Origin of the sequence: Raineya orbicola, from assembly GCF_002843425.1 — a bacterium.
GTDB lineage: Bacteria > Bacteroidota > Bacteroidia > Cytophagales > Thermonemataceae > Raineya > Raineya orbicola.
Genome location: NZ_NKXO01000021.1, coordinates 1 through 57,671, shown reverse-complemented (window position 1 = coordinate 57,671; position 57,671 = coordinate 1). Strand labels below are relative to the sequence as shown.

At 37.7% G+C, this 57,671-nt stretch carries 52 protein-coding genes, 2 tRNA genes and 1 riboswitch (1 of these 55 running past the window's edge); of the genes, 32 read left to right on the top strand and 22 right to left on the bottom strand.

The features are described from left to right. Positions 1-298, bottom strand: the beginning of a protein-coding gene (locus Rain11_RS07695) for a hypothetical protein (protein WP_101358770.1). 659 nt of this gene lie to the left of the window's left edge; only the first 298 of its 957 coding nucleotides appear in the window; the start codon lies at positions 296-298; its stop codon lies beyond the left edge, outside the window. A 97-nt stretch (positions 299-395) separates the two neighbouring features. Here Rain11_RS07695 and Rain11_RS07690 point away from each other — a divergent pair, with 97 nt between their 5' ends. From Rain11_RS07690 to Rain11_RS07680, 3 genes are all read left to right on the top strand, one after another. After that, entirely contained in the window at positions 396-1,148 is a 753-nt protein-coding gene (locus Rain11_RS07690; RefSeq protein WP_165778098.1) for a sulfite exporter TauE/SafE family protein, read from the top strand. 87 nt (positions 1,149-1,235) lie between these two features. Next, on the top strand, positions 1,236-2,573 hold the full coding sequence (gene purB, locus Rain11_RS07685) for an adenylosuccinate lyase (RefSeq protein ID WP_101358768.1): 1,338 nt from the start codon (positions 1,236-1,238) through the stop codon (positions 2,571-2,573). Beyond that, positions 2,573-3,670, top strand: a complete 1,098-nt coding sequence (locus Rain11_RS07680; protein WP_101358767.1) for an endonuclease/exonuclease/phosphatase family protein — start codon at positions 2,573-2,575, stop codon at positions 3,668-3,670. The genes purB and Rain11_RS07680 overlap by 1 nt, the downstream gene beginning before the upstream one ends. Before the next feature lie 13 nt (positions 3,671-3,683). Here Rain11_RS07680 and Rain11_RS07675 read toward each other — a convergent pair whose 3' ends face one another. Continuing rightward, positions 3,684-4,208: a 30S ribosomal protein S16 gene (locus tag Rain11_RS07675; RefSeq protein ID WP_101358766.1), complete on the bottom strand. Its 525-nt coding sequence runs from the start codon at positions 4,206-4,208 to the stop codon at positions 3,684-3,686. 111 nt (positions 4,209-4,319) lie between these two features. Then, positions 4,320-6,053 carry a M14 family zinc carboxypeptidase gene (locus tag Rain11_RS07670; RefSeq protein WP_101358765.1) on the bottom strand — a complete coding sequence of 578 codons (1,734 nt, stop codon included), beginning with the start codon at positions 6,051-6,053 and terminating at the stop codon, positions 4,320-4,322. A gap of 146 nt (positions 6,054-6,199) precedes the next feature. Between Rain11_RS07670 and Rain11_RS07665 the strand changes: the two genes are divergently transcribed. From Rain11_RS07665 to Rain11_RS07655, 3 genes are read left to right on the top strand one after another with little or no spacing between them, the layout of a single operon-like run. Then, complete coding sequence (locus tag Rain11_RS07665; RefSeq protein WP_165778097.1) at positions 6,200-7,222, top strand: DNA/RNA non-specific endonuclease; 1,023 nt, start codon at positions 6,200-6,202, stop codon at positions 7,220-7,222. Between the two features lie 56 nt (positions 7,223-7,278). Beyond that, positions 7,279-7,521, top strand: coding sequence for a hypothetical protein (locus Rain11_RS07660; RefSeq protein ID WP_101358763.1), 243 nt, complete (start codon positions 7,279-7,281; stop codon positions 7,519-7,521). Further along, a complete protein-coding gene (locus Rain11_RS07655) occupies positions 7,481-7,861 on the top strand; it encodes a DUF983 domain-containing protein (RefSeq protein WP_101358762.1) in 381 nt (126 codons plus the stop codon). Before Rain11_RS07660 ends, Rain11_RS07655 begins: the two co-directional genes overlap by 41 nt. A gap of 60 nt (positions 7,862-7,921) precedes the next feature. Here Rain11_RS07655 and Rain11_RS07650 read toward each other — a convergent pair whose 3' ends face one another. Genes Rain11_RS07650 through Rain11_RS07640 form a run of 3 tightly spaced genes read right to left on the bottom strand, consistent with a single transcriptional unit; the run spans position 7,922 to position 9,826 of the window. After that, entirely contained in the window at positions 7,922-8,677 is a 756-nt protein-coding gene (locus Rain11_RS07650) for a geranylgeranylglyceryl/heptaprenylglyceryl phosphate synthase (protein WP_101358761.1), read from the bottom strand. After that, positions 8,670-9,068 (bottom strand): hypothetical protein, encoded by a 399-nt coding sequence (locus Rain11_RS07645; protein ID WP_101358760.1) that lies wholly within the window; start codon positions 9,066-9,068, stop codon positions 8,670-8,672. Before Rain11_RS07645 ends, Rain11_RS07650 begins: the two co-directional genes overlap by 8 nt. Continuing rightward, positions 9,065-9,826 (bottom strand): RDD family protein, encoded by a 762-nt coding sequence (locus Rain11_RS07640; RefSeq protein ID WP_101358759.1) that lies wholly within the window; start codon positions 9,824-9,826, stop codon positions 9,065-9,067. The genes Rain11_RS07645 and Rain11_RS07640 overlap by 4 nt, the downstream gene beginning before the upstream one ends. A 124-nt stretch (positions 9,827-9,950) precedes the next feature. Between Rain11_RS07640 and Rain11_RS07635 the strand changes: the two genes are divergently transcribed. The 4 genes from Rain11_RS07635 to Rain11_RS07620 are packed head-to-tail and all read left to right on the top strand — an operon-like array spanning position 9,951 to position 13,677. After that, entirely contained in the window at positions 9,951-11,150 is a 1,200-nt protein-coding gene (locus tag Rain11_RS07635; protein WP_133121537.1) for a murein hydrolase activator EnvC family protein, read from the top strand. 32 nt (positions 11,151-11,182) lie between these two features. After that, complete coding sequence (locus Rain11_RS07630; RefSeq protein ID WP_101358757.1) at positions 11,183-11,644, top strand: nuclear transport factor 2 family protein; 462 nt, start codon at positions 11,183-11,185, stop codon at positions 11,642-11,644. 33 nt (positions 11,645-11,677) lie between these two features. Next, a complete protein-coding gene (locus tag Rain11_RS07625; protein ID WP_101358756.1) occupies positions 11,678-12,649 on the top strand; it encodes a GSCFA domain-containing protein in 972 nt (323 codons plus the stop codon). Between the two features lie 23 nt (positions 12,650-12,672). Further along, positions 12,673-13,677: a bifunctional phosphoglucose/phosphomannose isomerase gene (locus tag Rain11_RS07620; RefSeq protein ID WP_101358755.1), complete on the top strand. Its 1,005-nt coding sequence runs from the start codon at positions 12,673-12,675 to the stop codon at positions 13,675-13,677. 1 nt (position 13,678) lies between these two features. Here the strand turns inward: Rain11_RS07620 and Rain11_RS07615 are convergent, their stop codons facing one another. Beyond that, on the bottom strand, positions 13,679-14,698 hold the full coding sequence (locus tag Rain11_RS07615) for an SPASM domain-containing protein (RefSeq protein WP_101358754.1): 1,020 nt from the start codon (positions 14,696-14,698) through the stop codon (positions 13,679-13,681). A 108-nt stretch (positions 14,699-14,806) separates the two neighbouring features. Between Rain11_RS07615 and dnaB the strand changes: the two genes are divergently transcribed. Next, a complete protein-coding gene (gene dnaB / locus Rain11_RS07610; protein ID WP_101358753.1) occupies positions 14,807-16,405 on the top strand; it encodes a replicative DNA helicase in 1,599 nt (532 codons plus the stop codon). 42 nt (positions 16,406-16,447) lie between these two features. Beyond that, positions 16,448-17,695: a 3-deoxy-D-manno-octulosonic acid transferase gene (locus tag Rain11_RS07605; protein ID WP_101358752.1), complete on the top strand. Its 1,248-nt coding sequence runs from the start codon at positions 16,448-16,450 to the stop codon at positions 17,693-17,695. A gap of 2 nt (positions 17,696-17,697) precedes the next feature. On the opposite strand, the gene Rain11_RS07600 is transcribed toward Rain11_RS07605, so the two are convergent. The 3 genes from Rain11_RS07600 to Rain11_RS07590 all read right to left on the bottom strand — a co-directional run bounded on the left by Rain11_RS07600 (position 17,698) and on the right by Rain11_RS07590 (position 21,540). After that, positions 17,698-19,578: a caspase family protein gene (locus Rain11_RS07600; RefSeq protein ID WP_101358751.1), complete on the bottom strand. Its 1,881-nt coding sequence runs from the start codon at positions 19,576-19,578 to the stop codon at positions 17,698-17,700. 120 nt (positions 19,579-19,698) lie between these two features. Continuing rightward, positions 19,699-20,121, bottom strand: a complete 423-nt coding sequence (locus tag Rain11_RS07595; RefSeq protein ID WP_101358750.1) for a hypothetical protein — start codon at positions 20,119-20,121, stop codon at positions 19,699-19,701. A 99-nt stretch (positions 20,122-20,220) separates the two neighbouring features. Then, positions 20,221-21,540, bottom strand: a complete 1,320-nt coding sequence (locus Rain11_RS07590) for an O-acetylhomoserine aminocarboxypropyltransferase/cysteine synthase family protein (RefSeq protein ID WP_101358749.1) — start codon at positions 21,538-21,540, stop codon at positions 20,221-20,223. 228 nt (positions 21,541-21,768) lie between these two features. Beyond that, a riboswitch (SAM riboswitch) is annotated at positions 21,769-21,875 on the bottom strand. A 185-nt stretch (positions 21,876-22,060) separates the two neighbouring features. On the opposite strand from Rain11_RS07590, the gene Rain11_RS07585 reads away from it, so the two are divergent. Further along, entirely contained in the window at positions 22,061-22,837 is a 777-nt protein-coding gene (locus tag Rain11_RS07585) for an alpha/beta fold hydrolase (RefSeq protein WP_101358748.1), read from the top strand. Here the strand turns inward: Rain11_RS07585 and Rain11_RS07580 are convergent. Further along, complete coding sequence (locus Rain11_RS07580) at positions 22,821-23,564, bottom strand: hypothetical protein (protein WP_133121536.1); 744 nt, start codon at positions 23,562-23,564, stop codon at positions 22,821-22,823. The genes Rain11_RS07585 and Rain11_RS07580 overlap by 17 nt on opposite strands. A 232-nt stretch (positions 23,565-23,796) precedes the next feature. On the opposite strand from Rain11_RS07580, the gene Rain11_RS07575 reads away from it, so the two are divergent. The 3 genes from Rain11_RS07575 to miaA all read left to right on the top strand — a co-directional run bounded on the left by Rain11_RS07575 (position 23,797) and on the right by miaA (position 27,236). After that, positions 23,797-25,068, top strand: coding sequence for a poly(R)-hydroxyalkanoic acid synthase subunit PhaE (locus Rain11_RS07575; RefSeq protein ID WP_101358746.1), 1,272 nt, complete (start codon positions 23,797-23,799; stop codon positions 25,066-25,068). 63 nt (positions 25,069-25,131) lie between these two features. Further along, entirely contained in the window at positions 25,132-26,229 is a 1,098-nt protein-coding gene (gene phaC / locus Rain11_RS07570) for a class III poly(R)-hydroxyalkanoic acid synthase subunit PhaC (protein ID WP_243390562.1), read from the top strand. An 83-nt stretch (positions 26,230-26,312) separates the two neighbouring features. Next, on the top strand, positions 26,313-27,236 hold the full coding sequence (gene miaA, locus Rain11_RS07565) for a tRNA (adenosine(37)-N6)-dimethylallyltransferase MiaA (protein ID WP_101358781.1): 924 nt from the start codon (positions 26,313-26,315) through the stop codon (positions 27,234-27,236). Here miaA and Rain11_RS07560 read toward each other — a convergent pair. Then, entirely contained in the window at positions 27,228-28,553 is a 1,326-nt protein-coding gene (locus tag Rain11_RS07560) for a DUF58 domain-containing protein (protein WP_101358745.1), read from the bottom strand. The genes miaA and Rain11_RS07560 overlap by 9 nt on opposite strands. 57 nt (positions 28,554-28,610) lie before the next feature. On the opposite strand from Rain11_RS07560, the gene gcvT reads away from it, so the two are divergent. The 4 genes from gcvT to Rain11_RS07540 all read left to right on the top strand — a co-directional run bounded on the left by gcvT (position 28,611) and on the right by Rain11_RS07540 (position 34,584). Then, a complete protein-coding gene (gene gcvT, locus Rain11_RS07555) occupies positions 28,611-29,705 on the top strand; it encodes a glycine cleavage system aminomethyltransferase GcvT (protein ID WP_101358744.1) in 1,095 nt (364 codons plus the stop codon). Beyond that, complete coding sequence (gene yidD, locus Rain11_RS07550; protein ID WP_101358743.1) at positions 29,689-29,931, top strand: membrane protein insertion efficiency factor YidD; 243 nt, start codon at positions 29,689-29,691, stop codon at positions 29,929-29,931. Before gcvT ends, yidD begins: the two co-directional genes overlap by 17 nt. Positions 29,932-30,069: 138 nt before the next feature. Continuing rightward, positions 30,070-32,466, top strand: a complete 2,397-nt coding sequence (locus Rain11_RS07545; protein ID WP_101358742.1) for an outer membrane beta-barrel family protein — start codon at positions 30,070-30,072, stop codon at positions 32,464-32,466. Positions 32,467-32,595: 129 nt separating this feature from the next. After that, positions 32,596-34,584 (top strand): OmpA family protein, encoded by a 1,989-nt coding sequence (locus Rain11_RS07540; RefSeq protein ID WP_101358741.1) that lies wholly within the window; start codon positions 32,596-32,598, stop codon positions 34,582-34,584. Between the two features lie 4 nt (positions 34,585-34,588). On the opposite strand, the gene Rain11_RS07535 is transcribed toward Rain11_RS07540, so the two are convergent. Then, on the bottom strand, positions 34,589-35,488 hold the full coding sequence (locus Rain11_RS07535; protein ID WP_101358740.1) for a 4-hydroxy-3-methylbut-2-enyl diphosphate reductase: 900 nt from the start codon (positions 35,486-35,488) through the stop codon (positions 34,589-34,591). A gap of 130 nt (positions 35,489-35,618) precedes the next feature. Between Rain11_RS07535 and rsmI the strand changes: the two genes are divergently transcribed. Next, complete coding sequence (gene rsmI, locus Rain11_RS07530) at positions 35,619-36,290, top strand: 16S rRNA (cytidine(1402)-2'-O)-methyltransferase (RefSeq protein WP_101358780.1); 672 nt, start codon at positions 35,619-35,621, stop codon at positions 36,288-36,290. A gap of 2 nt (positions 36,291-36,292) precedes the next feature. Here the strand turns inward: rsmI and Rain11_RS07525 are convergent, their stop codons facing one another. Next, complete coding sequence (locus Rain11_RS07525) at positions 36,293-37,723, bottom strand: DASH family cryptochrome (protein WP_101358739.1); 1,431 nt, start codon at positions 37,721-37,723, stop codon at positions 36,293-36,295. Between the two features lie 55 nt (positions 37,724-37,778). On the opposite strand from Rain11_RS07525, the gene Rain11_RS07520 reads away from it, so the two are divergent. From Rain11_RS07520 to Rain11_RS07485, 8 genes are all read left to right on the top strand, one after another. Further along, positions 37,779-38,540: a patatin-like phospholipase family protein gene (locus Rain11_RS07520; RefSeq protein ID WP_133121535.1), complete on the top strand. Its 762-nt coding sequence runs from the start codon at positions 37,779-37,781 to the stop codon at positions 38,538-38,540. Positions 38,541-38,741: 201 nt separating this feature from the next. Continuing rightward, positions 38,742-39,548: a MotA/TolQ/ExbB proton channel family protein gene (locus tag Rain11_RS07515; protein WP_101358737.1), complete on the top strand. Its 807-nt coding sequence runs from the start codon at positions 38,742-38,744 to the stop codon at positions 39,546-39,548. Positions 39,549-39,620: 72 nt separating this feature from the next. Then, positions 39,621-40,391, top strand: coding sequence for an ExbD/TolR family protein (locus Rain11_RS07510; RefSeq protein ID WP_101358736.1), 771 nt, complete (start codon positions 39,621-39,623; stop codon positions 40,389-40,391). An 18-nt stretch (positions 40,392-40,409) separates the two neighbouring features. Beyond that, a complete protein-coding gene (locus Rain11_RS07505; RefSeq protein ID WP_101358735.1) occupies positions 40,410-40,961 on the top strand; it encodes an ExbD/TolR family protein in 552 nt (183 codons plus the stop codon). Positions 40,962-40,990: 29 nt separating this feature from the next. After that, entirely contained in the window at positions 40,991-41,851 is an 861-nt protein-coding gene (locus tag Rain11_RS07500; protein ID WP_101358734.1) for an energy transducer TonB, read from the top strand. 84 nt (positions 41,852-41,935) lie between these two features. Next, positions 41,936-43,192, top strand: coding sequence for an exo-beta-N-acetylmuramidase NamZ family protein (locus Rain11_RS07495; protein WP_243390561.1), 1,257 nt, complete (start codon positions 41,936-41,938; stop codon positions 43,190-43,192). Positions 43,193-43,275: 83 nt separating this feature from the next. Next, the gene (locus Rain11_RS07490; protein WP_101358779.1) at positions 43,276-45,015 is read left to right on the top strand and encodes an ABC transporter substrate-binding protein; all 1,740 of its coding nucleotides are present in this window, start codon (positions 43,276-43,278) and stop codon (positions 45,013-45,015) included. Positions 45,016-45,080: 65 nt separating this feature from the next. Next, complete coding sequence (locus Rain11_RS07485; RefSeq protein WP_101358778.1) at positions 45,081-45,782, top strand: 16S rRNA (uracil(1498)-N(3))-methyltransferase; 702 nt, start codon at positions 45,081-45,083, stop codon at positions 45,780-45,782. A 64-nt stretch (positions 45,783-45,846) separates the two neighbouring features. Here Rain11_RS07485 and secG read toward each other — a convergent pair whose 3' ends face one another. From secG to lptE, 3 genes are read right to left on the bottom strand one after another with little or no spacing between them, the layout of a single operon-like run. Further along, a complete protein-coding gene (gene secG, locus Rain11_RS07480) occupies positions 45,847-46,068 on the bottom strand; it encodes a preprotein translocase subunit SecG (RefSeq protein ID WP_101358732.1) in 222 nt (73 codons plus the stop codon). A 12-nt stretch (positions 46,069-46,080) separates the two neighbouring features. Continuing rightward, on the bottom strand, positions 46,081-47,172 hold the full coding sequence (locus Rain11_RS07475) for a tetratricopeptide repeat protein (RefSeq protein WP_101358731.1): 1,092 nt from the start codon (positions 47,170-47,172) through the stop codon (positions 46,081-46,083). Positions 47,173-47,220: 48 nt separating this feature from the next. Beyond that, entirely contained in the window at positions 47,221-47,715 is a 495-nt protein-coding gene (gene lptE / locus Rain11_RS07470) for an LPS assembly lipoprotein LptE (RefSeq protein ID WP_101358730.1), read from the bottom strand. Positions 47,716-47,802: 87 nt separating this feature from the next. On the opposite strand from lptE, the gene gatA reads away from it, so the two are divergent. The 3 genes from gatA (at position 47,803) to Rain11_RS07455 (ending at position 52,975) form a co-directional block, all read left to right on the top strand. Then, on the top strand, positions 47,803-49,278 hold the full coding sequence (gatA, locus tag Rain11_RS07465) for an Asp-tRNA(Asn)/Glu-tRNA(Gln) amidotransferase subunit GatA (protein ID WP_243390560.1): 1,476 nt from the start codon (positions 47,803-47,805) through the stop codon (positions 49,276-49,278). A 58-nt stretch (positions 49,279-49,336) separates the two neighbouring features. Then, entirely contained in the window at positions 49,337-50,827 is a 1,491-nt protein-coding gene (locus Rain11_RS07460) for an FHA domain-containing protein (RefSeq protein WP_101358729.1), read from the top strand. A gap of 114 nt (positions 50,828-50,941) precedes the next feature. Further along, positions 50,942-52,975, top strand: coding sequence for a GAF domain-containing SpoIIE family protein phosphatase (locus Rain11_RS07455; protein ID WP_101358728.1), 2,034 nt, complete (start codon positions 50,942-50,944; stop codon positions 52,973-52,975). A gap of 40 nt (positions 52,976-53,015) precedes the next feature. Here Rain11_RS07455 and Rain11_RS07450 read toward each other — a convergent pair. The 5 genes from Rain11_RS07450 to Rain11_RS07430 all read right to left on the bottom strand — a co-directional run bounded on the left by Rain11_RS07450 (position 53,016) and on the right by Rain11_RS07430 (position 57,541). Then, positions 53,016-53,089, bottom strand: a tRNA-Met gene (locus tag Rain11_RS07450). Positions 53,090-53,098: 9 nt separating this feature from the next. Further along, a tRNA-Arg gene (locus Rain11_RS07445) sits at positions 53,099-53,172 on the bottom strand. Between the two features lie 66 nt (positions 53,173-53,238). Further along, positions 53,239-54,234 carry a type I glyceraldehyde-3-phosphate dehydrogenase gene (gap, locus tag Rain11_RS07440; protein WP_101358727.1) on the bottom strand — a complete coding sequence of 332 codons (996 nt, stop codon included), beginning with the start codon at positions 54,232-54,234 and terminating at the stop codon, positions 53,239-53,241. Between the two features lie 185 nt (positions 54,235-54,419). Beyond that, complete coding sequence (locus tag Rain11_RS07435) at positions 54,420-56,795, bottom strand: outer membrane beta-barrel protein (protein WP_101358726.1); 2,376 nt, start codon at positions 56,793-56,795, stop codon at positions 54,420-54,422. A 77-nt stretch (positions 56,796-56,872) separates the two neighbouring features. Then, positions 56,873-57,541, bottom strand: a complete 669-nt coding sequence (locus Rain11_RS07430) for a peptidase domain-containing ABC transporter (protein ID WP_262502168.1) — start codon at positions 57,539-57,541, stop codon at positions 56,873-56,875. Positions 57,542-57,671: the final 130 nt, after the last annotated feature.

Sequence of the window (57,671 nt, the reverse complement as noted above, 5' to 3'; positions counted from 1 at the left end):
GGCTATCCCAAATTTCTTTGCGGTAGTTTTGTAGGGCGTGGAAAGCATTGTAGCTAAAAACCCACCGATGAGTATAGTACCATTCATTATTTTGCCATCTTTCGCATAGGATTTCTCGCAAGTGGTTTTGCTTATCGTATAAATGGAAGTATCGCTTTTCTAAAATTTTCTTGGTAGTATCATTGGATAGAATTTTATAAAAGAAAATGGTATCAGCAGGCAAAAAAGGAGGTTTCCCTTGTGCCCAAAGCCATTGAGAAAGTGTAACCCAAATCAATAAGCAAGAAAAAAACTTCATAAAAATTTAAGCATTTTGGCAAAAATACAGAAAAATGTCTGAATTTTATGTCTATGTTTGTGCTTTGTAATAAGTTTGTACCTTCAAAATAGCTTTTGTGGAATTTTTGCTTTATTTTCTTGTATTTTTTGCTAGTGTGATAGCAGGTTTTATCAATACGCTTGCGGGTAGTGGTAGCCTGATTATGCTTCCTTTGCTGATTGCAATGGGCTTGCCCCCTGTGGTAGCTAATGGCACAAATCGCATAGCGGTTGTTTTTCAAAGTACTACAGGACTAATCACCTTTCTGAAAAAATCGTCTATTCGTCTAAAAAATCCTACTTGGATAGTAACACCTTCACTCATTGGGGCATTGTTAGGGGCTTATGTGGCTACGCTTGTTAGTGATAAATTTTTCAAAGACTTTTTAGGGATTTTGATGATAGTAATGCTTGTGCTTTTGCTTCTGAAACCCGAAAAATGGCTTAAAGAAAAGCTAACAGAAAGTTTCAAAGAAAAAAAATGGTATAATCAGTTAGGATTGTTTGTAGTTGGGTTTTATGGCGGTTTTGTGCAAGCAGGAGTTGGCATTTTTTTACTGATAGTGTTGGTAATGGGTTTTGAAAAACCTTTAAAAATTGCCAACGCTTACAAATTGATTATTGTAGCTTTGTATGCTCTGCCTGTGCTTTTAGTATTTTTGTGGCAGGGGCAGGCAGATTGGTTCTGGGGCATACTTACAGCAATCGGGCAGGCTTGTGGGGCGTATTTTGCCGCACATTTTGCCGCCAAGCACCCAAAAGCTAATGAATGGACTTACTACCTGCTAATAGTAGTAATTATAGTTTCTATTGTGTATTTTTACACTTGAATGGTTGTAATGATTTTCATAATTCTGATAAGTTTTTTCACTTTTGCGAGTGAATATTGTATTTTTGTTTTTTATTCTTGAAAAGCTATGACGCCTCTAACCTGTATTTCACCGATTGATGGTAGGTATTTCACACAAACTCAAAGCCTTAGCCCTTATTTTTCTGAATTTGCTCTAATGCGTTACCGAGTTTGGGTGGAAATAGAGTATTTTATTGCTCTTTGCGAGCTAAATTTGCCTCAACTACAAAGTTTTGATAAAAACAATTTTTCCATTTTGCGGGACTTTTACCATAATTTTTCTATCAATGATGCCGAAAAAATCAAAAACATTGAAAAGACAACCAATCACGATGTAAAAGCCGTAGAATATTTTATCAAGGACTTTTTCGCCCAAAATGGCTGGCAAGAGTTTAGTGAATTTGTACATTTTGGACTTACTTCGCAAGATATTAACAATACGGCTATTCCTTTGAGCCTCAAAGAGGCTATACAGGCTGAAATCTTGCCCACTTTACAAAATATTTTGAACCAAATTGAACAAAAAGGGCAGGAGTGGCGAGCAATACCTATGCTTGCACGCACGCACGGGCAACCCGCTACGCCTACTACAATGGGCAAAGAATGGCTCGTTTTTGCCGAAAGGCTCAAACAGCAAATACAACTGCTTTTACAAATTCCATTTTCAGCAAAATTTGGCGGAGCCACAGGTAATATGAATGCTCATTTTGTAGCTTTCCCTGAAATAGATTGGCACGCTTTTGCTACGAAATTCTTGGCTTCTTTGGGGCTACAAAGAAGCTATCCTACTACACAAATTGAGCATTACGACCATTTAGCCGCTATTTTGGATAGTCTAAAACGCCTCAATAATATTCTGATTGATTTTGCACGCGATATTTGGCAGTATGTAGCAATGGAATATTTCAAGCAAAAAATTAAGGCAGGTGAGGTAGGCTCCTCGGCTATGCCTCACAAAGTCAATCCTATTGATTTTGAAAATGCCGAAGGAAATTTGGGCTATGCCAATGCTATTTTTGAACATCTTTCTGCCAAGCTACCTATTTCTCGTTTGCAAAGAGATTTAACAGATTCTACCGTGCTACGCAATCTGGGTGTGCCGATAGCTCATAGTTTTATTGCTTACAAGTCTTTACTTAGAGGTATTGAAAAACTACAACTCAACGAAGTAGCTTTACAAAAAGATTTAGACGAAAACTGGGCGGTAGTAGCAGAGGCTATTCAGACCATTCTACGCCGAGAAAAATATCCACAGGCTTACGAAGTCCTTAAAAATCTCACACGTACCAATGAAAAAATTACCCAAAAAACTATCATAGATTTCATTGAAACACTTGATCTAGCTGAAAATGTCAAACAAGAATTGAAAAGCATCACACCATTTAACTATTTAGGTAAATTTTGATGAAAAATAGTAAAGCAAAGGGTAAGAAACGTTTTATCATCAATATTATATGTGCCATTCTGACGCTAACGGCTTATTATAGTTGTTACCTTTCGCCTGCAAACTATTTTTGGGCAGGTTTTTGGGCTTTGAGCGTTCCTGTTTGGCTTGTGGTGAATTTGCTTTTTGTATTGCATTGGTTTTTGCAGAAATCTTGGAGGGGGATTGTTTCGACTTTGGTTTTGGCAGTAGGTTACTCGTTTATCATAAGCACTATTCGCTTTCAGTTAGGCGGGGAAAAAAAGAAAAATAATAACTCTTTTAGTGTTCTAAGCTATAATGTAAGGGTTTTCAATGTCTATAATCATTTACAAGGCAAAGATAGTATCAGTGCAAAAAAACTTATTCAGCAAGTAGTAGAAGATAGTAGTGATATTAAATGCTTGCAAGAGTTTTTTTGCGAAGATAGTTCCAAAGTGTTCAATACCATCGCTAAAATTAAGGAAAAAGGCAAGTATCAGTATGTTATTAGCCCGCAGAAAAGTGAAAGGCACAATTACTTTGGCATAGCCATTTTTTCAAAATATCCGATAGTAAAATCAGGCGAGATAAAATTTGCCAAAAGTCTCAACAGAGGGCAATTTGCCGATATTATAGTAAAGAAAGACACTATTCGCATCTACAACATTCATCTGCAATCTATCAGCCTTGATGAAGAAAAAATGTTTGACAGCGAAAGCTACGAACAACTGAAAAAAAACTATAACAACATATTCTTGCAACTTTTACGAGCATTCCGTTTGCGTGCTAAACAGACCGATTTGGTGCTTTCTCATATTGAGAAGTCGCCTTATCCTGTTATTGTTTGCGGGGATTTCAACGATACTCCTTACAGCTACACTTACAAGCGTTTTAGGGAAAAACTGCTCAATGCTTTTGAAGAAAAAGGTAGTGGTTTAGATTTTTCGTATAATGGCAAACTTTTTTTCTTGCGAATTGATAATCAATTTTATAGCTCAAAGTTCAATCTTCATTTTTTTGAAACAGACCGTTCTTTCAATTATTCGGACCATTTTCCTTTGCGTGGTATTTATAGCATAAAAAAACCTCGCTTTTAGCGAGGTTTTATTTTTAGTTGGGTGCATTTTCAGTGGCTTCGGGAGCAGGATTTTCGTTGTTGTTTTCACTTGTTTCTTGTGCTTTCTGTTTTTCGGCGATAGCTTTTGCTCTTTCCTCTTTGATTTTAGCTTCTGCTTCCAAGCGAGCTTTTTGAGCTTCGGCTTTTTCTTTGGCAAGTCTATCCACTTTACCCTGAATTTTAGCATTTTTCTGTTCAAGCCAAGCCGCAAATTTAGCATCGGCTTGTTCTTGGGTGATTGCACCTTTCAAAACACCTACTTGCAAGTGTTTTTTCATTAAAATTCCTCTGTAAGAAAGCATTGCTCTTACGGTATCGGTAGGAATAGCTCCATTCATTACCCATTTGAGAGCTTTTTCCTCGTCTAATTTGATAGTAGCAGGGTTGGTGTTAGGGTTGTACGTACCGATTTTTTCAATAAATTTTCCATCGCGTGGAGCACGAGAATCGGCAACTACTACATCGTACATTGCGTACTTTTTCTTTCCTCTGCGAGCTAAACGAATTTTTACAGCCATTTTTCTAAAAATTTTTAGGTTGAGAATGACAGAACCCGTCTGTCTTTCGGTTTTTTAGGACGGCAAAGATACAAAGAAAAAAACTTTTTTCAAAGAAAAATAGCACTATTTTTATTCTACCCTAAAAATAGGATAGCGTTGATGATGTTTTTCGTAGTAAGGTGAATTTTTGTAAATAAAATCTAATTGTTTATAGGCACTTTGAGCAAATTCGGTATCGGAGCGTTTTTTGGCTTCAAATTCAGCCCTCAAAGTAGGATTTTCGGCTAAAAGTTTTTCAGCAATTTCTTCAAAAACATAATCTGAAAAACCTTCTTTTTGTTGTAAAATGGTATCAAAAAAATTCCACGCAAAATAGCTATCGGGAGCTTGTGGTTCTAAAACATTCATTATGAAGTTGATATGAGGCTGGTTGGTCATCACAATAAAATCGCCCTCTTCAATAGTATAGGCATCAGCCTTTTTTTCTACTTCAATATCGTAATGAAAATAATGCCCTTCGTAAGGTTTTTGCGGTGTTTTGAATTCTTTGATGTAATAATAGAAACCTTTGAAAGTTTCTTTTTTGGTGAATTTTGTAATCAGTACACCATTCATTTCAAGCATTTTAGCGATATTGGCATAAGTTTTGGGAATAATATACATTTTGGGCTTTCTAATAACAAGTTTGGGTTCGTGAGTGTCATAGTAAGGAATTTTTTTGGTATAAGGCTTTTGTGAATTGTATTTGAGGCGAGGCAAACCTGTAATTTTGCTGGTTACAAATTCAGCTTCATAGCCCTTGAAATCTATGAATGTAGGTTTTTGCTCATTGATTTTCCAATCCAAAATCATATTTTCTTGCTTCTGAAAATACTCAAAGGCTTTTTTGCGGTTTCGCTGGATTTTAATGCCCTCTTTTTCTAAAATTTCTAAAATGCTCATCATCATTTTGTAGGTAGCTTGCACCCGTTTATCAAAAGGTTTGAGCATATGCGTTTCAGCTACCATTGCAAGTGTATGGAATTGGGTGGCGTAAATGTGTGAAAAACGTGGAGAACGAACATTTTGCACTAAACCACTATCGGGAATATTTTTGCGAAGCTCAACATAAGGAGACATTTCTTCCCCCTTTTTTTTCATCAAATTGAGCATATCGGGCTTAAATTCTTTCAAAAAATAGCTTTGCATATCGGGGGCGTACAAGGCAGGATTGGCAAAAATATAGGTCATAGTGTACTGATAATCAGCACCATTGGTAACGTGGTTATCAATTTGTACATCTGGTTGCCAAGTCTGAAAAATTTGCACAAAAGTTTTGGCATTTTCGGAGTCCATTTTAATAAAATCACGATTGAGGTCTAAATTTTTGGCATTTGCCCGAAAGCCATAGCTTTTGGGTCCGTTTTGGTTGGCTCGGCTGTATGAATTTCGGTTTAGCACGCCATCAACATTGTAAAAAGGAATAATCGCCAAAACCGTGTTTTTACACATTTTTTTGAGTTTATCATTTTGTACAATATCACGCAATAGCATCATTGAGGCATCAACCCCATCGGGTTCGCCTGGGTGAATGGCATTGATAACCAAAAAAATCGTTTTATTTTTAGCTTTAAGCGAAGTAGGATTAAAATCTTTATCCTCTGAAAAAACTACCAAATGCAAAGGTTTGCCTATATCGGTAGTGCCATACTCAAAAATTTTAATTTCAGGATAATGAGAAGCTAATTTCTGATAAAACTCTATTCCTTCTTCATAGGTAGCTGTTTCTGTACCTTTGGAACGCTCAAAAGGAGTAGTGAAATCTTGTGATAAAACTTGTGCAAAGCTCAAAAAACAAAGAAAGGTAAAATATATTTTTATCATTGCTGGTTACTTTTTTAGAAAACGTGAGCAAGAAACAAAATATTTTCAGAAAAGGCAAAAAATGCAGATTTTTAGTAAATTTGCAGTGGGAAACTTGAACTACTGAACCACTAATTATGCGATTTAATAAAAAAACATTCCAACAATTGAAAGTTTACTTTTGGCGGATACTTATTTTTGGGGGAGTAGGATTGTTGCTGTTTTACATATTTGCCCCCAATGCTACGCTCAAAAATATCTTTGCTCGTCTTGAAAAGACCTTTCCCAACCAAACATTTACTACCAAACTCTACGAGTGGAAAGTAGAGTATTTTTCCAAGAAAAACGCTTCTGAAAAAGAGCAGGAACAAAAGAAAATAGAGCAAGAGTTTGAAATTGTTGAGGGAAAAAAGGAGCAAGAGAGTAGTGCTTCCCAAACGAGTAAGCCACCAAAAAAGCAAGGAAATTATGAGGATTTAGAAATCCCCAAGTCGCCGTACAATGATGAAATTATACGCCATACTTATTTCACACTTGCCTACGTGGAAGAACACGAACAGGCTCGTTGGGTAGCTTACAAAATGACAGCCAAAAACTTAGAAAAAAACGTAACTCGCAGTCAAGAAATTTTTTATCCTGATAGAAAAGTAAGTACGGGTTCGGCTTTGCCAATGGATTATGCAGGCTCGGGCTTTGATAGAGGACATTTAGCACCCGCAGGAGATTTTACAGGCAATGAACAAATGATGCACGAAACCTTTGCTATGAGTAATATGAGTCCGCAATACCCCCTTTGCAATCGTGAAACTTGGCGACTTTTGGAAGAAAAAGTACGTTTTTGGGGTGAAAAAAAAGGTGATTTGTATATCATAACAGGACCCGTATTCAAGGGAAATATGCAAAAAATTGGCAAAAAAAATAAAATTTCAGTACCACCTGCCTACTATAAAGTGATTGTAAGCCTCAAAGAAGAACGCGGAATAGCTTTTATTGTTCCGAATGTGAATAAAAAAGAAAACTACCGCAACTATCAAGTAAGCATTGATGAAGTAGAAAAAGAAACAGGATTAGATTTTTTTTATCTTTTACCTGATGATTTAGAAGAAAAAATTGAAAGTTCTGTTTCCAAGGAAGGTTGGTTTAATCCTCCTAAATCTAAAAATGATAAAAATAAGAAATCAATTAAATAGTTACCTCTTTTGAAACTTTTTTTACATTTTTTAGGTTTTAATTCAAAAATAAACGTATGAAAAAATTGATTTGTGTATTTTTGTTTTGGGTTTCGGTAAATATAGCTTATGCTCAATGTGTGATGTGCAAATCCGTTTCTGAACAAGGTAATACAGGCGGAGCTATCAATAGTGCTATTTTGTATATGGCGTTTTTTCCATATTTGCTCATTGTTGTGATAGGTTACCTTTGGTACAAAAATTATAAAAGACAAAGAAATGCGAGAAAAAACCAAACTTCAAGCGATTTTGGAGTGTAAATGTCCTCGTTGTAGGCGGGGAGATTTAATGGGTAAAGGTAAAATTTTTCCCAAACCCCATTTTTCCTGTCCTGTATGTGGGGTCCGTTATGAAAAAGAACCCGACTTTTTTCAGGGGGCAATGTATGTGAGCTATGCTATTTCAGTAGCAATTTTCGTAACATTTGGCTTTGGAGCATACTTCGTTTTCAACGACCCTCCTACGTATGTGTATTGGCTCACTATTATTACAGCAACCATAGTGCTTGCACCGCTTAACTGGCGTTTGTCTAAATCTTTGTTTATTCACGTTTTTGGAGGTTTTAGCTACGAACCCAATATATTGCAAGAAAAAAACTAAACCAAAGTTTGCAATGAAGCGACCTTGTCAATTTTTGAACAAGTTAAGTCGCTTCACTCATCAAAGGAGACTGGGTACAAAATTTTTCACACTTTGAGCGATTTCAAGCACGAGTGAGGGGTCTTTTTCAATGGCATTTCCAACGACAATCACATCTGCTCCTGCTCTGACAGCCTGTAAGGCTTTTTCTGCCGAATTGATGCCTCCACCCACTAAAATAGGCGTATCTACAGATTTACGCACAGCTTGTATCATTTGTGGAGAAATCGGTTTTTCTGCTCCACTGCCTCCGTCTAAATAAATCAGTTGTAAGCCCAACATTTCACCTGCCATTGCAATACAAGCCGCCACGGCGGGTTTATCGTAAGGAATGGGGGTTGTGCCACTCATAAACGAAGCAGTAGTTTGTTTGCCTGTATCTACGAGCATATAACCTGTGGGCAGAATTTCTAAGCGACTTCTTTTCAGAATAGGAGCGGCTAAAATATGTTGTCCTATCAAAAAATCGGGGTTTCTGCCCGAAATAAGTGAAAGAAACAAGATAGCATCGGCTTCGGTATCAATATGCAAACTGCTGCCTGGGAAAAGTACCACAGGAATTTGTGAAATAGATTTAGCAATTTCCACAACTCGGCTCAAATTATTACCAGTAATCAGACTTCCCCCAACAAAAAGAAAATCTACTTGAGCAGATTCGGCTAAATGAATGAGTTCAATACATTGCAGTTCATCAACATTATCGGGGTCTATGAGTAAAGCAAAAGCCTTTTTTTGCTCATTTTTGAATGCTTGAATCCGTGATAAAACCTTATTCATCTTCGTTATTGGGTTCGTTTTCGTAGTTTTGAATTTTTGCTAAAAGCTCATAAATTTTTTGTTTGGCAATGGCTAAAAGAAACATAGCAATTTCCCGCTTAATCATTGCAACAATATCCAAATCTTTTTGAGATTGGGGTGGATTGTACTTTTCTCTCTTTTCTGTTTCATCAGCAGAATTTTCTTCTTGTGATGGAAAAAAATCCTGCAAACGTAAAGGATAATCCAGCCATTTTTTTAATATCCAAAAAGTACCTATACCCACAAAGGCAATAGAAAGCCCTATTTTGAACTTATGCCAAATTTTATCTTGGATATTTTCAATTTCTTCGGCGATAGCGGTTTCCAACAAATCTGCCTCTTGTTGAAGATTTTGCGTTTTTTCTGTCATACTTGTTCCTCTTCTTGTGAAGTTAAGTAAGTATAATCTTTGATGATTTGTCTTAAAAATGGGTAATTATTCAATTTTTCGTTTTCAATGTTAAGCAGTTCTTTGAGTTTTTTTACAAAAGGTACTAACACTTCCTCATTACCAAATTTTTCGTAAGATAATACAGCTTCTTTTACGTAGTTTATATCTGTATCAGAGAGCAACAGGACTTGTGGGTATTTAGGTTCATAGAGTTTATCAAATTCGGGGATAATTACTTGTTTGCTTAATTGAGTAGCCGATTTTAGTTTGATTAAACAAGTACCTGCGGCAAGGTCGCCCAAACGCTGATAGTATTTGTTGGTAGCCGCTACAATAATGCCTAAAATACCAAGAGTAGCCCAAATATCTATCATTCTGAAAAGCCAACGCACTACATACTGCGTGAGTGAGGGCTGTCTGCCATTAAGGGTAACTACTTTGATGTGCATTATTTTTTTTCCGATAGTTTGTCCGTTGAAAAAAACTTCTTGAACAAGCGTGTAGGTTGAAAGCGGTAAAATAAGCGTAAAAAAATAAACTAAAAGGAAAGTGGTTTCGCTGATTGCACCCTCTAAAAACCATTTCTTAAAGAGAAATTCTAAAAATCTCAGATACAGCCAAATATACAGAAATATTGCAAATGAGTCTATCAAAAAGGCTAAAATTCGCTCGCCTAACCCCGCAAGGTTGTATTCTAAAAAAACATTTTGTGTAGTTTCTACACGTAGCGTATTCATCAGGCTTCAATATTTATACAAAATTAGTTTTTCTTGGAAAAAAGAAAAAAGGGCTTGCTGTTTTTTTTTCTGTACAAACAAGAATTTTGTATTTTTAAGCGTTTAATTTTGTATTTTGTGGCAAATGAAGCAAATTTTTACGATAGTAGTTTCTTTCCTACTCTACGCAATAGCTTTTGGACAAGCCCAACAACGCAAACAGCAATTAGAAGAGCAGAAAAATGCTAAACTCAAAAATATTGCTGAAATCAATAAAATTTTAGAAGAAGCCACGAGCAAAAAACAACGCTCTTTGGGCGAACTGAACGCTATCAATGCTCAAATTCAACAGCGAGAGCAGATTCGTGGGGCTATTCGCCGAGAAATTTCTTTCATTGAAAAAGATATTTCCGATACCGAAAAAATCATAGAAGGTTTAGAAAAAGACCTTTCCGACCTCAAAAAAGAGTATGCCCGAATGATTTACCAAGCCTCTAAAATGAGCAATCGTTACAATCAGCTTACTTTTGTGCTTTCGGCAAAATCTTTCAATGAATTTTACAGACGTATTCAGTTTGTAAGGCAGTATGCTGTGGCTCGGCGTAAGCAATTGGAACAAATCCTCAAAACCAAAGAATATTTGGAAACTCAAAATCAAATTGTTCGCAAACAGCGTGAGGAGAAAACCAGCACACTTACCAGCCTGCAAGAAGAAGACCGAGAACTCTTGAACTTACAAAAACAACAAAGCGAACTTGTAAAAGAACTTGCCAAAAGAGAAGCAGAGTTGCGTCAGCAGTATTTGGCGGAAAAAAAAGAGTTACAAGAGCTTGAAAAACAAACACTTGCACTTATTCGTGCCGAAATCAAGAAAACAGGTGGTGGCGAAACCAAAGAAATTGTACTGACCAACCCCGAAGATATTAAACTTGCGAATTCTTTCGCTCAAAATCAAGGTAACTTACCTTGGCCTGTGGATAATGGCTTTATTTCCTTGCGTTTTGGTAAGCAAAAACACCCCGTCATTGCGAATTTTTATATTGACAATGCGGGTGTAAAAATCCAAGCTAAACAGGGAACAAAAATTAGAGCTGTTTTTGAGGGAAAAGTAGAAGCCGTACGCGAAAGAATGGGACCCGGTTACAGCATTATGATAAATCACGGCGATTTTTTCACTATCTATGAGCCTGTGGATAATGTGATGGTCAAAGAAAATGAAAGAATCAACACAAAACAAATTTTGGGAACAATTATGCCTAATTTTGAAGGTACTCCTGAACTACTTTTTTGCATCTATAAAAATGATAAAAAATTAGACCCCGAAAAATGGCTTTACAAGAAATAAATCGTAATAGTTTTAGCTAAATTTATACTTCTATGCCTTGGTTGCTTCTTTTATTACTTATCGCTCATAGCGGTTTTGCTCAAACAAATAAAGAAAAAACTGCTGTTCGTCAGACTATTGACCGCCTTTTTGAAGGAATGAAAAAGGGTGATTCTACAATGGTAAAAAGTGTTTTTCACGCTTCGGCTCGTTTGCATACTACTGCTTTTGATAAAAATGGGCAAGCTATTTTGCAAGAGGAAAGTATTGAAGGGTTTATTAAGGTTATCGGAACACCGCACCCTGAACCTTATATTGAAAAAATTGAAAATTATCATATTCAAATTGACGATAATTTGGCAAGTGTATGGACAGAGTACAGCTTTTTTGTAGGCGAGCGTTTTAGCCATTGTGGGGTAAATGCTTTTCAACTTTTTCGTGAAAAAGAAGGTGTTTGGAAAATTATTCAAGTTACAGATACTCGCCGCAAAAAACCTTGCAAAAATCAAAAATAACTCGTAAAAAATCATTTTCTTTCAAGTTTTAATATGCAATGGCGAACTGAACTACATATTGCAGAAAAATATCCCTTTCTTACACACACGCACAAGATTTTGACTTTGGGTTCGTGCTTTGCCGATGCGATTGGCAAAAAACTTGCTGAAAATAAGTGGCAAGTAGCTATCAATCCATTTGGTACTATTTACAACCCTGTTTCTATTTTTCGCTTGCTTCGTTTTTGTGCGGGTGTAGAGTTGCCACAGAGTAAATTTTGTGTAGAGAATCCCGAAAAAATTTGGTTTCACTATGATTTTCATTCTGCTTTGCGAGCCGAAACCCAAGAAACTCTTTGGCAAAATATTCGTGAAAAAGTAAGTCAAACAGCTCAATTTTTTGCAAATACCTCCATAATTTTGCTCACTTTCGGAACGGCTTGGGCATATGAAACCGCAGAAAAACACCTTGTTGCGAATTGTCATAAAATGCCCGCTTCACTTTTTCAAAAAAGGTTGCTTTCAGTAGAGGAGATTTTAACAGATTTTGAGCAAAGCGTTTCTATTTTGCAGGGGAAAAAAGTCATTCTTACTATTAGTCCTGTAAGACATCTGAAAGATACTTTGCCACTCAATTCAGTTAGCAAGGCGGTTTTACGTTTGGCTTGCCACTACTTGCAAGAAAAGTATGAAAATGTGCATTATTTTCCTGCTTTTGAGCTGGTAATGGACGACCTGCGAGATTACAGGTTCTATACCGATGATTTACTGCACGTTACACCGCAGGCAGAAAATTATATTTGGCAGAAATTTCAAGAAACTTTTATACCCGCCGAAACACAAAAAATGCTTGCCGAATGGCAAAAAATTTCACAAAAAATTCAGCATAAACCTTTCAACCCAAAAGGTGAGGCACACCAAAAATTTTTGAAAAATCTTTTACAAGAGCTACAAGCAATGCAAAAAAATCTTGATGTAAGTAAAGAAATTGCAGAAGTGCAAAGGCAAATTCAAAATTTCGTTTAATTTTGCAAAAATTTTTTGGGATTATGTCTGCTATGCAAAAACTTATAGAGGGTTTTCCCTCACAAATTCGCAAAGCCGTTGAAATTGGGAAAAAAATTCGCACAACTGCTCATAACGAGGAAATTCAAAATGTGTTTGTAGCAGGATTGGGAGGTTCAGGCATTGGTGGAAATTTGGTAGAAAGCATCGTTTCGCCTGCTATGCAAGTGCCTTTAATAGTCGGTAAAAATTACGAAATACCTAAATTTATAGGCAAAAATACTCTTTTTATAGCGTCTTCTTTTTCAGGCGGTACTGAAGAAACGCTTATTTCGCTTTCGCAGGTAAAAGATGCTAAAATTGCCTGCATAAGTTCGGGAGGCAAACTCATTGAAATTGCCCAAGCAAAGGGCTACGACTATGTACAAATTCCCAACGAAGCCCCTTGCCCGAGGGCGTTTTTGGGATATTCTTTTGTGCAAATCTTATTTCTTTTGAAGCATTACGGCTTACTACAATATGATTTTGAAGCTGATTTACTTGCGTCTGTGGATTTGTTAGAGCGGAAACAATCTGAAATTCAAGCAGAGGCTCAAAAAATTGCAACACTTTGTTATGGAAAAATTCCATTTATTTACAGCGATACACGCTTGCAAGCAGTGATTACCCGCTTCCAACAGCAAATCAATGAAAATGCCAAGCAACTCTGCCACACGCATATTTTCCCTGAAATGAACCATAACGAGCTTGTAGGCTGGCAATTAGGCAAAACATACTATCAGAATACGGCTGTTTTGCTTGTAAAAACCACTTACGACCACCCTCGTACCCGTCTGCGTATGGATATATGTGAGCCTATTTTCCGAGAAAAAACGTCTGCACTGCAAATCATTCAGGCACAAGGTACAAGTTTCATAGAACAAGCCTTATATCTGATAAATGTTTTTGATTGGGCTTCGCTCTTTTTGGCAGAGAAAAATGGCGTTGATGCTTTTCCTGTGGATATTATTACACACCTCAAAAACGAACTCGCCAAAGAAGCGTGGTAGCTCAAGCCCACACTTTTGTGCCTTCGGTGCAATTCTGACAAATATCTATTTCTTTGCGAGAAATGAGCAGTTTTTGGCGAAAATTTTGATAAGCCTCTGATTGCCAGATTTCTCGCAAAGTTTTTTCTTGCAAGTTACCAAGCTGATGGGTCGCATCTTTATCAAAACAACAAGGCACAATTTTGCCGTCCCAAGTAATTACACAGCCTTGCCACATTCGCCAACATTGATTAAGCAGTGGGTTTTTGATAGCATACTTGCCATTGCTTTGCAAAGCATAGCGGCTATATTTGCTATTGGAAGGCATAAGCCGAGAGCCATTTTCATAGTCATAGATTTGAGCGGTTTTGAAAGCCACTTTATCAACGCCTAAATTTTTTGCCAAACGCTTTACCTCCTCAATTTGATGTTCATTCGGTTTCACAACCAAGAACTGAAAAATGGTATAGGGTTTTTGGTAATTGCCTTTTTTTCGCAAATTAAGCAAGGTTTCGGTGCCAAGTAAGACTTTCTCTAAATTTCCACCTATTCTGTACTGCTCGTAAGTTTCTTGGGTGGTGCCGTCAATAGAAATGATTAGCCTATCCAAGCCACTATCAAGAGTTTTTTGGGCATTTTTTTCGTGTAAATAATGAGCATTGGTAGAGGTTGCCGTGTAAATGTTTTTTTGAGAAGCATAAGAAACCAAATCAAAAAAATGGGGGTGCAAATAAGGTTCTCCTTGAAAATATAAAATCAAGTAAATCAAATGATTAGAAAGCTCATCAATAGTTTTTTGGTAAAAATCTTTTTCTAATACACCCGTAGGACGCGAAAAGGCTCGCAAACCACTGGGGCATTCGGGGCATCGCAGATTGCAAGCTGTGGTAGGCTCAATGGAAACACTATAAGGCAAACCCCAATGAAACGGCTTTTTCAGCAAACGTGAAACATAATAACTGCTTATTGTTTTGGCAACGTTCCAAACTTTGGGAAAAGAAAGTTTGCCGAAAAGGTTGAGGGTATCTTGTAGGGGATTCATTAAGCACTTATTTTTGTGCAAGTTACAATTTTTTCAAAAATTTTTTCAGAAAACTGCCACGCTTTGTCTTTGAAAAGGATTATTTTTGTAATCCTTAATCTCAAAATTATGGAGAAAGAAAATGTAGAAGTTGGTTTGCGAAAGGCAAAACCTACAAGTAATGCCGCTTTGAATACGTTGGGGAAAGTTCCTCCACAAGCTCGTGATGTTGAAGAAATTGTTTTGGGAGCTTTAATGCTTGAAAAAAATGCCATAATGGAAGTAGGGGATATTCTGAACCCAGACTGCTTCTATGACCCTCGTAATCAGGAAATTTACCGAGCAATTACTTTTCTTTTTAGCGAAGCTCAGCCTATTGATATAATGACCGTCAAGAATAGACTTCAAAAAATGGGTAAGTTAGAAGCGGCAGGTGGGGCTATGTATTTAGCTGAACTTACCTCCAAAGTAAATTCGGCGGCAAATATCGCTTATCACGCCCGTATAGTGTTGGAAACCTATATCAAAAGGCGAATTATTGAAGTAGTGAGCAAAGTAGGCACTATGGCTTACGAAGATAGTACTGATGTATTTGACCTGCTGGATTTAGCTGAAAAAAGTTTTTTTGATATTTCCGAAAACAATATTCGGAAAAATTATATGATGATGGAAGACCTGATGAAAAAGACTTTGCAGGAAATTGAGGAGAAAAAAAATCGTAAAGATGGACTTACAGGCGTACCCACGGGTTTTCGGGATTTGGATAGGCTCACAGCGGGCTTTCAGAAATCTAATTTGATTATTGTAGCGGCTCGTCCGGGTATGGGTAAAAGTGCTTTTATGCTTTCTATGGCTCGTAATGCCGCCATTGATTTTGGTATGCCTGTTGCTATTTTTTCTTTGGAAATGTCGGCTACTGAGCTGGTCAATCGTCTGATTTCTTTGGAAGCCGAAATAAGAAGTGAAAAAATCAAAAAAGGACAGCTCTCTGATGAAGAAGTGCGTTATATGCACACGCGTTTAGGACGCCTTATGGAAGCTCCTATTATTATTGATGATACCCCCGCACTTTCGGTGTTAGAATTAAGAGCCAAAGCACGCCGTTTGGCGGCTCAGAACAATATTCAAATGATAGTGATTGATTATCTGCAATTGATGTCGGGGGGTGATATGGGTAAGGGCGGAAATCGCGAGCAAGAAATTGCTTATATTTCAAGGTCTTTGAAAAATTTAGCCAAAGAACTCAATATCCCTGTAATTGCATTAGCACAGCTAAGCCGTGCCGTAGAAACGCGTGGAGGTGATAAAAAACCACAACTTTCGGATTTGCGTGAATCTGGCTCTATTGAGCAAGATGCAGATGTAGTGATGTTTTTATATCGTCCTGAATACTATAAAATTACACAAGACGAAAATGGTATGCCTACTAATCAACTCGGTGAGGTAATAGTCGCCAAGCACCGCAATGGCTCAACTGATACTGTGAGGTTACGTTTTATAGGCGAATTTACGAAATTTACCAATTGGGAAGATAGTCAAATAGCTGACGTAGGGGCTTCTTTTGAAAACTTTTCTAATTTCCCTACAACTCCACAAATTCCGTCAGAGTTTCAGGAAAATCCTCCTAATAGCTCTCAATTTGTAATAGGTAGTAAAATTAACGAAAGAAACAATAAAACTTCCCAAAACCAGCCCTCTGAATTTGATGAAGATAATCCGCCTTTTTGATAAGTTTTGAGGGGCTGAACTAAAGCCTAAACTTTTATTTCAATGCAGGTATGGCTGTACAACCTCGTTACGAGGTGTTATTTTTGGTGCATACAGATAGCGGCAATTTTTGGCAATAAAAAAGCCCAACTCTGGAAAAAAGGTAGAAAAGACATTTGGGGTACTTTACAAAGTAAAATTTCCAAGCATAAACAGAAGGTTTGGTTTCATTGTGCTTCTTTGGGTGAGTTTGAGCAAGCTCGCCCCGTTTTGGAAAAATTTAGAGAAAAATATCCTGATTTTCAGATAGTTCTGACTTTTTATTCTCCTTCGGGCTATGAAGTCCGAAAAAACTATGATAAAGCCGATTTAATTACCTATTTGCCCACCGATACCCCTGATAACGCCCTGAACTTTTTGAGTATTGTTCAGCCAAAGCTCATTTTTTGGACTAAATACGAGTTTTGGTATCATTTTTTGCATACTGCCAAGCAAAAAAATATTCCTGTGGTGCTTTTTTCTGCCATTTTTCGCAAGGAACAACTATTTTTCAAGCCTTATGGCTCTTTGCATCGTAAAATGCTTGCTTGCTTTGCTCATATTTTCGTGCAAAATGAAAACTCTTTACAACTGCTTCAAGGTTTGCATATTCCTTTTGTGAGCCTTGCAGGTGATACTCGCTTTGATAGAGTAGCCCAAATCTTACAAGAAAAACACGAAACTAATTTTTCCAAAGTTACTCAATTCAAAAACAATACGCCTCTACTTATTGTAGGCAGTGCTTGGCAAGAAGATTTAGCAGTGATTGAAAAGTTTTTACAAAGATTTCAAAAGCCGCTTAAAATCATTGTTGCCCCACACGAAATTCACGAAAATGAAATAAGAAATTTGCAGAAAAAGTATAACGCCTTGCTTTACACAGAATTAGCTGAAGAAAATTCTCCTCAAAAATACAAGTTATTGATAATAAACACCATAGGCATACTTTCTGCCTTGTACCGCTATGCAGACTTTGCTTTTGTGGGGGGAGCTTACAAACAAGGTCTACATAATATTTTAGAACCAGCTACCTTCGGCTTGCCTATATTTTTCGGCAACAAAGCCTTTCAAAAGTTTCAGGAAGCACAAGATTTACTCGCTTTGCAAACTGCTTGGAGTATAGCCGACGAAAACGAACTTTTAGTAAAATTTGAAAAACTCTACCAAGATAAACTTTTCTATCAACAGTGCAAAAAAGCTACTCAAAACTATGTTCAAAAAAACATTGGTGCAACTGAAAAAATTATGCAACTTGTAGAAAAATGGATATAATTTTATTTTGCTATCAGCAGAAAATCGCTACCCGGTTCGTTAGAGCCAAATTCGCCGTAATGGGGTTGTGGGGAAATAGTTTCTAAGTGTATCATTATTTCGGCAAGGGTGATAATTTTATCTTTTCCGCCATAGCTTCGCAAAGCCTCTAAAAATTTTCTCACAAAAGGCGAGTGCATTCCTGGGGTGCCGTCAGATACATATTCTTTGCCTCCCGATGTAATATAACGCCTTGTGCGAGCTTGCATTTTTCGCTGTATAAAAGCCTCTATATCATCATCATTGGGTTTAGGAGGCAAACCACGAATGTTTTTAGAGGCAAGCGAGGGGTCAAAAGTACCGCCAAAGCACACGTCCATTACCAGGAGAATATGCTTTGCCTGAATGTTGTTGATGTAAGTTCGCAAGGTAGAATAAGAAATGTAAGACGATTTTGCCTCATCATCAAGGCGGGAATCTTTGGCAACTACATAACCCTCGCCAAACGTTTCATCATATTGTCCGTGTCCTGCAAAGAAAATAAGCAGTTGGTCGTTGGGTTGAAATTTCTTTTGCAGGTACTCTTTGAGTTTCAGAATAATTTGGTTTTGCGTAGCATCTTGCACCAAGTCAATTTCGTAGCTATAAATTTCCTTCAAATCTTTGGCAACAGCTTCGGCATCGGGAATGGGATTAGTTAGGTTATTCCAATATTCGTAAGTATTAGTCGCAAAAATGAGAGCATAAGATTTGCCTACATTTTTGAAACGTTTGCTTTCGGTAGTTTTTTCTACATCTTTGATGACTTGAAAATTCACTTTTTCGGTGTTACCTTTATTATCGGTGGCTTCAATGGTGAGTGTTTTGGTATCAGGTTTTACGAGAGCTATTCCATTAAAATCACCATTACTAAAAAGCCTTGCGGGGTTTCCGTTGATGAATACTTCTTTCACCCCGCTTTCATCGGTTGCCTTGCCAATAATGCTCATTTCCCCTTCACGGCTTACAATAATTCCTCCACGCATTACTGCAGGTGAAACTATCGTTATAACAGGTGGAATATCATCAACTTCGCTAATTTTTTCTAAAAGTTTTTCAGCTTCTTCATAACCAACATTCTCTTTTTTCGCAAGACTAATCGCCTTCTGACACACATCAAGGGCGGCAAGTTGTTTGCCTTGCAAATTGAGAATAGAGGCATATAAAAAGTTATGTTTGTAAGAATCTTCCATTTGTACAGCCCTTACAATCCATTGTTCGGCTTTTTGTAAAAGGGCGGTGTTTTTGGGGGTAAATTCAAAAATTCTTTCAGCAAGCAAAGCATATTTTTCAGCTTTGGGGGTATCCAGAAATTTATCAAAGCAACTTTGAGCTTCTTGTTTGAAATTTAACATAAAAAGAGCGATGCCTTGTTCGGCGAAGGGGGCAGTTTGGGTTTTATCTAAATTCAAAGCCTTTTCGGCATCCTGATTAACGCCTTCGTAATCTTGCAGAGCAAGTCTTACAATGGCTCTTTGATGGTAATAGTGGGCATTTTGAGGTTCTGCAAAAATAGCTTGACTATAATCCTGAACGGCTTTTTCGTAATTTCGGAGAGCAAAATAAATTTTAGCTCTTTCAGCAAAAAAGCGAGTTTGAGATTTATCCAAACCAATTGCCTGCTGAATATCTTGCAAGGCTCTTTGATAATTCTGCGTGCCAAAATATGCCATTGCTCTACCATAGTAGGCTTCGGTAGCTTTGGGATTGAAACGAATTGCCTCGCCAAAATCGCTGATAGCTTCAATATATTTTTTAGAAGCTAATTGCTTTTTGCCACTACTGATAAAGTCATCAACCTGCGAAAAAACTACGTGTAAATTGTGTAGTAGGAAAAAAGCCAGAGAAAAGCTGAATTTTGCCATAAAAAAGTGGTTTTAGGCAAAAATGTAAAAAAGGAAAAGAAAAAACAAATTTTAGAAGGTGTTTTGCCTTTCGGCAAGGTCTGTTCGGTGGCAGCCGAAACAGACCCAGAAGCAAGATTTTTAGGGTACAAGCTCTTTGTAATCTCTTAATCCAACTTTCCCGTTGCTGGTGGCTTGTAAGAATGTATTTTTATTCTGAAAGTTTTCTCCGATTTGCACAATCACTGCCTTGCCATTGAAGCAAAGTTTTGAAAAATCATTGGCAAGCAACTGCACGGCAAATTCCGAAATTTCTCTGTGTTTTTTGAAATTTCCTTTGGGTTTGCCAAAAATCCGAATCATTACACTATCCGAAACTTTGAAAATTTGGTATTTTTTGAGGTCAAATTTCTCTTCACTCACATACGTAAGTACGCACTCGGCGTAGGGCTTGCTTTGCTCGTTTGGGAAAGAAACCCAATAAGCATCTCTGTATAAAGTATTTTTGCTATTGTCGCAACTTGCAAATACAATCAAAAAAATTGCTAAAAAACTTTTATTCATATAAACTTTTTTTTTGGAAAGGAACGCACCCTTGTGCAGTGCGTTCCTGATAGCTGGTGAAGGTGATTTTTTTGATATTTTGTAAAAAATTTAGGATTTTTATGCTTTGCTTTGGTCAAGACTTCTGACTTTGGCAAAGGCTTGTTCAAAATCTTCAATAATATCATCAATGTGTTCAATACCAACACTTACACGCAAAAGATTAGGGGTAACTCCTGCTGAAAGTTGCTCGGCTTCGGAAAGTTGTTGGTGTGTAGTAAGCGAAGGCTGAATAATAAGCGTTTTCGCATCACCAACATTTGCCAAATGGCTCGCAAGCCGTAAATTATTGATAAAGTTTTCGGCTTCTTTTGCTCCGCCTTTGATAGTAAAAGAAAGCACTCCACCAAAGCCGTTTTTCAGGTACTTTTTCGCTAATTTGTGGTAAGGACTACTTTCCAGTCCAGGGTAATTTACGCTTTCTACTTGCGGGTGTTTTTCAAGCCAACGAGCCAGAGCCAGAGCGTTATCTACGTGGCGTTGTACGCGTAAAGAAAGCGTTTCAAGTCCTTGCAAGAGTAAAAACGAATTGAAAGGGCTAATGCAAGGTCCCCAATCGCGTAAGCCTTCCACCCTTGCCCGAATGATAAAATTCAAATTACCAAAAGGACCATTTACACCAAAAACATCATTAAATACCAAGCCGTGATAGCCTTCGGAAGGTTCGGTGAATTGCGGAAACTTACCATTGCCCCAGTTGTACTTGCCTGAATCTACGATAATACCCCCGATAGAATTGCCGTGTCCGCCAATCCATTTAGTTGCCGAAGCTACTACTACCGCCGCTCCATAGTCAATAGGACGGAATAAATACCCCGCCGCCCCGAAAGTATTATCTACGATGAGTGGTAAATCATATTTGCGAGCAAGCAAAGCAAAAGCTTCAAAATCAGGAATATTGAAACCGGGATTGCCGATAGTTTCAAGGTAAATTGCTTTGGTTTTTTCATCAATAAGTCTTTCAAAAGAACTTACATCATCACCATCAGCAAAGCGAGCCTCAATGCCTAAACGTTTGAACTGCACTTTGAACTGATTGTATGTTCCGCCGTAAAGAAAAGAGGTAGTTACAAAGTTTTCTCCCGACTGCAAAATATTGGTAAGTGCAATAAATTGAGCCGCCTGCCCCGAAGAGGTTGCCAGTGCCGCAATGCCACCTTCCAGTGCCGCTACACGTTTTTCAAAAACATCGGTAGTGGGATTCATTAGGCGTGTGTAGATGTTGCCAAATTCTTTGAGTGCAAAGAGATTGGCTCCGTGCTCGGCACTCTTGAATACATACGAAGTAGTCTGATAAATTGGCACAGCCCTTGAGCCTGTGGTGGGGTCGGCTTCTTGTCCTGCGTGCAGTTGCAGGGTTTCAAAACGATAGTTTGCCATAGCGGTAAAAAAGGTTTAGAGTTGAACAAAAATTCTATAGTTGAGCAAATAAAAAGACTTGCACTAAAAATCAACAGATTTTTAGAAAGGATTTAGCAAGCGAAGCTATGAAAAGAAACTTCACTGCTAACAACAACAGCAACAACAACAATAAAAATTATTGGAAAGGATTTGTTGGAGGGTGTAGTAAAAAGATTTGCGATTTCTTTGTGATTTCATTGGCGTAAAGGTTTATAATTCCTAAAAAATTTTAGGCAGGTTTTGGCACCGTTCTCGCGGGGAGTGGTTGCCAGAAGTTCACAGAGCCTGTTCTCTCCCTTCGTTCTTTATAAACTTTACCTTTTTTGGAGGTGAAGTCGTTGCAAAGGTAAAAAAATAAAATGCAACTTGTCAAGTTTTTTTTAGAAAAAATCTAAACAAAATTATCAAAATTTTGATTTTCAGGTTTTTATTTTGTACTAAATTTGCTTTGAAATTATCTTTTTTTTGATGTAGTTTTGTGGTCAAATGGTTTTTGGCTATGCAACATTTAGCTTACACTGAAAAAGGCAAAGGTTCGGTAGTGGTATTATTGCACGGATTTTGCGAAAGCAAAGAAATTTGGAAAGATTTTATTCCTGCATTTTCTGATAGTTTTCGTGTGATAGCCGTAGATTTAGGAGGTTTTGGCGAAAGTGCAAACCTTTTACCTCAACCCTGCTCAATGGAAGTAATGGCAGACCAAATATGGGAACTACTCCAACATTTACAAATATCGCAAGCCGCCTTTGTAGGACATTCTATGGGAGGCTATGTGGCTTTGGCATTTGCCGAAAAATATCCTGCAATGGTTGAAAAACTTTGTTTGTTTCATTCTACGGCACTTGCCGATAGCCCCGAAAAAAAAGAAAACAGAAATAAAGTGATTGAGTTTGTGCAGAAAGCAGGCGTAGATGCCTTTATTTCCAATTTTGTAAAACCTCTTTTCTACGAAGGCAGATGGCAAGAAATGCAAAAAGAAATCAATTTTTTAGAAGAAATCGGCAAAAAAACACCCCTGCAAACTATTACATCAGCACTTGCAGCTATGCGTGATAGAAAAAGTCGTTTAGAACTGCTTGTAAAAGCAAATTTTCCGATACTTTACATCATTGGTAAGCAAGATACCGCTGTAATTTGGGAAAGTTATCAAGAACAACTCCAAAAAATACCTAATGCTCAAACACTTATTTTAGACGAAACAGGACACGTGGGAATGTTAGAGCGTCCCCAAGAAACGCTGCAAACGCTTAAAAAATTTCTTACTTCTTGCCAATAGGTTCAGGAGCTCCCTCTACTATCCAAGTGGCAAAAATCTCCGATATTTTCCATTTTTGCCCTATGTACTTTGCAGGACGAGCCTTGATGTAGCTAAAAAACCGCTTTACATCATCTTTTTCAGCTTTCATCATTACATCAAGCATTTTTTTGCCTTTGTAGTGTCCTTTTTCTATGGTTCTATCTATTTCGGGGTTATTTTCTTTCATATACTTGCCCACCAAGCGAATATCCTCTACCATTTTTTGCAGGGCTTGCTCTTCTTTCTCTTTTGTCCAAGTGGAAAGAACCTCATTTACTTGAAAAATTGGTTCTTCCTTCTCGGTATCAATAATTTCCACGCCATACGCCGCCAAAGTTCCAATTTGCTCAAAATACATATTTTTAGGTTTCGGCATTACTACCAAAATAATATCTTTGGCTTGTGGCGGTGATTTATACACCTTCTCATCACCCGTGTTACAAGCAAAATAATAGTAATCACCTTTGATAAGCAAGCATTTATAATAACCTCTCTCTTGTTCCAGACTACCATCATACAAAATTGCAATAGCTTTTTCAGGTATTTTCACTTGGGGTGAATATACCTGCACTATGTAAGCACCTTCTTCTTTCACGATGTAATCGGTGATTTTGAAGCCTGCAAGATATTTATCTTCATTATTTTGAGCTATGCCTTTCCATACCACCAAAAAGCATAAGCCCCACAAAAAAAGTAGTTTTTTCATAATCTTTGTTTTTACCAAAGATAAGTGCTTGTTGCCTAAAAAATATACCTCAAATGAGGTATTTTTATTTTTTTGTAAAAGCAAGTGGTAGTAATGAGTAGGTTTTAGAGAGAAATTTGTTCCTTTGTAAAATTCATTGTCTAATGCAATTTTTTGTGAAAAAATTGGATTTTTTTTCGCTGTTTAATTGAAATTTGTATCTTTCGGAAAAAATCTAAAACGCTCAAAAATTATGAATAAGCCATACAACTTCTTTGAGTATTGGATGAAAGACCTCAAAGAACAAAATAAAACCCCTATGCAAGCCTACCAAGAGTTTATGCAAAATATGCTGAAAAGCTCGCAGCCCAAAGAAGAGGCTGGCTCGCAAGAATTTTTCCAAGAAATGATGAAAACTCAAATGGAAATGGGTAAAATGTGGTTCCAGGGTGTTCAAACAATGCTTGAAAACTTTGCTCCTCAAAAAAAGGAAGCCTCTATGTTTGATAGCTGGAGCAAAATGTATTCGGCTTGGAACAGCCAGTTTGGAAAACCTTTTACGGGGCAAGCCAGCCGAAACGATGCGGCAGAAACCTTCAAGAATATTATGACTTTCTCTCAAAACTATATGCAATTATATCAGCTTTTTCAGCCTATTTTGGAGCAACTTAATATGGGCAAAAAGCCTAAAAAAAATGCTTTTCAAGAGTTTTGGGAAAGTATTAGCTTGGAAAAATACAACGAAATTGCTTCACAAGTTTTCGGTGGGCTGACACCCGAGCAATCCGAAAATTTCTTACAACAAATAGCAAGTTTTTCGCAAAAACTCCTTGATGACCTCAACAAACAAACAGGCGGAACACTGACAAAGGCTATAGAAAGTGTTCCCGACCTTATGCACAATCTGCAAGCTACTCAATACCAAGCCTTTGGAAAATTGCAAAAATCTATCAATCCTTTCCTGAAAATGATACCTGATAGTAAAGAAAAGCAACTCCTTGAGCTTAATATCCAACTGCAAGACGACTACGCTTTCTATTACATCAAAAGCAATGAAATGCAAAGTTTGGTACAAAAAACAGCTCAAAAAGCCCTTGAACAAACCCTCAAAGAACTCATTGAGAAAGTTAAGAACCAACCCGAACACATCATTACTTTTGAAGAAGCTACCAACCTATGGATGGATATTGCAGAACCAATGATGATTGAGCTTTATCGTAGCGAGCCTTTTGGAAAATTGCAAGCGGAGGCACTGGCAACCAGTACCGCTATCAAAAATCGTTTTGAAAAACAAATGGAACTGCTTTTAGAGCCTTTACCTATTGCTCCTCGCTCCGAAATTGATGAACTCAATGCCATTATTCACGAGCTTCGCCGAAAAGTGAGAGCTTTGGAAAATGAATTGAGCCGACAACAGCTCAATCAGGCTTTGCAAAGCAAAGAAGCCAAACCCACACCCAAAAATGAGGAAGCTATTGCAGAAAATCAGTCTAAATCTCGTGGCAGACCTAAAAAGACGCAATAAATCAATTTTTTGATTTTGCATCTTAAAGAAACACTTATGTTGGACGGAAAAATTTGCAATCTTATGAAAGAACCAATTAACAAAGTCTTAAATACCAAATATATGATTCAACAACAAATTCTTTCACTTGCCGATAAATACCAAGAACGCACCGAAAAATTAGCGAAAAGTTATCATATTCTTTCAGAAATCAAGGAAATAGATGTAGGAACTACCCCCAAAGATTTGGTATGGAAAGACGGCAAAATTAGTCTTTTTCGCTACAAACGTTCTACGCCTGCAACCATCAAAACACCTCTGCTCATTTGCTATGCCCTTGTAAATAAGCAAGATATGATGGATTTGCAACCCGACCGAAGCGTTATTCGCAAGTTCTTGGACTTGGGGCTTGATGTGTATATCATTGATTGGGGCTATGTAACACGTGCCGACCGCTATACTTCAATGGACGACTACATCAATGGCTATCTGAACGGCTGTGTGGAATACATTCGCCGAACTCATCAAATAGAAAAAATCAATCTTTTGGGGGTTTGCCAAGGGGGAACGTTCAGCGTGATTTATTCTGCTATTCACCCTGAAAAAATCAAAAATCTTGTGGTAATGGTTGCTCCTATTGATTTTTCTAACAAAGAAGGTTTGCTTTTCCAATGGAGTACCTATCTGAATGTTGATGAAATTATAGAGAACAATGGCGGTATTATGCCCGGTGAATTGCTCAATGTAGGCTTTGATATGCTCAAACCTATGAGTAAACTGCGTAAATACACAAGCGTTGTAGATATGATGGACGATGAAGATAAACTAATGAATTTCTTGCGTATGGAAAAATGGGTTGCCAACAGCCCCGACCAAGCAGGAGAGTGTTTTAAGCAATTCATCAAAGACCTTTATCAAGAAAATAAACTCATCAAAAATGAGTTGGTAGTAGGTAATCACAAGGTGAATATGAAAAATATCACTATGCCTATTTTGAATATTTACGCCGAAGCTGACCATCTTGTTCCGCCTCCTTGTTCTATTCCTTTGGATAAATTTGTGGCTTCAAAAGATATTCAAACTTACAAATTCCCCGGTGGGCATATTGGCGTATTTGTAGGGGCAAGGTCGCAAAAAGAATTAGCCCCCACTATTGTAAATTGGCTCAAAGAAAGAGATTAAGCAACCTATCAATTACAAAAGCGGCGACGTTACTTTTCGGGTAATGTCGCCGCTTGTATCTTTCTAAAAACAAACCTAAAAACGTGCAACGCAAATTTCTAATTTCCGTAGTAGGAGCTACTGCCGTAGGCAAAACGGAAATGGCTATTCGTTTGGCAAAACATTTTCAAACCGAAATCATTTCCGCCGATTCAAGGCAGTTTTTCAAAGAACTTTCTATCGGTACTGCCAAACCCACACCCGCCGAAATGCAAGGAGTGCCGCATTATTTGGTGGATAATCTTTCTATCACTCAAAATTACACCGTAGCTGATTTTGAACGCGATGCCTTAGTGATTTTGGATAAAATCTTTGCTCAAAAAAATATTGCCATTTTAGTGGGTGGTTCAGGTTTATATTGTAAGGCAATTTGGGAAGGTTTTGATGATATTCCCGATGTGCCTGCAAACATTCGTAAGCAAGTTATTGAACTTTACGAGCAGAAAGGTTTAAGTTTTTTGCAAGCAGAATTGCAAAAATTGGACGAAGTGTATTTCAAACAGGTAGATATTCAAAATCCGCAAAGACTAATGCGGGCTTTGGAAGTTTGCTACGCCACAGGAAAGCCTTTTTCAAGTTTTCGTAAGGGTAAAAAAGCTCAACGAAACTTTCAGAATATCAAAATTGGCTTAGAACGCCCCCGTGAGGAACTTTATGAACGTATCAACCAAAGAATGGATTTAATGCTTTCGCAAGGACTTTTGCAAGAAGCTCAAAGTCTGTACCCTTACAAAACACACAATGCTCTGCAAACCGTAGGTTATCGCGAAATTTTTGACTATCTGGAAGGCAAGCAAGACTGGGAAAATACTATCAGACTTTTGAAACAAAACTCACGACATTACGCCAAAAGGCAAATGACTTGGTTCAAAAAAGATACTGAAATCATTTGGTTTCACCCTTCGCAATGGGTAGAAATTGTGCAATTTGTTGAAAAACGCATCAAAGAAACTACGGAGCTACAATAAACCTTTGGCTTTGATTTCTAAGTATTTGTTGATAGCATTGACCGTCAGGTCTTGGGGTTTGGTAAGAATTGCCTGAATACCATATTTGCGTAACTCTTTGATAATGAGTTTCTTTTCAAAGGCTAATTTTTCAGCAATCGTCTGATTGTAAATTTCTTCGGTAGTAGTGGGTTCTTGGAAAATCATTTTATCCAGTTCTGTGTTGTAAAAAATAATCACTACAAGCAAGTGTGAAGCAGAAATTTTACGTAAAAAACCGATTTGTCGCATCATTGAAGAAAGCGACTCAAAGTTGGTATAAAGAAGCAATAAACTTCGTTGTTTGATTTTATGCTTGATAGTCAGATACAAACGCTCAAAATTAGCTTCCTTGTAAGCGGTTTTTTGTTTGTAGAGATTTTCTATAATTTTGTTCATTTGCATAGGTTCGCGAGTAGCGGGTAGAACTACATCAATTTTATGCCCAAAGGTGATAAGTCCTGCTTTGTCATCTTTATTGAGTGTTACTTTGGACATTACCAAAGAGGCATTAATTGCATAATCCAGCAGAGAAAGCCCTTCAAAAGGCATTTTCATTGTTCTGCCCTTATCAATGATGTTATAGACATTTTGAGAGCGTTCGTCTTGGTAGTGGTTGGTCATTAGGGTATTACGGCGAGCAGTAGCTTTCCAATTGATAGTGCGAATATCATCGCCTTGTACGTATTCTTTGATTTGCTCAAATTCTCTATTATTCCCAAAACGGCGAATTTTCTTGATACCCATTTCGGTCAGGTGGTTGGAAAACGCCAAAATTTCATATTTTTTCAAGGCAAAAAAAGCAGGATAAGTAGGTACTTTCACATTTTGGCTAAACTGAAAACGCCTCATTATCATTCTGATAGGCGAGGCAACAAATACATTCAACGCCCCAAAATCATATTCACCACGTTTGGTAGGACGTAAAAAATAAGTGATACTTTTGCTTTCTTGCGATGCTAAATTTTCAAAAATATGAAAATTCCGCTCCTGAAATTGTTCGGGTAGCTCATCAATAATTTTTACTTGTACAGGAAAGTTGTATAAGTTTTTTACTTCCAAATGAATAGGATTTTTATCACCATTAGAAAGACGCTCAAAAGTTTTACGCGAAGCCTTGAAAGCATTTTTTTTGGCATAAAGTAAAAAAATATCCAGAATCACAAGTCCTGCAAGCACTATTACCAAAACTTTTGCAATAGGGAAAAGCCATTCCAAACTATACGAGGCTACCAAAAGCAGAACCAAAAAAATGATTGCGTAAAAAAAGCGATTATGCAGATATAAACTTTTGAGCATAAATTGGGCAAGTGAAAGTTTTTCGTAATTTTACGCAAATTTACGAAAACAAACCTTATGGACTTACAAAAAATTCCGCTTAACGATTTACACGAAAGTTTGGGGGCTAAAATGGTAGGCTTTGCAGGCTACGCAATGCCTGTACGTTATAGCTCCGACAAAGCCGAACACTTGGCAGTTCGCCAAAATGTTGGGGTTTTTGATGTTTCGCATATGGGTGAATTTTTGCTGAAAGGTAGCAAGGCTCTTGACCTCATTCAGCGGGTTTGCACCAACGATGCCTCCAAACTTACTGATGGCAAAGCTCAATATAGCTGTATGACAAACGAAAAAGGCGGTATTGTAGATGATTTGCTCGTATATCGTCTTTCAGAAACCGAGTATATGCTCGTGGTGAATGCCTCCAATATTGAAAAAGATTGGAACTGGATACAAAAACATAACACCGAAGGCGTTGAAATGCAGAATATTTCCGCAGAAACCTGTCTTTTTGCTGTACAAGGACCCAACGCTACAAAAGTTTTACAGAAACTCACCACAACGGATTTATCGCAAATTCCTTATTATAGTTTTGTAAAAGGCTCAATAGGAGGCATTGAAGGGGTAATTATTTCTGCCACAGGTTACACGGGTGCAGGTGGCTTTGAGCTTTATGTGCATAAAGATTTTGCCGAAACACTTTGGAAAGCCATTTTTGAAGCAGGCAAAGAGTATAACATTCAACCCATAGGTTTAGGAGCAAGAGATACCCTGCGTCTGGAAATGGGATATTGCCTTTATGGAAATGATATTGACGACACAACTTCGCCTTTAGAGGCAGGTTTGGGCTGGATAACTAAATTTACCAAAAACTTTACTGCCTCCGATATTCTGCAAAAGCAAAAACAAGAAGGCGTACAACGCAAATTAGTAGCTTTCCGAATGGAAACAAAAGGCATTCCTCGCAAAGATTACCCTATCACAAATGCGAGTGGTGAAGTTATTGGCAAAGTAACTTCGGGAACTATCTCACCTATGCTCAATATAGGCATTGGATTGGGTTATGTGCAAAGCCCTTATAGCAACCTTGATACTGAAATCTTTATCCAAATCCGAAATCAGGTTGAAAAAGCTAAAATCGTAAAGCTACCTTTTTATGAAAAAGGTGTTTAGCTTTTTTTCAAAGTTACTTGTCAGCTGTGTGATTTTGTTTGTGAAATTTTATCAGGTAGCTATATCTCCTTGGTTTCCTGCGTCTTGTCGTTATACGCCTACCTGCTCGGTGTATATGATAGAGGCAGTAAAAAAACACGGAGTTTGGAAAGGCGTAAAACTTGGACTAAAACGCCTGAGCCGTTGCCACCCTTGGGGTGGTAGCGGCTATGACCCCGTGCCTTGAAAATCTTATCAGACAAGATAAAGTACAAAATTCGTGCATTCGTGGCAAATTTTTTTATTCCTTTCGGTTTTTGTTTATGCAATATTTTTGAGGTTGTTTCGTTTCGTTGTTGTAACAATAAAATTTAATAAAACAACAATGAAAACGATTGCATTTTTATTTTTGTGCCTGTGGGGGATAGGTGCAGAAGCACAAAGTATCAAAGGAAAAGTAACGGATAAAAAAAGCAAAGAAGCCGTACCCTATGCTAATGTTTTTCTTTTTGATAAAAAAGACCTTTCAAAGGCTGTAAATGGAGCTACTACCGAAGAAGATGGTTCTTTTGAAATTCAGAATGTAAAAGCGGGGAGTTATGTTTTACGTGTGCAAATGATTGGCTACAAAGATTTGCAAAGAGAATTAGATGTTACCGCTGACCTCAATTTAGGAGAGCTTGCAATGACAGGCGATAACAGCGATGTAATTGAAAAAATTGAAGTAGTTGCCGAAAAGCCACTTGTACAAACCGATATTGGCGTAAGGAGCTATAACGTAAGCCAAGACCTTGTAAATAAAGGTGGCACAGCTCTTGACGTACTGCAAAATATCCCTTCAGTGCAGGTTGATGAAAACAACAATGTTACCTTACGCGGAGCCAGCAATCTGACTATTCTTATCAATGGAAAGCAGTCGGGGCTTGCAGGAAGTAATCCGCAAAGTGTGTTTCAAAGAATACCTGCCAGTTCTATTGAACGCATTGAAATTATCAACAATCCTTCGGCTAAATACGATGCCGAAGCCAGTGGAGGTATCATCAATATTATTCTCAAAAAACAGCAAGAAGATGGCTTTGGTGGAAATGCAGGTTTTAACGTAGGCAATTTTGGACGTTACAATGGCAGTTTTGATGTAAATCTCAAAAAAGGCAAATGGAATGTTTATACAAGCCTCAATGGCAATCGGGATACCCGTATGAATAGTGCTTCGGTATTCAGAAAAAATTTTATTCCCAACACTACCCCTATCATTGACCAGCAACGTTCTATTGATAACATCGGCGAAAACTATACGGGTATTTTGGGCATAGAGTTTTCGCCCAATGCCAAAGATAACCTTTCCATAGAAGCCAACTGGGGCGGTCGTAAGGGAGATAGAATAGAAATCCTAAACAACTTCAACCGAGATTTTGATAATAGCCTTTTAAGTACCTTCACCCGAACCTCTGATGAACTTGAAAGCTCGTTCAATCAGAATTATGCTTTCAACTATCAAAGAAAACTTGCCAAACCCAAGCAAGAACTCAAATTTTCTACCTCTTTGGGGCTTTCAGAAAATAATACAGAGCTAAACGCCCTGCAAACAGGTGATATTCGTCAGAGAACTTTTGAAAACAACGATAACCAAATTTGGCTTCTGCAAGTAGATTATACGCACCCCCTTGCAAGCGATGGTTGGAAAATAGAAACAGGCTACAAAAATATTTTCCGTAATGTTCGTAATGATTTCACTTTAGAAGATTTTGATAATCCTAACGGCTTGTGGCTCAATAATGCTAACTTTTCCAATGATTTTCGTTTTGATGAAAAAGTTTTAGGGGCGTATGGTATTTTGTATGGTAAAATTAAGAAAATGGAATTTGAAGCAGGTTTGCGTGTAGAACAAACTTTTACAACTTCTGAGTTACTTACTACCAACCAAATATTCCGTAACGATTACCTGAATGCTTTCCCGAATGTAGCTATTTCATACAGATTGCCCAAAGAGCAACAAATTAGATTTATGGCAAGTCGTAGAATTAACCGCCCGGGATTTAGGCAACTCAATCCTTTTGCAAGTTTTTCAAATCCGCTCACTTTGCGTTCAGGAAACCCTTTCTTACGCCCTGAATATACTAATTCCTTTGAATTAGGCTACTTGAAAGATTGGAAACAAGCCTCTTTCACGGGTTCTGCTTTTTACAGAAACACAAGTAATGTTATTCAGCCTTTTATTCGGCAGTTAGCGGGGGATACCACGCTTTTTGCTCCTGAAAACATTGCAACCGCTGAAAATTACGGATTAGAACTGATTGGTAGTTACCGAGTAGGAAAGTGGCTCACGCTCAATGCTGATGCTTCCTTTTTCAGAACTTTTGTAAATGCCCGCAATCTTGATGGCGAGTCGCTCAACGATATATTTTCGTGGAATACACGCTTGAATGCGATTTTTAATTTGCCTCAAAATTGGCGTATTCAAGGAATGATAATGTACAGAGCTCCTGTAGCTACTGCACAAGGTACGCGTAAAGACCTCATTATGAATAGCATAGGACTTTCTAAGCAAATATGGAAAAATAGAGGTACTTTTACGTTTCGTGTCAGCGATATTGCGAAAAGTATGCGTTTCGGAGGCACCGTCAATACGCCTAATTTATTCAATGATTTCACTTTTGTAGGCAATACGCGTACTTATATGTTTGGTTTCAGTTATCGTTTTGGTGGTGAAACCAAAGAAAGACGCAACCGCCAACGCCGTGAAATGCAAAACGGCGGAGATATGGACGGAGGAGATTTCTAACTACAAACAAGAGGGCTTCATTCAAACGAAGTCCTTGTTTGTTATCATTACTTTCAAAATAGAACTTCTGCATTTTTTATTTTATTCAAAAATTCCTATCTTGAAGGCAGATTTTCATAAACACCGTGTATGTTACGTTTCTGCCTGATAATTAGTCTTTTTGCTTACTGCAATACTTTTGCTCAAAAATATTCTACACAAAACAAAGCCGCTATTTCTTACTACGAGAAAGCTCAAAATGAACTACGCCGAACCCTTGATTACGACTTAAAACCCAAACAAAGGCAAAAAGCAGAAAATCGCTACGACGAAGCCGCTGAATATTTAGAAAAAGCTATCCGCAAAGACCCTAAATTTGTTGAAGCTCATTTAGAACTTGGTCGCATTTATGAGGCTTTTCGCTTTCAAGACCCAAAATATTTTGAAAAATACATTTATCACTACGAACAAGCTGTAAAATCTGCTCCGCAAAACCCTAAAAATATGGAGGCAACGTGGATTCTAATGAAGCATTATCTTGCCAAAGGCAATTATGATAAAACACAAAAATTTGCTGAACAACTTTTGCAATTTACAAGCATTACTGAAAGATTGAAGCAAGAAGCCGAATTTAACCTAAAAATTGTAGCCTTTGCCAAAGAACAAATGCAAAAACCTTTGGATTTCAAGCCTAAGGCTTTGCCTGTTATCATCAATCGTAAAGACTATATCCAAGAGTTTCCGAGTCTTACAGCTGACCAAGAAATGCTTATTTTTACGGCTGTTCCTAAGAATGAAATCAGAAAGCGAACAGGAGAAGATATTTTTGTAAGCTATCAGAAAAATGGCGAATGGAGCGAACCTCAATCTATTTCGCCACGCATCAATAGCCCTGCCAATGAAGGTACTTGTGCCATTTCTGCCGATGGCAAAACTTTGGTTTTTGCTTCTTGCCAAGGCAGACGAAACATCGGCTCTTGTGATTTGTACATTAGTGAAAAAATCGGCGAAGAATGGACTGAACCTGTAAATTTAGGTGTAAAAGTCAATTCTACTGAGTGGGACTCACAACCTTCGCTTTCCGCCGATGGAAAAACCTTGTATTTTGTTTCGGATAGAAATAAACGAAATCGTAACGATATTTACGTTACTTATCGCAATGCACAAGGCGAATGGTCGCAGGCGGTACCCTTGCCCGCTCCTATCAATACGCCCCGTGATGAGTTTTCACCTTTCATTCACCCCAATGGCAAAACTTTCTTTTTTGCCTCTGATGGGCACGTAGGTATGGGAGGATTAGACCTGTTTTCAAGCGAAAAACAAGTCGATGGCTCTTGGAGCGAGCCGAAAAATTTGGGCTATCCTATCAATAATTACCTTGATCAAGTTTCGTTTTTTGTAACTGCCGACGGCAAAAAAGGCTATTACGCCGATAGAAAATTTTCCCCCAACGGCACAGAAGAAAGCGGAATGATTATGGAGTTTGAAATTCCTGCTCCTGTTGCCCTAAGCACACGCACACAATACGTAAAAGGAAAGGTTTTAGACGAAAAAACACAAACCCCCCTTGAAGCTCAAATTGATTTAATCAATTTAGCTAATGGGCAAAAAGAAAGTTTCACAAGCTCCGATAAAATTGATGGTTCTTATTTGCTGGTAGTAAATGAGCGTACAGAATACGCTTTGGAAGTGCATAAAAACGGCTACATTTTCAAAAGTCTGCGTTTTGATTTTTCTAATAAAAGTATTGATGACTTTAAGCCTTTGGAATTGAATATTTTGCTTGCTCCTATTGAAAAAGGCAAAAGTTTCGTGCTGAATAACATCTTTTTTGATACAGGCAAATGGGAATTACGAGAAAAATCAAAAGCAGAGCTTGATGAACTGATACTTTTTATGCAAGAAAATCCACAGGTGAGAGGCGAAATTTCGGGGCATACTGATAATGTGGGCGATAAGAAAAACAATCAAGAGCTATCGCTCAAAAGAGCAAAGTCGGTGTATGATTATCTTTTGCAAAAAGGCATAGAACCCAACCGCCTGACTTTCAAAGGCTATGGCGATTCGCAACCCGCCGCTCCCAATGATACCGAAGAAAATCGTCAGAAAAACCGCCGAATTGAGTTTAAATTCTTGTAATTTTTTACAAATCTTGTGGCAGAAGGCACATCTGCGTTTCTATTTCTTTTTTCACGTTTTCCATCAGCCACATAGGCGTAGATGTTGCTCCACAAATACCAATACTTTCGCAGTTTTCAAACCATTCGGGTTGTAATTCTTTTTCATCTTCTACAAAATAGCTTCTTGGATTGGCTTTTTGGCAAACAGCGAATAAGGATTTGCCGTTGGAGCTTTTTTTGCCACTTACAAATACAATTACATCATTTTCTTGTGCAAATTTGGCAAGTTGTGGCTCGCGATTGGCAACTTGCCTGCAAATGCTATCATTGGCATCAAAAAGTGCCAAATTATCTGAAAATCCTTTTTCTTGAATGTTTTTTTCAATAAGGTCTTTCATTTTGTAGAAACCTTCTGTGCTTTTCGTGGTTTGGCTAAAAAAAGTAATGGGTTTGCTGTAATCCAAATTTTCTAAATCTTTTTCATCAGTAACAATGATAGCCTCCTCGTTGGTTTGTCCTGAAAGTCCAATGACTTCGGCGTGTCCTTTTTTGCCATAAATTACAATTTGTCCGTTATGTTGTTTGGCATTGTCGTAGGCATTTTTTATCCGATTTTGCAGTTTTAAGACCACAGGGCAAGAGGCATCAATGAGTTCAATATTGTTTTTCAGGGCTATTTGGTAGGTTTCGGGAGGTTCGCCGTGAGCCCGAATAAGTACCTTACAATCAGAAAGTTGCTTCAAATCCTCGCGGTTGATGATTTTTAGACCCTTTGCAGAAAGGCGAGCCACTTCTTTATCATTATGAACAATATCGCCCAAGCAATACAAAGAACTATTTTCGTTCAATTCTTCCTCCGCCATTGCAATAGCATACTCTACACCAAAGCAATAGCCTGAATTTTTATCAATGGTTATTTTCATTCAAATGATTTTGTTTTTGACACTCTTAAAAAATCTTGCAAATTACGTGTTAATTTTTCTTAAAAACAAAATTGTTTATGTGTTTTGTTCAGCAAATACTCTAAATTTGCCAAGATTTTACCAAGAAATTATGCCACAACTTTATCTTGTGCCTACGCCAATTGGCAATTTAGAGGATATTACTTTACGAGCTTTGCGAGTACTTCAAGAAGTAGATAGCATTTTGGCAGAAGATACACGCGTAGCAGGTATTTTACTCAAACATTATCAAATTTCCAAACCTTTGATGAGCTATCATAATTTCAACGAGCATCAAATTCAGGAAAAAATCATCAAACGCTTGAAAGCAGGCGAAAAAATAGCTTTGATTTCCGATGCAGGCACGCCCGCCATTTCCGACCCTGGATTTTTGCTCGTAAGAACTTGCCTGCAAAACCACATAGCCATAGAATGTTTGCCCGGTGCTACCGCTTTTGTGCCTGCTCTGGTAAAATCGGGTTTGCCTACGGATAGGTTTGTTTTTGAAGGTTTTTTGCCTCATAAAAAAGGCAGACAAACCCGCCTGCAAGAGCTTTCGGAGGAAAGACGCACTTTTATTCTTTACGAGTCGCCTTATCGTTTGCTGAAAACTCTGCAAGAACTTCAAAATTTCTGTGGTAGCGAAAGGGCTTGCTCTGTTTCCCGAGAACTTACCAAAATGTATGAAGAAACTTTTAATGGCACTCTCCAAACTGCTTATGAATACTTTTCGCAAAAAGGCGTAAAAGGCGAATTTGTGATTGTAGTAGCAGGAAAAGAATAACCCTAACTTGCTTGCGTTTGTTTCAATTTTATGATATTTTTGGGGTAATTTGAACCAATTTTTACACCATACTCAGCTAATTCTTTTGCTGAAAGTTCGTCTAAATGATTTATTTTTTTAGCAGGCACATTTTGCAGAGCAGGTAGCCAATGCTTGATAAATTCGGCTTGGCTATCGTATCTTTCTGCTTGCGAAATAATATTGAAATAGCGGTTTTCGCGGGGGTCGTTACCTACACCTGCTACATATTGCCAATTGCCCCAATTACTGCATACATCGTAATCTATGAGCAGACTTTCAAAATACATCGCTCCCCAAATCCAATGGGTTTTCAAGTCTTTTACCAGAAAACTTGCTACGTTTTGTCTGCCTCGGTTACTCATAAAGCCTGTCGCATTGAGTTCTCGCATATTCGCATCAATGAAAGGTATGCCTGTTTCGCCTTTAGCCCATTTCCAAAAAGTTTCACTATTTTTCAAAAGAGCTAACTTTTCTCCCTTAAAGCCTGAAGGGTAAAACAAACGATTACCATATTTTTTGGCGGTGAAACGGAAAAAATCTCGCCAAAGCAGTTCAAAAATAAGCCAATAGGTTGATTCGTTAGCAATGCGTTCTTTTTCATACTTTTTGACTTCTTGCCAAATTTGCCTTGGCGAAATGCAACCAAAAGCCAAATAAGGCGAAAATTTAGAAGAATAATCTTTTCCTAAAAGTTCGTTGCGTGTTTTTTTGTACGAGGCTATCAAGTCGCTTTCCCATAAGTAGTAGTTCAGACGTTTGAGAGCTTCGCTCTCTCCACCCTTGAAGGTAAAAGTGGCTTGGGGTGAAGTAGCTTTTTCCTCTAAACCCAATTCTTTGAGCGTTGGCAGGTTTCCTGCAAAAAGATTTTCAGGCAAAGGAGCTATGTTTTTGCAAGTAAAGGCTAAGGGCTTACGAATTTCTGCATATTTTTCTACGGCTTTTCTGAAATCAGTAAAAACATCAGGTAGCTTGCAAACAGGAAAAGGTAAATCGTTGATGTGAAAAAGGGTAGCTTGCCAAAAATATTCAATTTTGATGCCTTTTGAGCTAATATTTTTTTCGAGAGCTTCTTCTGTGGCAAGTTCTTCTTGTGTAATTTCTTTTGATGTAAAAATACCCTCCACTTGCAGAATTTCCGCCATTTTGGCTATTTCAGTTTCAGGCTTTCCGAAACGAATTATCAAATCACTTCCTTGTTTGCGAAGTTGCAGACGCAAATCCAATAAACTTTCTAACAAAAATTTTGCTCTGAAAGCCCCTGTTTTGGGAATATCTAACTGATTTTTGGCAAATAGGCGGCTCTCAATACAATGGGCTACCCACACTTTTTCGGCTTTCTGCATAGCCTCGTGCAAGGGTATATTATCGTGCAGGCGTAAATCATTGCGGAGCCAAACTAAAATTTTTTTCATAAAGTTACGTTATGAAGATTCGTCTTAAAAATCTTATTTGCATAACCTTTTGTTTTTGGCTTTGTTTGCATTTATGAAAAAGAAAATCGGACTTACCCTTTCAGGCGGGGGAGCAAGAGGCTTTGCTCACTTGGGTTTGCTCAAAGTACTGGAAGAACAAAAAATAGAGGTAGATGTGCTTTCAGGAACGAGTATGGGGGCATTGGTAGGAGCTTTTTGGGCAAAAGGCTATCCTGCTGAGCAGATTTTGGAAATTCTGAAAAAATTTACGCTCACTTCGCTGTTGCAACTCAACTTTCGTAAAGGTCTGCTGAACTATCAAAAAGTTCGCAAGATTTTGGAAAAATATTTTCCTGAAAATGATTTTGGTGCTTTGCAAAAGCCTTTTTGGATAGCTTGCACCGACCTTATCAGCATACAAACTATTTATTTTTCAGAAAACCAACTGCTTGAGCCACTTATAGGAAGTATTACTATTCCGCCTTTGGCTCGCCCCGTGATTTGGCAAAATTACGAACTCATTGATGGAGGTATTTTGGATAATATACCTGCTCAAATCATACGTGAGAAATGCGATACACTTATTATTTCTCACTGCAATGTTCCGCTGAAAGCCCGAAGTAAAAGTCTTGTTCAAGCCTTTGAGCAAATGTTTGTAGCGGCAGTTTCTAAATTTGCCTTGCAAGCCCAACACATAGCCGATATTTGGTTTGAGCCCCCTGCGATGAAATATTTTCGTTTTCGCGATTTTAAGAAAGCTGATGAAATTTTTGAGGTGGGCTATCAGCACGCAAAGCAAATTTTCACGGAAAAATGATATTCGCTTAATAAACACTTGAAGTTAAAAGCGAATTTTTACTTGTTTTTGGGAAAGTTAGCCAAAGAAAAAATTTTTTTTGTATTTTTTTGTGCAGTGAGTTATTTATTTTTTCATATTTGCGGAAATTTCATTTTGCAACAATCAAAAAAATATTAGTTTTGCACTGAATTTTTACTAAAACCTAAACCAAACTGTTTTATGAGTACTATCAAAAAGAAACCCAGTACATTCCAAAACATTTTTGCAGGTCTTGCGATTGTGGTGCTTTTCATTATCGCACAAATCTTTTTCCGTGTGTTTTTGGGAGATCCTGCTAATTTTGAAATGAAAGACGGACACCCTCACCCTAAAAATGTTTGGGGAACTATTTACTTGGGTGGTGAAGTAGTGCCTTTCCTTATTACTTGCTTGCTTGTAGTAGTAACTTTTTCTATTGAGCGTCTGATAACTATTTCTGCGGCATCGGGTACAGGTTCTATCACCAATTTTGTGTACAAAGTAAAAGGTTTGCTTGCTGAAAATGATATTCAGGGAGCTATGGATGCTTGCGACAAACAAAAAGGTTCTATCGGAAATGTTATCAAATCTGTATTAGAGAAATATAAAGAAATGCTTACCGATAATACCAAAGATAAAGAGCAAAAAATTGCCGCTATTACCAAAGAACAAGAAGATGCCACTGCTCTCGAGCTACCTATGCTTGAAAAAAACCTAACCGTTATTGCTACACTTGCATCAGTTTCCACGCTGATTGGTCTTTTGGGTACAGTACTTGGTATGATTAAGGCTTTCTCTTCTATGAGTGGTGGTGGTGCAGCAGCGGCGGCTCAGCTTGCGGTGGGTATTTCAGAAGCTCTTATCAATACAGCCACAGGTATTGGTGCGTCTGCCCTAGCTATTATTGCCTACAACTATTTTACAAGCAAAATTGATGAGCTAACCTACAATATTGAAGAGGTATGTTATAGTATTTTACAGAATTTTAATGCCCAAGTAAAAAACTAATCGGCATAAAATTTGCTTTATACTTCTAATGTAAAATATTATTTTGTTATATCCAAAATTAAACCATAGAGTATGGGAAAAATTAAACCGCCCCGCAAAAATCCTTCTTTGGATATGACGGCAATGTGTGATATGGCATTCTTACTTCTTACATTTTTCATTCTTACGGCTCAATTCAAGCCTGAAACGCCTTTGGAAGTAGATGCTCCCTCATCGTCATCAAACAAAGAAGAAACTCCCAAAGTTGCTAAAATTATTGTTGATACCGCGGGAAGAGTGTTTTTTGAAATCAAAGAAGCTAATAAACGTGAGGAAATTTTAAGAAACATAGCTCGCCACTATAAAATTGCCAACCAACTTACTGATGAAGATTACAAAGAGTTTGCAGGTAGGCAAAATATTGGCGTATCTATTCAAGATTTACCCAAAGTACTTAAAAACAAAGCTCTTTCCAATGATGCTTACAAGAAATTAGGGGTGAGAATAGGTATTCCAATGGATACAACCAATAACCAACTCGGCTTATGGGTTCTTTACACCAACAAAGTATATGAGAATGAAACGTTTAATCGTAGGCAAGGATTTGATGAAAAAACCAAAGCTATTATTACCAAACCCTCACCAGAAGGATTAAGCGAAGCCGAAAAGAAAATTTGGGAAGAAGAGCAAAAACAGATGCTCAAAATAGTTATTTTTGGAGACCAACGCTCACAGTTCAAGGTAATTAAGAGAGTTTTAGAAGTTCTACAGGAAAGAAAGGTAAATAAGGTGCATTTGGTAACCAACTTACGTGAAGCACCCGCAGGTGCCGCTAACCAACAACCCACACAAAAGAAAAACTAACCTAAACTTTGTGAAACTATGGCAGATATAGATACCTCGCAAGGTGGTGGTAAGGACGGCAAAAAGAAAGGGCCCAAGAAAGTTTCTACCAAAGTAGATATGACGCCAATGGTGGATTTGGCTTTTTTGCTCATTACCTTTTTTATGCTTACCACCACCTTCAATACGCCGAAAATTATGCAGGTCATTATGCCTGATAAAACCGAAAAAGACCCTGCAAAACGCGACCAAGCCAAAGGAGATTGCTCTATCATTATTCTTGGCGACAAAGATAACAAACTATATTGGTATCAGGTAATTAAAGGGCAGACTCCTCAGCTTCAAGAAATTGAGTATAGTTCTGAAAAAATTAGAGATTTTCTTACACAAAAGAAAAAAGAAATCAAAGCTAAAGGCGATTGCCCTCAGATGATTGTGGTAATTAAATTCAAAGATGATGCTCGTTTCAAAAATATGGTAGATGTGCTTGATGAAATGGCGATTGTGGGGGTTTCTCGCTATGGTATTCAGGATATTGAGCCCAATGACCTCAAGCTCATAGAAGAGTACAAAAAGCAGGCAAAACGTTAGCTCACACTATAACCCAAATTCTTAAAATTATGGACTTACAAAGTTTTTGCTATTTGCCCCACGAAGGTTTTGAGGGTAGAAACCAAGAGTATGGGGCGTATGTACTCCGAAGTAAATATTCGGGGATTGTTACGCGGGTGCTTATTTTTGTTATGATTGCCAGCATATTTGTTTTTGGCTATCCCACGATTAAGCGTCTTTTGGAGCCTAAAGAGGAAGTAGTTGCACAACAATTAGCAGAGGAAGAAATAGAGCAAGAAGTTCCTGTGGAATTGCTTCAACCCGAAGAACCCGAAGAGCAGAAAAAAGCGGAAGTAGTGATTGAAGTACCGCCCCCACCTGAAATTGATCAAGTAAAATTCACCGTTATTGAAATTAAAGAGGAAGTAAAAGAACAAAAACCGCTCGTAGAAAACGTTGAAGTAGAGCAAAAAGAGTCTGCAGTAGCATCCGAAAACAAACAGGGTGAAGCCGCTTCCAATGTAATTGAGGAAGTAAAAGTTGTAGAAGAGCCGGGTAAAGACCTCAAAGAAGCAGGAACAGGTGAAGAAGATGCCAATAAAGTCTATAATGAGTTTGAAGTAGTAAAAAATGCCGATTATCCCGGTGGTATCAATGCTTTCAGAAAAGCATTGCAAGAAAAAATCAAATATCCTTCGCAGGCTACTCGAAAGGGAACAGAAGGAACAGTTACCATTTCTTTCGTGATTGATAAAGACGGTAGAATTACTGATGCCAAAGTAGTAAAAGATATTGGCGATGGTTGCGGCGATGCGGCACTAGATGCTCTAAGACAAATGTCTACCCCTTGGTCGCCTGCTACCGATGCCAAAGGTAAAAATGTAAAAGTTCGTAGAACACTTCCCGTAAAATTTACTTTGCCTAAATAATTTTCCCAAACAATTTGCTAAAAAAGAAACATCTCGGCTTGGGGTGTTTCTTTTTTGTTTGTAGATTTGCTAAAATGCTTTTTTATGAAAAAATCTCATTTATTCTTCGGAGGAATGCTATTTTTTTGTACTTTCTGCCAAAAGAAAGTTTCCACACTGCAAACCTCCAATAAACCTCCAGAACTTATACAGCAAGAAAATAGCAAATCTGCCAAAATCAGTCAGAATCAAATAAACAACAATCAGCAAGCTCAAATACGTGTAGGAGCGGAGCAGTTAGAATTGTACTTGCCTGAAATTCAGGATAAAAAAGTGGCTTTAGTGGTTAATCATTCGGCTTTGGTAGAAAGGAAACATTTGGTAGATGTGTTATTGAGTAAAGATGTGCAGATACAGAAAGTTTTTGCTCCCGAACACGGCTTTCGCGGCGATGCAGACGCAGGTGAAACCGTACAAAATGAGAAAGATACCCAAACAGGACTGCCGATTATTTCTTTATATGGCAAGAATAAAAAGCCTACCGCCGAACAGCTGAAAGATATTGATGTTGTCATTTTTGATATTCAAGATGTAGGGGTAAGGTTTTTTACCTATATTTCTACAATGCATTACGTAATGGAAGCCTGTGCCGAAAATAACAAAGAGTTTATCGTTCTTGACCGCCCAAACCCTAACGGAGATTACGTGGCGGGTCCTGTTTTGCAAAAAGGCTTTGAAAGTTTTATAGGTATGCATCCTATACCCGTAGTACACGGGCTTACGGTAGGGGAACTGGCTCAGATGATTAACGGCGAAAAGTGGCTCAAAAATGGCTTGCAATGTAAATTAAGAGTTGTCCCGCTTCAAAATTATACACACCAAACTCGCTATGAATTGCCTGTAAAACCTTCGCCTAATTTACCTAATTATTTTGCGGTGCGGCTATATCCTTCTTTATGTTTTTTTGAAGGTACATCTTTGAGCGTAGGTAGGGGTACAGATTTTCCTTTTCAAGTAGTAGGTTATCCTGATAAAAGGGTGGGGGATTTCACTTTTACGCCTGTAAGTAAGCCGGGTATGGCAAAAAATCCTTTATACGAAAATCAACTTTGCTATGGTGTAGATTACAGAAAAGTTTATCTACAAGCTCCAAACTTTACGATTCAGCCACTCATTGATTTTTACCAAAAATTTCCTGAAAAAGATAAGTTTTTCAATGCTTTTTTTGATAAATTAGCAGGCAATAGTTTGCTCAAAGAGCAAATACGCAAGGGTATGAGCGAAGCTGAAATAGTAACTACTTGGCAAAAAGACTTACAAAACTACCTTCAAATGCGTAAAAAATACTTACTTTATGAGTAAGTTTGTAGAAAACTTTTTGAGCAAAAAATTAGTTTTTTTGAAAAAATTTGTAATTTAGCCTTCCAAATGCAACCTTTTTGAATATGCAAGCAAGAGGTATTAACACTCGTATTTTAATTGGGGCTTTCTGTGCTTTATTGTGGTCTTGTAAAACAAACTCCGATACCGAATCTGCTAGCCTGAAAGAAGCTAAAGGTGGTAAAATGTATGGAGGTATCTTGAAGGTTAATCAAACGGAGTATATTAGAAGTTTATATCCTTTGGAGATTGTTGATGTTTATTCTTACAGAGTTGCTACGCTTGTTTATGAAGGTTTGTTCAAATTTAACCCCAACGACCTTACCCCTGAGCCTGCTCTTGCTGAAAGTGTTGATATTGATGAAACAAAAACCATTTATACCATAAAACTCCGTCAGGGGGTAAAATTTCACGATGCCGATTGCTTTCCCGAAGGCAAAGGTAGAGAAGTAACTGCCGAAGATGTGAAGTATTGCTTTACACGTATTTGTACGCAAGATAAGAAAAATCAAGGTTTTACCATTTTTGAAGGTTTGCTAAAAGGAGCAGATGAGTATTACCAAGCCTCTGCCGAAGGCAAAAAACCAGCCAAGGAAATTGAGGGTATTCAGGTGGTTGATAAATATACGATACGTTTAACACTTACTCGTCCTTACACGCTTTTTACTACTAATTTAGCTCGCCCTTTTGCTTTTATTTATCCCAAAGAGGCGGTAGAAAAGTATAAAGATGAAATGCGTATCAAGGCGGTAGGTACAGGGGCTTTTATGGTTTCCAAAGTTGATGAGGGAGCTTTGATTATTTTGAAAAAAAATCCTAATTATTATCGTAAAGATGAACACGGTAACCAACTGCCTTTCTTAGACGGAGTGCGTATTTCTTTCATCAAAGAAAAGAAAACAGAACTTTTAGAGTTTGAAAAAGGGGGCTTGGATATGGTTTCTCGTTTGCCCACAGAAGAAATCATAGAGATATTATCTAAAAATAAAGATACTGCAAACAGAAAATTTGAGTTGGAGCGTGTGCCTGAAATGACTACGCAGTATATGGTATTTATGACCCAGAAAGGGCTTTTCAAAGATGTAAATTTACGTAAAGCCTTCTCTTTTGCTATCAATCGGCAAGAAATTCTTGAGGCAGTGCTTAATGGCGAAGGCGAAGCACCCGGCGAAAAAGGAGTTGTACCTCCTGCTCTGAAAAATTATGATATTGAAAAAATTCGTGGATACGAGTTTAATGTAGATTCGGCTCTTTTTTACTTGAAAAAAGCTGGTTATGCTGATGGTAGCAAATTGCCTGCAATTACTTTGCATATTTCTCCTGAAGGTGATAGACATATCAATGTTGCCCAAGCTGTGGCACGCCAACTCAAAGATAATTTGGGAGTAGAAATTACTATCCAACAGCAAACTCTTGCCCAACTAGTAGAAAGAGGATTAAAAGGAGAGTTTGAGTTTATGCGTATGGCATATTATGCTGATTACCCAAGCCCTGAAAATTTTCTGTGGCTCTTTTGGGGTAAAAAAGTTCCTAACTCTTTCGAGGAGAAGTCTTATCCTAATATGCCCCGCTTCCGAAATGTGAAATATGATGAGTATTACGAAAAAGGCTTACAAGCGAATAGTATGGAAGAGGCATATGAGTATTTCCGCCAAGCCGAACAAATTTTGATGAATGAAGCCCCTATACTTGTTTTGTGGTATGATGAAATTTACAGATTACGCAAACTTAATCTGAAAGATTGCCCTATCAATGCTATGCAGTATTGGGATTTTTCAAAAACCTACTTTTCAAAAACGAAATAATATGATACACTACTACCTGCCTAAAAGGCGAAGGTGGTAGTGTGTTTATACCTTTTTCCTTCAAAATGCAGTTATTTTATTGTCCTAATTTTCAACTTCCTCAAACAATTTTACCCGAAGAAGAGGCTATTCATTGTTTGCAGGTACTTAGAAAAAATGTTGGTGAAGTAATTAGTATTACCGATGGCAAAGGACACTTCGCTCAAGCTAAAATCCTTGCCAATAAGCCCAAAAACTGCCTTCTTGAAATCTTGGAAATTCAGAGGCAAGAAGCAAAACCTTACTATTTGCATATAGCCATTGCTCCTACCAAAAATATTGAGCGAATGGAGTGGTTTGTAGAAAAAGCTACCGAAATAGGCATTGATGAGATTAGCTTTTTGCAATGCGATCGTTCTGAAAGAAAAGAAATTCGCTTGGAACGCTTGCAAAAAGTTGCTTTGCAGGCAATCAAGCAGTCTAAACAAGCCTATTTGCCTTTGCTCAATCCTATGCAGAAATTTTCGCAATTTTTAGCAAAAGATTTTGAAGGATATTCGCAAAAATGGATTGCTTATGTGGGTAGCAATACTTTGCTTACTCAAACTTTGCGAAGCAAAGGAAAATACTTACTGCTCATTGGGGCAGAAGGGGATTTTAGCGAAAAGGAGATAAATTTGGCTAAGGAAAAAGGCTTTGAGGAGATTTCTTTAGGAAAGACCGTGCTTCGTACCGAAACTGCGGGCATAGTGGCTTGTACGATAGTAGCCTGCCAAAATTTTATTTGAACTACTCCCAAAAAAACAAAAGGCTTCAATTCAAGTGAAGCCTTTTGAGGCTAATGAGCTAAAACTACTTGAAGAAGTTAGTAATGAGTGCAAGGACAAAAATGGCTATCATTAAGCCCCAAGTAAGTTTCTCCATCAAGTCGGTAGTTTTCTGAACGCCCAACATTTGGCTGGCTCCTGCCGCTGCACCAATGCCTCCGCCACTTTTAGCACTTTGCTGTGGTAAAATCACAATAATCAGTAGCACTGAAATCAGCATCATCAAGCCAATAATAAATCCTAACATAACACAAAGATTTTAACTTTCTAAAATTTCAATTTGGGACGCAAAGTAAGCCTTTTTTTCGGGAATTTGCAACATTAATTTACGATAAATTTCAATAGCTTTGGCTACATTGCCCTCGTTGAAGTAGGCAATGGCTTTTGCTTCGCTTACTTCATCATCAGAAAGTACATCAGCAAAAGAATTATCGGTAGTTTGCGAAGATGTTTCGGGTTGGCTTGTAGAGTTTTCTATTTCAGTAGCTTGGAAATCTTCAGAAAATTTTTCTGAAGTAGAGGGTGTGGATTTTTCTGCTTTGGGAGTATTTAAAATTTCTTGCAAAAGGCTATCAGTATTAATTTGTAAATCTACATCGGTGGTTTCAGGTGTGGTGGATAAAACTTCATTAGTTACTATATCATCAAACGACATTGAAAAAATATTGATTTGACTTTGATAGTAACTTTCTTTATCAGGGTTTTGCAATTTCAAACGCTCATAAACGGCTATTGCTCCCTGAATATCGCCTTTTTCAAAAAGTGCAATAGCATACTCTTCGCTATCTGTTTCAGTAGAGCTTTCTTCAAGGTTGGTGGTGGGGGTAGATGTAAAAAAGTCAGATTTCAAAAATTCATCAATCAGAGAATTTTGTTCTTTCTGGTTTTCGGTCAGGTGCAGTTCTGTATTTGTATTATTTTCACTTTCTTTTTCTAAATTATACTCTTGCGGAATGTAAGATTCGGTAATACTGGCTAGCTCCTTATCCAATTCTTCGGGGGTAATGGTTTCCATTTTCTTATCAAAAGCATCTAATTCCTCTTGTATTTCACCAAAAGGATTGCGATAGATACTTTCAGGAGAAATAAAGCTTTCCTCCTCTGCATTGATACGAGTAGGCTTTTCCATAATAAATTTTTTTAAGATAGAGCGATTGTAAGCATACAAAGAAGCACGCCGTATTTTTTGGGGTGCAAGACTGCTGGCTTGGTCGTGCAAATTTTTGGCAAGCAAAATATGAGGAATAGCAAAATAGGGGTGTTTTTGGATTATTTCGTTCAATTCTTCCAATAAATTATCTTTCAAAAATTCAGGTTGGTGCAATAAACCCAAAAGTATTTGTTTATCCATAATTGCGTAGAAATTGAAAAATCTTTAACTTACAAAGTTACAAGTTTTTCACCAATTTGCAACAGTTTTTTGAAAAATATCAAAAATTATTTTATCAAAAATTTCTTGAATTTTCTGGGCTTCTGCTTGGGCGAGCGTAGTAGTTTGTGGAAAGTCGGCGTAATTAGTAAAATTTTGCTCAAAATTATTATCGGGATTTTTGTTGTCGGTAAAACGAATTTTTACGCCAATATTGATACGCGTTTGTGCCGCCTGCTGATTAGCTCCCGGTGCCAAAGGTACTACTTGATACTCCACAATATCACCTTCTACAACATAATCAGCCTCCGAATTGCTAATACGTAAGCGTGAGTTCTGTAAATAGTAGGTTTTAAGGTCTTCGGTGAGTTTTTGAGCCAAATAAGGCGGACCTCCACCGCTCAGATTATTGAAATTTACCACTTGTATCGTACCACTTGCCGCTGAACCCGAAAGGGTATAATACACATTTTTACAAGCCATTAAGCTAAAAAATAACAAGTAAAGCCCAATTTTTTTTCTCATAGTTTTCTCAAAAAATCTTTCAAATTTACAAAAACAAGGTTATCATTCTTTGGGTTTCATCAAAAAAAATCTTTACGCTTGCAAACTATGCTTGCTATCATTATTTTTGCGAGTTGTAAAAATCAAACAGCCTTGAAAAATTATAGCACCTATTCGGAAATTCGTCAAGATTTAGAAGCAGGTAAAATTTCTTGCTTAGATTTGGTAAATGCTCATTTGGAGCAAATAACGGCTCGTAATACCGAACTTAATGTTTTTTTGAGCGTCTATAATCAAGAAGCCCAAGAAAAAGCTAAAACCATAGATGAGAAAATTAAAGCAGGAAAAGCGGGCAAGTTAGCAGGTTTGGTGGTAGGGCTAAAAGATGTTATCAGCTATGCTAATCACCCGCTTCAAGCCTCCTCTAAAATATTGAATGGCTTTATTGCTCAATTTTCGGCAACAGTAGTAGAAAGGCTTTTAGCCGAAGATGCAATTATCATAGGCAGGCAAAACTGCGATGAGTTTGCAATGGGTTCTACTAATGAAAATTCTGCCTTTGGTATCACTCGCAACGCCGCAAATCCCAACCACGTACCCGGAGGTTCATCAGGAGCTTCGGCAGTAGCCGTACAAGCCAATATGTGCCAAGTTTCTTTGGGTTCGGATACAGGCGGTTCGGTAAGGCAACCTGCCGCTTTTTGCGGTGTATATGGCTTAAAACCTACCTATGGGCGTATTTCCCGTTATGGATTGATAGCTTATGCTTCCTCTTTTGATTGTATCGGTATTTTTGGTAAAAGCATTGATGATGTGGCTTTGGTTTTAGAAGTAATCGCAGGCGTAGATAACTACGATAGCACTGCTTCGCATACACCCGTGCCTGCTTATACGCAAAATTTGCAATTGAACGAAAAAGTAAAAGTTGCCTACCTACGCGAAAGCCTTGAAAGTGAAGCCATACAGCCCGAAATTCGTAAGGCTATGCAAGAAAAAATTACTTTTTTGCAAAAAGAAGGACATATTGTAGAAGCCATTGATTTTCCGCTTTTAGAATACATTTTGCCCACTTATTATATTCTCACCACCGCCGAAGCAAGTTCAAATCTGAGCCGTTATGACGGAGTTCGGTATGGTTTCCGTAGCGAAAAAGTAGAGGACTTGGATAGTCTTTACAAAAAAACACGTTCCGAAGGTTTTGGCAAAGATGTGCAAAGACGCATTATGCTTGGCACTTTTGTATTGAGTGCAAATTACTATGATGCCTATTATACCAAAGCTCAGAAAGTGAGAAGAATTATTAAGGAGGCTACTGATAAGATTTTTGAAAAATTTGATTTTTGGCTAATGCCTGCGGCTCCTACCACTGCTTTTCCAATTGGCAACTTTGCATCAGACCCCTTGCAGATGTTTTTGGCAGATGTTTTTACGGTGCAAGCCAATGTAGTAGGTATTCCAGGGCTTGCTGTTCCTTGTGGTGTAGATAAAAAAGGCTTACCTGTGGGTTTGCAAATTCTTGCACACCATTTTAAGGAGGAGAAATTATTAACTTTTGGCAAATATCTTGCTTTGCATTCTTGCTAAAAATATTTTGCAAGCCAAGATTTTTTTCAATATGTTTGCTAAAAAATCTTGGTGAAATATGCAAAAATGTATTTTTATTTTGCTTGCAACTTTGGCTTTTGCCCGTTTGAATGCTCAAAATATAAGCGTTGATAATGGTGCATTTCCAAATATTGGCATCAGTATCAAAAGCGAAAAGCCACTAAATCAGGTAGATGTAAAGATACTACAAGCAGGTAAAGAAATTCCATTTCAATGGAAAGAGCCTGAAAAAAATACTTCAACAGGTGCAAAATCCGTATATTTTCTGATAGAAACTTCGGGCTTTACGGCAAATGTTGTGGTAAATAACTGCAAAAAGGGTGTAAGCGATTTTATCAAAAATGCCCCCGAAGGTACTTTTTTCAATGTATCTTCCTTTTGGAAAGCTGATGCAGATAGCAAAATTCTAAATAATTTGAGTGCGGATTTTACCACTAACAAGCAAGCTATCACAGACGAAATATCACAAAAAATAAAACCTGTTTCCGACCCCCAGCAACAAGCTGATTTACACAAAGCCATTTACGATGCCATTGACTACGTCGGGAAAACTGCTACCACGTCCCAAAAACAAATTGTGGTGCTTACCGCAGGGGTAAATAAAAGCTATTCACCTATTCGTATAGATGATTGCATAGATAAGGCAAATCAGAGTGACGTACAAGTATTTTCTTTGGTCTATAAAACAGGCTTTACTTATGCTTTGGACAACCTGAAAAAACTTGCTGATAAAACATCTGCCAAAAGCAACTTGGTAAGCAGTGCTTCGGAAATTACAGAAAATTTGCAAGAGTTTTTCAAAACAGAAAACTCTACTTCTGCGGGGGAGCAGGTTTATCAAATTTCCTTCACGCTACCCAATCCTGATGATTTGAACGCTTTGGAAATTAGCATTGCGGGACAAAAACAGCCCCTTAACATCACCAAACCTACCCAGGAGCAAAAAGGCGAGAAAGTTCAAAATGAAAGCAAACCCAATAATAATTTACTTTACATTGGTATTGCCGTAGCGATTTTGGGAATTGGGGGGTACTTTCTTTATGACAAACAGCAAAAAGCCAAAAAAGAGCAAGAAGAAAAAGAACGTGCCGCCAAAGCAGAAATGGAACGCCAACAACAACTTTTTCAGCAGGAACAACAACGCCTTCAACAGCAACAACAGCAGTTTTTTGCTCAATCTACTACTACGCTCAAAGAACCTGAAAAATTTGACCCCAAGAAAACAATGATTGGCGGCGGAGGCGGAACACCTAAACTCAATGTAGTTGGCGAAAATTTCAGGCAAACCTTTATGCTTCATAAACCTACAATGACTATAGGCAGAAAAGAAGGTAACGATATTGTGATACCTATTCAGACCGTTTCGGGTAGCCACGCTATTCTGACCAATGAGGGCGGAAATTGGTTTATTGCCGATAACAATAGCACTAACGGCGTTATTCTCAACGGCAATCGTGTGCAGAAGCATATACTTAAAAATGGTGATGAAATACAACTTGGTGGGGCTTTGATGATATTTCAAGTCTGAAATTCTAAAAAAGCAAAGGGCAGAAGTCAAGATAGACTTCTGCTTTTTACTATTTTGGCACTCTATTTAGCCAAATTTATTCCGAACTTTGCTTGCAAATCTGATATAACCAGTATGCTTTCTACTTTCAAGTTTCGCTTAAATCCCTTTCTTTTGGCAAACCTTTTTACTTGGGCGGCACTGATTACGCTCAATACCACCTTTTACCTGTTTTTAAGCATTCGCAGCAAAACTTGGGTAGGAGAAATAGATGCTTATTTCAAAGGGGTATTGGAAAATATTGTGCTACTTGTCATTTTTTTCTTTTATCGCTACCGCATTGATAAATTTAGGGAAAAAGAAACTTCTGAACTGATTGGCAAGGTGTTTTATGTAGGTTTTGTAAGTGTAGCTTTGTCTTTGTTGTGGTTTATTGTAATTACATTTCTTAGGAGTAATTTTTGGGGGGATAATAGCACCTTATTGAATAGCTTTTATTTGTGGAGTATGCTACTGGCAGTCAATTTTCTGACGTATAGCTTTTTTATTTTTCGCATACTTATTTTCCGACAATCGCCTAAATATGTAGTTTGGGTTTGGAATACATTTATTTACATCTTTTTTGCCAGTCTGATTTTTAATTTTTTTGATTTCCCTTTTCAAAGTTTGCCTTACTTAGCTACTTTGGGAATTTTAGTGGCTATTTCTTTGCTATTTTGTGTAAATATGCACTGGGTTGCATATTTGAGCACCCCTGCCAAATTGCGTAACATTGGCATTTTAGTCTTGATTAGCCTTTTTGGGGCTTATTTTGCTTATCTCATTTTTTATTATTACAACAAAGGCATAATGTTGTATGACATAGGTTTTTCGGTATATGTGGTAGGTTTGCTCGCCTTTGTGCTCATTTACGCCACTGTGGCAATATTAGTGCTATTATTCAATATCCCTACAACTTCGGTGTATAAGAAAAAAATTGAAGAAATTCTTGCTTTTCAACAGCTTACGCAATCTTTGCAAGTAGGAAGTTCGGAACAGGATATTTACCAAGCTCTTTTACAGAATGCTTTACAGGTAACCCAAGCTGATGCGGGTTTTTTAGAAATAAAGGCAGATAATCAAATTATTGCATCAGCAATAGAATATAGCGATGCTCGCTTGGTTCGTAATGCTCTCAAAGATAAAATTTCTGATTATGAGCAAATTGATAACTTAATGCTTTTAGAGGAAGCTATGCAGGGCTATGGTTCGGTAATGATAAAAACGCTTTACAACAAAAAGAAAGAGGTTTTGGGTAAAATTATTCTCTTAAAAGTACAAGAAGAGGGCTTTAATAGCGAACATCAAGACTTGCTGGATACCTTTGGGAAACAGGCAAGTATTAGTATTGAAAATTATCAACTTTTAGGGCAAGTCATTGAAAAAGAAAAATTACAGCAGGAACTTGACATTGCCGAAAAAGTACAAAAAAGTCTGCTCCCTAAAAATTTACAATTTCACGAAAGCATTGAAATATTCGGTTTTTCGGAATCAGCCAAATCAGTAGGAGGAGATTATTACGATATTTTCAAAGTTTCGCCAAACAGAGCCTATATTGTGATTGGTGATGTTTCGGGCAAAGGCACCAGTGCCGCCTTTAATATGGCACAAATGAAAGGCATTTTTCAGAGTTTGGCACAGTTAGATATGTCCCCTGAATATTTCTTACTCTATGCCAACCAAGCGGTTTCTCAATGTTTTGAAAAAACATCTTTTATTACCATTACTTTGCTTTTGGTAGATACCGAAAAGAAAACGCTTACAATGGCGAGAGCAGGGCATTGTCCTACGCTTTATTACAATGCACAAACCCAAACCGCCGATTATATCCAAGATAAGGGATTGGGATTGGGTATTATGCGTAACAAAGCCTATACCAAATTTATTGCAACTACGCAAATGTCTTATCATACAGGTGATATTATCTTTCTTTACACAGACGGCATTAGCGAAGCTAAAAATCCACAAGAGGAGGAGTATGGTTATGAGCGTTTGAAAGATTTTTTCGCCCAAAATATTCACCTGCCCATAGATGTATTGCAAACCCGTCTTATTGAAAGCGTAAGAGAATTTTCACAAGGCTTGCCCCCTTACGATGACTATACTTGCGTGATTATGCGTTTTGTGTAAAAACGAAAAACCTCTTAAACCTTATGTTTAAGAGGTTTTGTAGCGAGGAGGGGAATTGAACCCCTGACCTTCGGGTTATGAATCCGACGCTCTAACCACCTGAGCTACCTCGCCAAGAGATTGTGATTCCGACAGGAATCGAACCTGTAACCTACTGCTTAGAAGGCAGTTGCTCTATCCAGTTGAGCTACGGAACCATCAAGCTACTCTGAGTAGCTTTTTAAGTGGGTGCAAAGGTAAATGTTTTATCGCAAAATAGCAAATTATTTGCCAACTTTTTCAATCAAATCAGCTATTCGGTGCGAATAACCCGCTTCGTTATCGTACCAGCCCACGACTTTTACTAAATTACCCATTACGGCAGTCATTTGGGCATCAAAAATACAAGAGTGGGTATCGCCTACAATATCAATAGAAACAATGGGTTCATCGGTATAAGCCAAAATGCCTTTTAGGCTTGTTTCGGCGGCTTGCTTCATAGCTTGATTGATTTCGGCAATCGTAGCAGGCTTTTTGAGTACAGCTACTAGGTCAGTCAGCGAACCATCAGGAATAGGCACACGCATAGCAACGCCATCAAGTTTGCCTTTCAAATGAGGCAATACCAAACCAACCGCTTTGGCGGCACCTGTGGAAGTAGGTACAATAGAATAAGCGGCAGCACGAGCTCTGCGTAAATCTTTGTGAGGAGCATCTTGTAAGTTCTGGTCAGCGGTGTAGGCGTGAATGGTAGTAATATAGCCCGACTCAATACCAAACACGTCATCAAGCACCTTTGCCATAGGGGCAAGGCAGTTAGTAGTGCAAGAGGCATTAGAAATAATAGTTTCCTTGCCTGTCAGGATATGGTCATTTACGCCCAAAACTACCGTAGGAATATTGCCTGTGGCAGGAGCAGAAATAATTACTTTTTTAGCACCTGCTGTGAGGTGTCCGCCTGCACCTGCTTCATCGGTAAATCTGCCTGTGGATTCTAAAACGACTTCTACACCTAAACTTGCCCAGGGCAAATTTTTAGGGTCTTTTTCGGCATAAACGCGAATTTTTTGTCCATTGATAATCAAGTTTTCAGCATCATAGCCTACTTCGCCTGCGAATTTTCCGTGTACCGAGTCGTATTTGAGTAAATGAGCCAAGGTTTTAGTATCGGTCAGGTCGTTGATAGCAACTACTTCCAAATTTGCTTTTTTGAGCATTGCCCTGAACGAAAGCCTGCCAATACGTCCAAAGCCATTGATAGCAACTTTTATTTTTGACATTTTCGTAATAGCTTAAAATGTGGAACATCTGAAAAATTGCCCGCAATATTACTAAAAAATTGATTTGCAAAAAACCTATTTTGCAAAAAAACTAATGCATCAGCAAAAACAAAAAGTGATAACACCGCTTAAAGTGATGTTATCACCTGCTTTTTATTACAAAGATTACATCAGTGATAGCTTCTTTATTTGTTTATTCGTCTATCAATATCGCCTTTTTCTATATTGCTATCTTGTTTGCGAACCACTTTGCTACCCAATACGTATCGTACTCGCAGGCGTACCATTCGGTCATCGCCGTAAGTATTTAGTAAGAAAATACGTGAGTTCATTAGACCAACGCCTCGCATAACCATTCTACGAGTTAAGTCATCGGTTTCCAATGAAATTGTCCAATCTTTGATAGTATAAGTTAAATTAGCATACAAGTTATAGATAGGTTTAATGAACATATTAGCATCGTAACCACTTGTAGAAGCATAAATGCCAAAATTCAAATTGAGTGTAGATTTTTGATTTTGCAAGAGCAATAAAGTGTTATCAAGGTTTGCACTTCCAAAGAAAAAGTTTGTGCGGTAAAAAATATCAGCAAATTGAGCGTAAGGTAGATATTCTACCCAAGTTCCTGAAAGCCCTAAATTCATCTGCCAACGTTGCTTCCAAAAGACTTCCCCGTAATTTAACGCCCCTGTGTATAGATTTTCATCAGCTACGTTTAAGCGAGTTACGATATTGTTAGTACCATCTTGAAGATTGATTTGCGACTCTCTACGCGTCTGATGACGCCACTGTGCTGCCAAAGTAAGTTTTTGATTGAAAGTATATGTCAAAGTGTTTTCTACAATATAACTTGGTTGCAAAAAGGGATTATTTTCTACGTAAAAATTTGGTGAAATGTAGAAACGATAGGGATTAAGTTGCCAAAAGTCAGGGCGAACAACATAACCTCTACTGGCAAAATTCCAAATATGTCTTTCACTTTTAAGATACATAAGGCTTACATCGGGCAAAGGATTGATGTAAGTATTTGTAAATTTTGGTTCATCATCAATTTTGCCTCGGTTGAACGTATTTTCTAACTTAATGCCAATTTTGCTCTGCCATTGAGGCGACCACTGCTTGCTCCAACTCACAAAAGGCGTGATATACTGCTCATCATAATTGTAACGAAAAGTATTATTTGGGTCAGTTACATAAGTACCTCCTACAAGATTTTGCCATTTGGTATCGGTCTGATTGAGTGTATATGCTCCGTAAAACCCAAAAGCTAATTGGCTGTTTTTGAGCATAGTAGTATAATCGGTACGTAAATACGCTGATTGAATGCCTTGTTTTACGTTTTGCGTGCGATTGTCGTAGGAAATATCACTTGTATAGATAAGTGTGGCAAAATCTTCACTAAGAAAGTTGCTCAGGACCAAATTTGTAGATAAAAATCCTTTGGAATATCCTTTTTTGTAAAAAACACCTAAATTTTGGAGCGAACTCTGACCTTCTTTTATATTTTCTTGTACCCCTTGTGAGATAGTTTGCCAAGCCGAGCCTGTCCAAGTCTGATAAAATACATCACTTCTTTCTATAACAGGCTCTACACGTGTAGAGGAAATATTTGCCGATGCCTGAATTTCTATTTCTTGGTTTTTAGGTAACTGACGAGAAGCAATATAATTTCCATTAGCCGAAAGTTTGCCTCTAAAATCCATATTTTGGTAGTTCAGCATAGCAGATGATTTGTCGTTTTCATAGAATTCCGTATTTGTAATGTTTCGGTAAGCACTGCGTTTAGCAGAAACATTCAAATTCGTATTCCATTTGCTTTGTTTTACCCAAGTAAAATTAGCCGCCTGTGAGTTGAAGGTATTTTGGCGGGAAGAGGCTTCTAAATAGATTTTTGAAAACAAACTGCCTCTTTTCAAAAAAATCTTAACTACTGCTACATTCCCTTGCTCATCGTATTCGGCACCGGGGTTAGTAATAACTTCTATACTTTCAATTTCTTCGGCAGGCAAACTCTCTAATAGTTGTTGAATTTGCTCATTACTTAAAAAAGAACGTTTTCCGTTAAAATAATACACCGTTCTATTTTTCATTACCACTTCGGGTAAGCCGTTTTTACTTCGTATCATCATTGGCAAGCGACGAAGAGCATCTTGCATAGTTAGCCCTTTGAGCATTGCAGGGTTAGCCCAACGCAACACTACTCCATCTACTTTTCGCTGAATTTGAGGGCGTTGCCCTACTACTACTACTTCCTCTATTTTAGCGGGGGCAAGTTGTACTTGTATTTCTTGGTCTTCGCTTATTTCCAAAGTTTTCTCAAATTTCTCGTAACTAATGTAATCTACTAAAAGATGATATTTTCCAGCTTTGGGTAATTGAAAGCTAAACCTGCCTAAACTATCTGATAGTGTTGTAAGTTGTACAGAGGCAGAATCAGTCAGCAAAATGGAAACAAAAGGCAGAGGCTCTTTTTCATCTTGAATTTTACCTTTCAGTTTGAGTTGCCCAAAGGTTAGATTAAAAAATAAACAAGTGGTTAATGTAAAAATTACTTTTTTCATAAATTTTTGAAGTTTTAAGTTCTACGTTTTGTGTAAAAGATGTAAAAAATATTCCAAAGGTTGCACGGGAAAATTTTTTAAACTCCTAATTCTAACTGATTGCTCACAAGGAAATAATAAAGTCCCTTTTGCTCAACGAGTGTTTCGTGAGAACCAGCCTCTGCAATTCTACCCTTATCAAGTACAATGATTTTATCAGCATTGCGAACTGTACTTAATCGGTGAGCAATGATAAAAGCAGTTTTATTTTGCAAGTATTCAGAGAGATTTTCTATGATAGCTCTTTCCGTAGCAGCGTCTAAAGCTGATGTAGCTTCATCAAAAAACAAAATTTCAGGATTATGATATAAGGCTCTTGCAATCAGTACTCTTTGTTGTTGTCCTCCACTCAAATTCATACCTACATTACCTATTTTGGTTTGGTATTTCATAGGCATTCTCATAATATCTTCGTGCAAACAGACCATTCGGCATACATCTTCTATTCTTTGCCAATCAAGATGCGTTGTTCTGAAAGCAATATTTTCGGCAACAGTGCCACTAAAAAGGCTTCCATCTTGTAATACCACTCCACACATAGCTCGCCAAGCCTCTATATCGTAACTTTTAAGGGGTTTGCCGTTTAGTAAAATCTCGCCTGTCGTAGGTTCATAATAACCTAAAAGCAGTCGCATTAAGGTTGTTTTACCGCTTCCACTGGCTCCAACAATAGCTATTTTCTCCCCTTTTTTGAACGAAAAGTTAATATTTTACGTGAGTTAAGCGGCAATATCTTGAAAAAGTTCAAAATTTGTAAGTAGATTTTTTTCTTGAAAATCTCTAATAGTGGGCTTTTTATCTAGGAATTTGTAGGCAATAATTCCAGACCACAAATTG

Coding starts and splice junctions, on each gene's coding strand:
- Rain11_RS07625 (WP_101358756.1), top strand. CDS start 11,678: ATGCAATGGCGAACTGAACTACATATTGCAGAAAAATATCCCTTTCTT.
- Rain11_RS07460 (WP_101358729.1), top strand. CDS start 49,337: ATGCAAAAATGTATTTTTATTTTGCTTGCAACTTTGGCTTTTGCCCGT.
- Rain11_RS07515 (WP_101358737.1), top strand. CDS start 38,742: ATGAGTACTATCAAAAAGAAACCCAGTACATTCCAAAACATTTTTGCA.
- gcvT (WP_101358744.1), top strand. CDS start 28,611: ATGGACTTACAAAAAATTCCGCTTAACGATTTACACGAAAGTTTGGGG.
- Rain11_RS07435 (WP_101358726.1), bottom strand. CDS start 56,795: ATGAAAAAAGTAATTTTTACATTAACCACTTGTTTATTTTTTAATCTA.
- Rain11_RS07560 (WP_101358745.1), bottom strand. CDS start 28,553: ATGCTCAAAAGTTTATATCTGCATAATCGCTTTTTTTACGCAATCATT.
- Rain11_RS07505 (WP_101358735.1), top strand. CDS start 40,410: ATGGCAGATATAGATACCTCGCAAGGTGGTGGTAAGGACGGCAAAAAG.
- lptE (WP_101358730.1), bottom strand. CDS start 47,715: ATGAGAAAAAAAATTGGGCTTTACTTGTTATTTTTTAGCTTAATGGCT.
- gap (WP_101358727.1), bottom strand. CDS start 54,234: ATGTCAAAAATAAAAGTTGCTATCAATGGCTTTGGACGTATTGGCAGG.
- Rain11_RS07485 (WP_101358778.1), top strand. CDS start 45,081: ATGCAGTTATTTTATTGTCCTAATTTTCAACTTCCTCAAACAATTTTA.
- Rain11_RS07640 (WP_101358759.1), bottom strand. CDS start 9,826: ATGAATACGCTACGTGTAGAAACTACACAAAATGTTTTTTTAGAATAC.
- Rain11_RS07510 (WP_101358736.1), top strand. CDS start 39,621: ATGGGAAAAATTAAACCGCCCCGCAAAAATCCTTCTTTGGATATGACG.
- Rain11_RS07600 (WP_101358751.1), bottom strand. CDS start 19,578: ATGGCAAAATTCAGCTTTTCTCTGGCTTTTTTCCTACTACACAATTTA.
- Rain11_RS07650 (WP_101358761.1), bottom strand. CDS start 8,677: ATGAATAAGGTTTTATCACGGATTCAAGCATTCAAAAATGAGCAAAAA.
- dnaB (WP_101358753.1), top strand. CDS start 14,807: ATGGAGAAAGAAAATGTAGAAGTTGGTTTGCGAAAGGCAAAACCTACA.
- gatA (WP_243390560.1), top strand. CDS start 47,803: ATGCTTGCTATCATTATTTTTGCGAGTTGTAAAAATCAAACAGCCTTG.
- Rain11_RS07645 (WP_101358760.1), bottom strand. CDS start 9,068: ATGACAGAAAAAACGCAAAATCTTCAACAAGAGGCAGATTTGTTGGAA.
- Rain11_RS07615 (WP_101358754.1), bottom strand. CDS start 14,698: ATGAATCCCCTACAAGATACCCTCAACCTTTTCGGCAAACTTTCTTTT.
- Rain11_RS07580 (WP_133121536.1), bottom strand. CDS start 23,564: ATGAAAAAACTACTTTTTTTGTGGGGCTTATGCTTTTTGGTGGTATGG.
- purB (WP_101358768.1), top strand. CDS start 1,236: ATGACGCCTCTAACCTGTATTTCACCGATTGATGGTAGGTATTTCACA.
- Rain11_RS07495 (WP_243390561.1), top strand. CDS start 41,936: ATGAAAAAATCTCATTTATTCTTCGGAGGAATGCTATTTTTTTGTACT.
- Rain11_RS07490 (WP_101358779.1), top strand. CDS start 43,276: ATGCAAGCAAGAGGTATTAACACTCGTATTTTAATTGGGGCTTTCTGT.
- Rain11_RS07525 (WP_101358739.1), bottom strand. CDS start 37,723: ATGAAAAAAATTTTAGTTTGGCTCCGCAATGATTTACGCCTGCACGAT.
- Rain11_RS07630 (WP_101358757.1), top strand. CDS start 11,183: ATGCCTTGGTTGCTTCTTTTATTACTTATCGCTCATAGCGGTTTTGCT.
- Rain11_RS07670 (WP_101358765.1), bottom strand. CDS start 6,053: ATGATAAAAATATATTTTACCTTTCTTTGTTTTTTGAGCTTTGCACAA.
- Rain11_RS07535 (WP_101358740.1), bottom strand. CDS start 35,488: ATGAAAATAACCATTGATAAAAATTCAGGCTATTGCTTTGGTGTAGAG.
- Rain11_RS07660 (WP_101358763.1), top strand. CDS start 7,279: ATGAAAAAATTGATTTGTGTATTTTTGTTTTGGGTTTCGGTAAATATA.
- Rain11_RS07540 (WP_101358741.1), top strand. CDS start 32,596: ATGTTACGTTTCTGCCTGATAATTAGTCTTTTTGCTTACTGCAATACT.
- Rain11_RS07500 (WP_101358734.1), top strand. CDS start 40,991: ATGGACTTACAAAGTTTTTGCTATTTGCCCCACGAAGGTTTTGAGGGT.
- secG (WP_101358732.1), bottom strand. CDS start 46,068: ATGTTAGGATTTATTATTGGCTTGATGATGCTGATTTCAGTGCTACTG.
- Rain11_RS07575 (WP_101358746.1), top strand. CDS start 23,797: ATGAATAAGCCATACAACTTCTTTGAGTATTGGATGAAAGACCTCAAA.
- Rain11_RS07680 (WP_101358767.1), top strand. CDS start 2,573: ATGAAAAATAGTAAAGCAAAGGGTAAGAAACGTTTTATCATCAATATT.
- Rain11_RS07595 (WP_101358750.1), bottom strand. CDS start 20,121: ATGAATAAAAGTTTTTTAGCAATTTTTTTGATTGTATTTGCAAGTTGC.
- phaC (WP_243390562.1), top strand. CDS start 25,132: ATGAAAGAACCAATTAACAAAGTCTTAAATACCAAATATATGATTCAA.
- yidD (WP_101358743.1), top strand. CDS start 29,689: ATGAAAAAGGTGTTTAGCTTTTTTTCAAAGTTACTTGTCAGCTGTGTG.
- rsmI (WP_101358780.1), top strand. CDS start 35,619: ATGCCACAACTTTATCTTGTGCCTACGCCAATTGGCAATTTAGAGGAT.
- Rain11_RS07545 (WP_101358742.1), top strand. CDS start 30,070: ATGAAAACGATTGCATTTTTATTTTTGTGCCTGTGGGGGATAGGTGCA.
- Rain11_RS07605 (WP_101358752.1), top strand. CDS start 16,448: ATGCAGGTATGGCTGTACAACCTCGTTACGAGGTGTTATTTTTGGTGC.
- Rain11_RS07635 (WP_133121537.1), top strand. CDS start 9,951: ATGAAGCAAATTTTTACGATAGTAGTTTCTTTCCTACTCTACGCAATA.
- Rain11_RS07590 (WP_101358749.1), bottom strand. CDS start 21,540: ATGGCAAACTATCGTTTTGAAACCCTGCAACTGCACGCAGGACAAGAA.
- Rain11_RS07455 (WP_101358728.1), top strand. CDS start 50,942: ATGCTTTCTACTTTCAAGTTTCGCTTAAATCCCTTTCTTTTGGCAAAC.
- Rain11_RS07655 (WP_101358762.1), top strand. CDS start 7,481: ATGCGAGAAAAAACCAAACTTCAAGCGATTTTGGAGTGTAAATGTCCT.
- Rain11_RS07675 (WP_101358766.1), bottom strand. CDS start 4,208: ATGGCTGTAAAAATTCGTTTAGCTCGCAGAGGAAAGAAAAAGTACGCA.
- Rain11_RS07475 (WP_101358731.1), bottom strand. CDS start 47,172: ATGGATAAACAAATACTTTTGGGTTTATTGCACCAACCTGAATTTTTG.
- Rain11_RS07585 (WP_101358748.1), top strand. CDS start 22,061: ATGCAACATTTAGCTTACACTGAAAAAGGCAAAGGTTCGGTAGTGGTA.
- Rain11_RS07620 (WP_101358755.1), top strand. CDS start 12,673: ATGTCTGCTATGCAAAAACTTATAGAGGGTTTTCCCTCACAAATTCGC.